Origin of the sequence: Thermotalea metallivorans, from assembly GCF_001562415.1 — a bacterium.
GTDB classification, from domain to species: Bacteria; Bacillota; Clostridia; order Peptostreptococcales; family Thermotaleaceae; genus Thermotalea; species Thermotalea metallivorans.
This window is the reverse complement of record NZ_LOEE01000030.1, coordinates 57,672-115,342: the sequence shown is the minus strand read 5'-3', so window position 1 is coordinate 115,342 and position 57,671 is coordinate 57,672. Positions and strand designations below refer to the sequence as shown.

The window sequence follows — 57,671 nt, the reverse complement described above, 5'->3', positions numbered from 1 at the left end:
CAATTACCTTCATCTGGGTTGTTGTATGGATATTTACCACTCTATTTTTTTTATTGGCAATCGATACCACATCTTCTTCATGGGCATGATTTTCCATAACCTCCTCTGCTGCTTCCTCATAGTCATCCAAACCCATAAAATATTTTACTTTATCGATAAACTTGCCTGACATCGCTCGTCCCCCTCATCTCTTGCTATTTTTGGTAATTTCTTTTCCCGAAAATTCCGGTTCCTATGCGAATCATATTGGATCCTTCTTCAATTGCCACTTTATAATCGTTGGTCATTCCCATGGATAAATACTTCATTTCAACACCTGGTATATTTCTTTCCTTTATTTCATCAAATAGCTGCTTCATTTTTCTAAAATAAATTCTTACTTCCTCAGGGTCATCTACAAAAGGTGCCATGGCCATCAACCCCTGGATCCGAATATGCTCCAGCCCACGAATTTGTTCAATAAATTCATAGACATTCTTTGCATCAATCCCAAACTTTGTTTCTTCTTGGGCAATATTTACTTGAACCAGCACATCCATAATCCGATTTATCTGCTTTGCCCTTTTGTTAATTTCCTCTGCCAAATGGAATCGATCCAAGGAATGAATCAATTGAACTTTATCAATGATATATTTTACCTTGTTGGTCTGCAAATGTCCAATCATATGCCATCGAACATTTTTTACACCATCGTATTTGCTCAGAATCTCCTGAACCTTATTTTCTCCTACATCCGTAATTCCATGGACGATGGCTTCACGAATGCGTTCTGTATCTATTGTTTTCGTAACGGCAATTAATTGAACCTCTTTTGGTGCTCTGCCCATACGATGACATATTTCTTGAATTTCTTTTTCTATATCCATGATATTGTCTTTGATATACGACATTCTTTACCTCCTTAACAATTCTACGAATTAATAGACGAATTGCCCTTCCTTTATCCTAGAAGCATTTCTCAGAACTTCATCATATAATTTTACCGTTTCTACGGCTTTGACATCCTCTCCTTCTTTTTCATAGAAAATATTGTTTTGAATGATCGTATATGCATCATCATAACCAATAACTTTTATGGGTTTAAAACGGGCAAATCTACTGACATCCACCACAAAAACGCCTTTTTTCCCATCTCGTTCTATGATGCTGTCATTATGAATCTTCAAGCCCTCATAGTTGACGACTATCGCTTCTGCTTGGATATTTCGGATTCTATGAAAATCCTCTATAAATTCGTCCATTTTAAAAATAATCATTCCATTTTCATCGTTTTCAATAACTTTAAAAATCTCACCTGTGATTTGATCTTTGGGGAATTTTATCGTCACTTTTTTTCCTGCCTTATAGCTGCTCACAAGATCTTTTTCAACCCAAGCAACCAAATACCACACATTATTATCTACAACTTTAAACAGGGGTTGTCCACTGATGACCTTTTCCCGCCGCAGGTCCATGACCTGACTTCGCCGCTGCTTTAACTCTTCAAATTGAATTGCAACCATATTCATGGGATTCAGAATTTCTTCATATCCATCTATGTAGTAACTGATCATGCCGGATTCCGGACTAACTACCGTCACAATGGCATGATTCAGTTTCATTTCCAACTGCTGCTGTTCTTGTTTCAACGCTTCTAAATTTTTTCCGGCGAAACTTTTATCTCCAGCAATAATTCTTTTTTTCTCCAGTTTGTTATTTAATTCCTTCTTCAGTTCCTCAACTTTTATAAATTCCTCTTTCTCTTTATATTCTTTCAAGTCATGAATTAATTTATTTATATCTCTTTCCAACTTCTGCACGTCATGCTCAAATAAATTTTCCTTGTTTTCATTTAAACTTTCAATTCTCTGATTGATAATCTCCAGCTTCTTTCTGGTGGTTTGATCAACGGTGTCTTTATATATCTCCGTAATCTTGTACCCTTTTTCTACTTTTTCTCCGTCTTGCACAAAATATTTGATACTGCCCTCATGATTTGATTTTACCACTTTCTCATTTCTAATCACATAGCAATTCAGTTGATGAACCACTTGAATGTTGCCAAATTTCACAATATCCGTTTCTATTGTAGTAGACATGACAACAGGTATAAATTTTACCAACAAGTATAAAATCACTATTCCAAAGAAAAAATAATAAAATTTATTTCGCTTCTTTCGGCCTTTACCATCTTTTTTTCCCAAAGTTTCTTCACCTACTGCGTCATTTTAATGATTGACATACATTCTAATAATTCTTCATGGGCACCATATTTCCTTCAACGAAATCCCATTAATTTTAACTTAGTATTGGAGTCCCAACCTTCTGCATAAAAAAAGACTACCCCTAGTAGTCCAGTCTGTAGAAAAAGTAATGGGATAAGTAAGAACCCCTGAGATTTAGCCTTCGTAGCGAATCAGCAAGCCGCTTTTTTTCCGTAATTTTTATTTAGAAAAGCGGGGCAGGTCTGAACAGGAAGCCAAATCTCAAGGGTTTGTCTACAAGCTAAAACTACCCCCTCGTAGTCTAAAATCGATTGAATAGTTTTCCATACTTATTGATAATTTTAAAAGATTTAATATTTTTCAACTCCACCATTTCGACGGTATCCTTTGGTGTAATAATCAATAAACTGTTTTCTTGGATTTTTGCGCCCAGCACAATTCCTCTTAACTTGCTTTTGTTGTTGAAATAAATTTTAATTTCATCACCGGCCATCATCTCTACATTGCCTACCCTGAAATAATTTGTATCTATTTCATTGATATGCTCTTCTGTAATTCCTTTGCTGTCAATCAGTATCTTATTATGCCATAAATAGTATTTTTCCTTGAAAACACACAGCAGATAACCTATGACAGAAATGGCAAAAAGCATCCACAATATATCCAACAAATATCCGATATCCATCCCTCTCATCACTCCTTTTACCATAAACCCGTTGGCACCCAAAACATACATCAACAAAAACATTAAAGCTATGATTGTTGTCATAGCTTTAATGTTGACTTGATTGGTCTGAGTGCCGGGACTTGAACCCGGGGCCTCTAGAACCCCATTCTAGCGCGCTACCAAACTGCGCCACACCCAGACGAAGTGTATGAAACCTTTTATTGTAACAACCGTAAATCAGATGTTTTTTCAGACATATTACATTATAAAACAATTGCAGATAATTTTCAAGTAGTTTTTTTATATTTTTTAGAAAATCAGAATAAATAAAGCATAGACAGGTTCTATCCTATCTATGCCTTTCATCCTAAAGGATAATACAAATCAAGCCGCCGCTTCCCTCATTGATAATTTTCTGAAGTGTTCGCTGCATTTTGTTCCTCGCATCCTCGGGCATCATAAACAACTTGTTTTGAAGTTGTTCCTTCACCAAATCATGAAGAGATTTTCCAAACATATTGGTTTGCCAAATCTTCGTGGGATCTGACTGGAATTCATCCAACAGGTATTTTAAAAGTTCCTCGCTTTGCTTTTCTGTTCCTACGATTGGGGAAACTTCTGTGGCAATATCTGCCCTGATCAGGTGTAAAGAAGGGGCATTGGCTCTTAGCTTTACACCGAAACGATTGCCGTGTCTGAAGATTTCCGGTTCTTCCAGTTCTAACTCTTCTAAGCTTGGCGGTACCAAGCCGTACCCCGTTTCCTTCACATCTTTCAATGCCTTTTCGACCTTGTCATATTCCTTCTTTGCCCTAGAAAATTCTTTGATTAACCCCAACAATTGATGATCTCCTTCAATGCGATAGCCTGTTACCTCCTCCAGTATATGATAGAATAGGCCTTCCTTTGTTTTCATTTGGATATGGGCAATCCCTTCGCCCAGCTTAATATCATGGAGAACAGCCTCAGAGATTACTTCCTCTTCCATGAATTTACTAACTGCTTCTCGCACATCATTGATTTTCTTTACATCCTTTGCCCACTGCTTTACGGAAGTAACAATCTTATTTTTGAGCCAATGGCTGTTTTCAAGGCCTTCCACCCAACCGGGCAGTGTGATATTGATCTCTTGAATAGGGAATTCAAACAATACGTTTTCTAAGATCTCATTTACATTTTCCATGCTCATCCTTGCACAATCTGCAGCCACCACCGGCACGGAATATTTGCTCTCCAATTGGCCCCTTAATTTGAGAACATCTTCCGATGAAGGATTTGTAGAGTTTAAGATCATGATAAAAGGTTTATTCAATTCTTTCAGCTCTTTTACTACCCTTTCTTCCGCTTCCACATAATCTTCCCGCGGAATTTCCGTAATGCTGCCGTCAGTGGTTACAACCAAGCCGATGGTGGAGTGGTCTGTAATCACTTTCTTTGTTCCTATTTCAGCAGCTTCCTCAAAGGGAATTTCCTTCTCATACCATGGTGTTGTAACCATCCTTGGTTTTCCGTTTTCTTGATGTCCGAGGGCTCCCTTGACCAAATATCCCACACAATCCACCAGCCGTACCTTAAATTTTGCATTATCCTTTAAGGTCAGTTCCACGGCCTCGTTTGGAATAAATTTAGGTTCAGTGGTCATAATGGTTTTCCCGGCACCACTTTGAGGCAATTCATCCTTTGCCCTTTCCTTCCGATATGAGTTTTCCATGTTGGGCAGCACCAATAAATCCATAAATCTTTTGATGAACGTTGATTTTCCTGTTCGCACCGGACCTACAACTCCTATGTAAATATCGCCCTGGGTTCGATCTGCAATATCTTTATATATATCAAATCGTTCCACTGCTTTTTTCCCTCCTTTAATAATAAAATTTTATATAAAAATATATAAAATAATTATGAATGTCCATCCCTCCTATGGGACTGTATTAACACTATATATATATGACGAGCCAAATCATAATATGACATCCCTCATAAAGAACAAAAGTATTTTCCATTGCAAAAATAAAGATACCTATTTTTGTTCTAGGTATCTTTGCAAAGATTCTATTCATATTTACCATTCAATATGTTTATTTGCTACAATTTCTTCCATTTCATGGGTTCGACTTCTCATCATCAAATTTACCACAGCCTCTTTCACATCTTTATTTTCATAGAGAATTTTATATATTTCTGCGGTGATAGGCATTTCTACATTATATTTTTTCGATAGCTCATAAGCCACTTTGGTTGTGACGACCCCTTCCACCACCATTCCGATAGATTGTGTAGCCTCTTCAAGCTTCTTTCCTTGTCCGATCTGGATACCGCATCTTCTATTTCTGCTGTGCATGCTGGTGCATGTTACAATCAAATCCCCAATGCCTGACAACCCCGCAAAAGTAGCAATATCCGCTCCCATAACCTGTCCAAGCCTTGCAATTTCTCGAATTCCCCTTGTCATTAGAGCTGCTTTTGCGTTGTCTCCGAATCCCAATCCATCGGATATACCAGCCCCAAGGGCAATCACATTCTTCAATGCCCCGCCAAGTTCTACCCCAATTACATCAGGATTTGTATATACTCTCAGTTTAGGAGAGATAAATATATCCTGTACATATTCCGCCGTACTTTTTTTATGGGATGCCACCACCAAAGTAGTAGGCATATCCCTGCATACCTCCTCGGCATGGGATGGCCCTGACAAAACTGCATAGGGGTTTTGAGGCAGTTCCTGGGAAACCACCTCAGAAATGCGAAGCAGCGTGGCATTCTCTAAACCCTTTGCTGCATTTACTATTATTTGATGATTCCCTATGGAAGCTTTTGCCTGACAGATTGTCTGTCTTACCCCTTGAGATGAAACTGTCAGCAAAATCACATCTGCATTTTCCAGAGCTTTGTGAATATTATGATGCAGTTTTATATTATCCGGCAAAAGGACTCCTGGAAGATACTTGATATTCTCCCTTGTCTCCTGCATTTTCAGCCACTGTTCTTCCCTTCGCATCCACAAATTGATATTGTGGCCTTTCTTGGCTAAAGAAATAGATAAGGCAGTACCCCAGCTTCCTGCCCCGATCACACAAATATTTGACTTCATCAAAAGGCCCCCTTTGAGATTATTTAATTCTTGATTTCTGTCCCAATTTTGGCTCCGTTCCCTTGAGCAGTCTGTCAATATTTTCCCTGTGCCTGTAAATTGCCATGGCTGCTAACGCCAAACCGAACAAAAAGAGCTTGAATTGAACAAACAACAATAGGATCGGCAGCAAACTGATTGCCACTACAGAGCCCAGGGATACATATTTTGTTTTTGCAACAATCAAGATCCCAATGGCGATGCAAATGATCGCCACCATAGGATGTACATACAAACCTACGCCAATGGAAGATGCAATTCCTTTACCGCCCTTAAAACCTAAAAGAAGAGGCCAATTATGTCCCATGACTACGGCAATACCGCAAAGTAACGCAACATTTTCACCACCCAACTTATCGCCAAGCCATACTGAAAGAATGGCCTTTAGGGCATCACCCACAAAGGTAACCAGTCCTGCCTTCAATCCTAAAGTTCTGAGCACATTGGTTGCCCCCGCATTGCCGCTCCCGTATTTTCTGATGTCGATACCTGCCCAAAGCTTAGATACAATGATAGAAGTAGAAAAATTCCCAATAAAATAGCTTAAAATCACTGCCAATACCTTCCACAACATTACTCATCCCCACCTTTTTCCCTATACTCAATCCAAATAGGTGTTCCCTCAAAACCAAAGGCCTCACGTATTTTGTTTTCCAGATATCTTGTATACGAAAAATGAGCCAATTCCCGGTCATTGATAAAGATAATAAATTTAGGCGGCCGTACAGCAGTCTGAGTTGCATAGTATATCTTTAATCTCTTGCCCTTGTCGGACGGCGGCTGATTTAATAGGGTGGCCTCCCCGATGACATCGTTTAACATTCCCGTTTGCACCCGCATGGCATGTTGATTGGATACAAATTTGACCATTTCAAGGATTTGATGAATTCTTTGCTTAGTTTTCGCCGAAACAAACAAAATGGGCGCATACAACATAAAAGCCAAGCGATCCCGAATATCCTTGATATATCGATTCATGGTGCGCGTATCCTTCTCAATGATATCCCATTTGTTCACTACAATAATGGTTGCCTTTCCCTGTTCATGAGCATATCCTGCAATTTTTGTGTCTTGTTCTGTAACACCCTCTGATGCATCGATCACCAACAGACACACATCCGCCCGCTCTATGGCTGTAAGTGACCTGATCACACTATATTTCTCAATGTTCTCATTGATTCTGCTTTTTCTTCTGATCCCTGCCGTATCAATAAAAACATATTTATCTTCCCCATGGGTAAAAGGCGTATCAATGGCGTCTCGGGTGGTACCGGCAATATCGCTGACAATCACCCGTTCTTCTCCCAAAATCGTATTGATAATTGAAGATTTTCCTACGTTTGGTTTGCCGATTACTGCTACTTTGATTGTATCCTCCTCATAAATATCTTCCTGCTGTTTCGGAAATCTGGCAACAATTTCGTCCAGCAAATCACCCAGCCCAAGGCCGTTTGCCGAAGATATGGCCATAGGTTCCCCTAATCCCAGCTGATAAAAATCATAAAATGTATCGGGTAAATCCTTTGTATCTACCTTGTTTGCCACCAGCAATACAGGTTTTTTTGTTTTTCTCAGCATATTGGCAACATCTTGATCGGCGGCCGTCAATCCCTCTTTGCCATCCACCATAAAGACGATGACATCGGCCGTCTCAATAGCAATTTCAGCCTGTTTTCTCATCTGCGACAATATAATATCCTTTGTATCGGGTTCAATTCCACCGGTATCAATCATCGTAAAGGGGATATTTAACCATTCTGCTTCCGTATAGATTCTATCCCTAGTGACTCCAGGCTGATCTTCCACAATGGAAATCCTTTTTCCTGCAATTCGATTAAAAAAAGTTGATTTTCCCACGTTGGGTCTGCCAACAACTGCTACAATTGGCTTTGCCATTACAATCCCTCCAGTATTAGCGTTATTCTAAAATTTTGTCAACAAAACTTCTGCCGCTAACCTTTGAAACAACAATTTTTACATGCAATTCCCTCTCCAAATCTTCTACCGTTACATCATCTAAAAAAATCGTTTCTCCGGCCTTTAACATGGACTCCGGAATTATCATTTTTTCTCCTAACTCCTTATCCTTCAACTGTTTGATAATATCCTGCCCCGTAACCAATCCTGCCACTGTGATGGTGGTCCCGAAGAAATGGTTTTCTATGGGATAAACATCAATTCTTAAATTTTTTATCCTTTTTTCAATCTCCTTGCACAGCCTTGATATAAAGGGTGCGGCAGATACCCCTGTCACTACGGCGATTTCTTTTCCATGGGCTTCTATGAAAGGAATTTCTTGCAATCTGTCATAAAACTCATGGGCAAACATGGCCATAAGACCAACACCATTTTCAATTTGCAGAAAATCCTCATAGGCCTCATAGGGAGGCAGTGTTTTTTTGGCAATCACATAAAACTCATCAGATAAAAATACAAACCGGGTATGGATTTTTCCATAAAGTTTCTGCTGCCAGTTTTCTATTTGTTCAATCACTTTCCTGGCAGTATCTTCACGATAGGTCTCCAGAGGATACAAATTTTCACGAAAACGGGTGACGCCCACAGGCACGACAGCTACACTTTCCAAAGATGGATATAAGGATGCCAGGTCCCCTATCGTACGATCTAGATTTTCCCCGTCGTTTACATGGGGACAAAGTACAATCTGCCCGTTGATCCTGATGCCTGCCTTCGTAAGCTTTTGAAGACGCTCATAAATATTGCCTGCCCTTTTGTTATTCAGCATCCTGACCCTCAGATCCGGATCTGTGGTATGAATAGAAACATTGATGGGACTAATGCGATACCTGATAATTTTTTCTATATCTTCATCAGACATGTTCGTTAACGTAATAAAATTTCCCTGTAGAAAGGACAACCGAGAGTCATCGTCCTTAAAATACAAAGTTTCCCTCATATGGGGCGGCAGTTGATCGATGAAACAAAAAATGCATTGGTTTCTACAGCTTTTTGCTTTATCAATAATTGGGTTTTCAAAAATAATGCCCAAATCCTCATCGTATTCTTTATATATCTTATATGTTTTCACCTTGCCATCGGATTTCTTTATCTCTATTTCCAGATACTCATCGGCAATATAAAACATATATTCAATGATGTCTTCAATGGGTTGTCCGTTAATCTTAAGGAGGACGTCTCCTTTTTGAATGCCTATGTTTTCGGCAATACTCTGGGGGGATACCTCCGAAATAATATTTTCATAAGATCCTTCAAACATAAAAGCACCTACTTAAAATCTAGTTTTAGTACCTGATACTAATATTATAGCACAAAATTTACCTGTTGTACTACGTTTAGTAATATTATCATGGAACATCCTTTAGCGTCAAGGCATTTATTATATTTCTAATGGCGCACCACCACATAGGATCCGTTTTCTAAATCATGGACCATCCCCATGGTGATCTTCGCAATAAGAAGGGCAATTCTTTCCTGTTGTTCCTCCGTATTGGCATAAAATACAGGTATGGTACTAGAGGACACCATATTCCTGTCCAAGGTAATAATGGCGATAATGCTGTCTTTGATACCGAAATCCATTGTTGCTTCTCCTTTCTGTTTGTTAGCTTCTCAACCGGGACGATAAAGGTTTTCTTTTGGCCGTCTCTAGGACAGGGGTCCCCTTTACTGCCGCTATCAGCAAGTCCATATCTTTTTCTGCTGGCACAATGGCCATGACAATATTACCGTTATGAGGGTTTCTTCTTGCAATAGGCGTAAATTCCGGCTCATCCACGTCCTTTCGAATTCCTAAGTGAACTGTAACATTATGTTGAATTGCCTGTCTTTGTCCTATATTGGCCAGGGTCGCGTTGGCATTCGCATCCTTAGGAATAATTTCTATGGCAATGCCATTCTCTTCATATATTTTTCTGGCACTTTTTAAGCCTATATTCATGATCGCCGTATCATTTACCATGAGCAGCGGTCCCTCAAAATGAATCTTACCGGCCTTTACTTCCGCAATCTCTGCAATTGTTTGTCTCTTTAGCATTTTCTTTAAAAGAATCATGGTGAAGATTCCTGCCAATATGCCAATCAATACCTGTACAAGAGCCGCTCCTTTTCTCCATTGGACAAGATATATAAAAATACTGGTCACAAGGGATGTAATAATGACCATGTAGTTGCGGGCCTCAAAGGCTTTGGCAATATCTTCTATATAAGCCGTTCCCCTTGGCACCAATTCTGTAGGTTCAATGTTATCCAAACTCTGTCTTTCCATATTTCTTACATCGCGAAATTGCTGAGCTGCCAAGGCCAGAAACGTTACCGCACCAAACTCTTTGCTCAACAGGGCAGGCAATGCCACTGATCCCAAGGCTGCAGCAATAACCCCTAACGTCAAGTGGGATATCAGCCCCTGTGGATAGCTTGGATATTGCCTATGATCAATGCGAATCATATATAGTCTCGCCAGCAATCCCATCGCCAAAGATGGTATAATGATTACACTGAAATTTTCCATCGTTCCCCTCCTCCTTCTTCTCATATTCGCTGCTATAGATCTACTCTTTATTATTTGTCCGAATACACCCTTTCTATGTCTAAAAAAAAAACAAACAGTCTCTATAGATCATAAAGACTGTTTTTCAAGAATAAATTCTATCTACTTCATCCAATAGTCGCCGGTTTGAATATACACTACTTTTTCACAAACGTTTTTTGCATAATCGGCAATTCTCTCCAGATGTTTGCAGATAAAGAGAAAATAGGTGGATTGAGCAATTTTCTCCTGGTCATCAATCATAATCATAATCAACTCGTTGTATACTCCTTTATAAATGCTGTCAATCTCTTTATCCAACGCCCAAGTCTTTTTGGCTAAATCAACGTCTTTCTTTACAAAAGCATCCAAAGATTGGGCCACCATCTCTGCCGCAAGATCCGCCATACGAGGAATATGAATCAGTGGTTTTACGTATTTTTCATTGGATAAACGAATGGTGGTCTTAGCAATATCAGCGGCATGATCCGCCATCCTTTCCAAATCAACAATGAGCCGCAATATAGAGCAGATCTCCCTTAAGTCTATGGCCATAGGCTGTTGGGTGGCAATCAGCTTAATACACTTATCCTCTATATCCTCTTCCATCCGGTTGATGGCTTTGTCCCCATCAATCACTTTTTGAGCCAAAACAACATCTTGATTTTTTAAAGATTGAATTGCATCCAAAATTGCTTCTTCTACCATACGTCCCATTTTCAGCAAATCATCATGTAATTTTCCTAATTCATTTGACAAATGCAATCTAGGCATATCTTTTTCCTCCAATAATAGATTTTAACCGAATCTGCCGGTGATATAATCCTCTGTTCTCTTATCTCTCGGCTTAGAAAAGATATTGTCCGTTAAATCCGTTTCTATGATCTCACCGTTTAAGAAAAAAGAAGTATAGTCTGAAACCCTCCCGGCCTGCTGCATGTTGTGGGTAACAATAACAATGGTATAATTCTTTTTCAATTCTTCTAATAAATCTTCGATTTTTAATGTAGAAATGGGGTCTAGGGCCGAAGTAGGCTCATCCATTAGCAATACATCGGGCTCAACGGCCAAACACCTTGCAATACATAGTCTTTGCTGCTGGCCCCCCGATAATCCCAAGGCAGGCCTATTTAATCTGTCCTTCACCTCATCCCACAAAGCGGCTCCCCGAAGACTTTTTTCCACAATTTCATCTAATTTTGATTTTTCTTTGATTCCATGAATCCTAGGTCCATAGGCCACATTTTCATAGACAGTTTTCGGGAAGGGATTGGGTTTTTGAAACACCATGCCTACACTTTTTCGGAGTTGTATCAAATCACATTTTTCACTGTAAATATCTAATTCATCCAACAAAACTTTTCCCTCGATCCTTGCATTGACAATCAAGTCGTTCATCCGATTCAATGTTCTTAGAAAAGTAGATTTCCCACATCCTGAGGGACCAATCAAAGCTGTTACTTTGTTTTCTATAATATCCATGTTGATATCGATCAAGGCTTGGAAATCCCCATAAAAAAGATTCAAACTATTTACTTTTATTTTCGTTCTATTCACCATTTTCGGTCCCCCTCCTAAGACTCAACCTTTGTCTTTTTCATATATTTATTGGCCAAAATATTTGCAAAGCAATTAATTATGACTACAAATATGACCAATACCGTGGCAGTAGCAAAAGTTTTTTCCTTCGATAAACCCTCAGAGGCCAGCAGATAAAGATGCACAGACATGGTCCTTGCAGGATCCATAATGGATTTAGGCAATCCTAAGGAGCTTCCCGCCGTCAGCATCACAGCCGCCGTCTCCCCTACGGCCCTGCCTATGCCTAAAATCAATCCAGTCAAGATTCCTGACACACTGCTTGGCAATACAACCTTCATAATGGTTTGCCATTTGGTAGCGCCCAAAGCCAAACTGCCTTCCCTGTAGGATTGGGGCACTGTTTTCAACGATTCCTCTGTAGCCCGCAGCAAAGTCGGCAAAATCATCATGGCGAGAGTTAGTCCCCCTGACAGAATCGACCAGCGAAAACCCAAAAATACAACAAAGAAAACAAAACCAAAAAGACCAAATATGATGGACGGTATTCCTGCCAAAGTTTCTGTACCAAATCGAATGATCCTTACCAATCTGTTTTCTTTGGCGTACTCTGTTAAATAGATTGCCCCAGCGACACCAATAGGTGTTGCAATAACAATGGACACCAAGGTTAAATAAAGGGTACCCACAATAATAGAGAAGATTCCGCCTTCCCTCCCCATGCTGCTGGGTTCTTTTACAAAAAATTCCCAATGGATATGCTTCGCTCCGTTCATCAATATATACCCAATGATCGACAGCAGAGCAATCAATGTAAATAAAGCCGAGAGATAGATGAAAAAATACCATAGTTTCTCTTTTATATTTATTTTCATCTTTTTATTCGTAGTGATGATTTTGCTCATCCCCATCTCCACCATTTTATTCTCCTCCTAGCTTCCTCTTTGTGCAGGTAGCCATCATATTTAACAACATAATAAACACAAACAAAACAATCCCCATGGCAAATAACGCTTTTTGATGGGTTGGTGTAGCATATCCCATTTCCATGGCAATAGTTCCTGTCAGGGTAGCTACCGAATCCAGTACGTTCCCGGGAACCTTCGGCATATTCCCTGTGATTAATATAACCGCCATGGTCTCTCCCACTGCCCTGCCCATGCCCAATACCACCGAAGCAACAACGCCGGACTTTGCTGCAGGCAAAATGACCTTAGCAATGGTTTCAAAACGGGATGCTCCTAAAGCTAAAGAACCTTGTTTATATTCAATCGGTACCGCACGAATAGAATTTTCAGAGATATTGATAATTGTGGGCAAAATCATAATTGCCAAAATCATGGAACCGCCTAATATACTATATCCGGAAGTATATGCATTAGGATTCCATTTTTGCACCATGGGCAATATATAATTTCGAATCATGGGCACGAATACAGATAATCCAAAAAAACCGTATACTACAGAAGGTATTCCTGCCAATAGCTCAACTGCGGGTTTCAAGAATTTTACAACGGATTTGGGTGCAATTTCTGCCAAGAAGATGGCACAGGCAATTCCCGCGGGTACACCGATAACCAACGCTCCAACTGTTACCGATACGGAACCAGCAATCATGGGAAATGCACCGTATTTGCCGTTGGTAGGAGCCCAATCCTTGCCAAAAACAAAGTTTGTGATACCATAATCCAACAGCAACGGCAGCCCTTCTTTAAAGATAAAGAAAGTAATCAGAAAAACAGACAAAGTAGCAACTGTTGCGCTGATCAAGAGGACAATTTCTATTGTTTTCTCGTACTTCTTCATTGTAAGTCTCCTTCCAAATTTCTTTCGCTCCCATCTTTCATTCTATGGCGAATTCGTTATTGGAAGATTAAGCTATTGTTAAATCCATGTTAAATATTCTAAATGATGCTTTTTTATGCTAAAGCAAAAAATATAAAGACGGTATTACCGCCTTTATATTTTTTGCAGAAAATGGGAGGATCGTCTCATGTTCCCGATGATTCAGTTATTGCTCTATTTTACAGTAATGTATTCTTTCTTAACAACTTCTTGTCCTTCGCCTAATACAAATTGGATAAATGCCTTTACCACTTCACTCTCTTCACCCTTTGTCAGATACAAGAATGGTCTTGAGATTTTAAATGTACCATTTTTTACATTTTCTTCCGTAGCTTCTACACCTTCTACCTTCACGGCTTTCACCATATCATCCAGTGCTCCCATGGATACATATCCGATTGCCTCGGGAGTATTTGCCACTGTTTGCTTCACCGCGCCCGTAGAGGGCTGCACCAAAGCATTTTTTGTTGTCAAATCTGCCTTATTGCCGGATGCATCTTTTCCTTCGACACCCGTGATTTCAATAAAAGCTCCCCTAGTACCGGAACCTTCTTCTCTGGATACAACAGTAATTGCCTTATCCGCTCCCCCAACTTCCTTCCAGTTTGTAATTTCCCCTGTAAAAATCTTTTTGATTTGCTCCATTGTCAAATTCTCTACTTTATTGGCAGGATTCACAATAACGGCAATACCGTCCTTTGCAATCACATATTCAGTCAAGCCGGCTGCTTTCTCTTCCTCTTTTAATTCCCTTGAAGATGCTCCAATATCTGCAATCTTATCGATGGCAGATTTTACACCAACACTTGAACCGCCGCCTTGAACCTCAATTTGTACATTGGGATATTTTTCTCTGAATACAGCCGCCAATTCATCAGACAATGGTTGTACAGATGTAGAACCTGCAATTACAATCTTACCGGATAATTTTCCTTCTTTTTGAGATTGCTCAGCAGGCTGCTGCCCTTCAGGAGCTTCCGTTTTTCCTCCGCACCCTGCCAGCACCGCCATAGCCAACATCAATACCAGTACTAACAACAAAATCCTTTTCATCTTCGTTTCCCCCATCCATTTGGTGAAATTAATTTTTTTCATTCTATTCTTCCTATCGCAATGTGATATTTTAAATTCACATTCACAAGTATCAGTATAATTTGGCTATGTTAAGACAACATAAACTGCCTGTTAAATTCTTGTAAATTCCCCAAAAATACAAAGAAGCTATGGGAACTACTAGCTTCTTTGTCCTAAAAGAGGAATTCTTACGGTAAACTCCGATCCCTTATTCAATTCACTGCTAACCCTTATCTCACCATTCAATGACAAAACAATGTGTTTTACAATAGCCAATCCCAGGCCCGTCCCCCCAATTTTTCTAGATCGAGCCTTATCCACCCTATAAAACCGCTCAAACAATCTGGGTATATCTTGCTTCGGTATACCTATTCCCGTATCCTTTACAACAAGAAAAAGGTTGTCATACTTTTTGTAAGCTAAAACTTTCACCGTACCCCCCTCAGGAGTATACTTGATGGCATTGTCTATAAGATTGAGCATCATTTGTTTAAACCAATCCCGATTTCCGACAATCGGCGGTAATGAAGCCTCCACTTCCACATGATAATGGATGTGTTTTTGAGTTACCAAGCCCTCCACCATATCGTTAATTTCCGTGATGACTTCATTCACATTGATCTCTTCTCGCGTCAATGAAAACTTATTGTTTTCTATGGCCGACAGGCTCAGTAGGTCATCGATGAGACGCCCCAATCTTTCCGTTTCTATTTCGATAATATCCAAAAATCGCTTTCTAACCTTCTCATTGTCAATGGCACCGCTTTTTAGGGTCTCTATAAAACCTGCAATGGAAGTCAAAGGCGTTTTCAACTCATGGGATACATTGGCTACAAATTCCGACCGCATGTTTTCAAGTTTCCTCATCTCCGTAACATCCTGGATCAAAGCCATGATTCCGATAATCCGATTGGGATCCCTATCTAATCGAATAAAGTTTGTATAAATTTTCAATATCCTTGTTTCCGGATAATCCATCGTAATCTCTTTTTGCCCTACCCTCTGACTGTTCAACATCTCCTTTAAAATCTCATGGAGCTTATTGCTTCTGATGACTTCCAAAATATGCTTTCCTATTACATCTTCATCGCATATCTTAAAAAGAGACTTGGCAACAGGATTGATCAAGATAATCTTATAGTTGTTGTCTACGGCAAATAGTGCTTCATTCATACTGGCCAATGTGGACTGCAGCTTTGTGTTTTTATCCCATAATTCCGAAATCGTTTCATTGAGTTTTGCCGCCATCAAGTTAAAGGTATCCGCCAATATACCTATTTCATCACTGCTTTTTACATACACCCTGTTTTTGAAATCTCCATTGGCTATTTTTTGTGCCGACTTTGTAATTTCTTTGATGGGCTTTGTTACATTATTTACATATCGGTAACCTAAAATAGTGGCAACCACCAGCCCACACAAAGCAGCAATCAGGGTGCTTTGCAGAAGCTTCAAATTCAGTTTATTAATCTCCGTTAGAGGAAAAGCCAATCGGGTGACTCCGAAGATCCTGCCTTTTACCCTAATCGGTACGGCAATATATAAATAATTTACCTGCGTCGTAGCACTATAGCGATTGCTCCTGCCGATGGATCCTTTCAATGCCGCTTGCACCTCCGGCCGGTACAAATGGCTTTCAATATTGGGGAGTTGCTCCGGTGGAATTTCCGAATCCCCGATGACCAACCCGTTATTATTGATAAAAGTCACCCGGGCATTTGCTTGTTTCGCATATTTATGGGCCAGTTCAGAAAAATTAATATTGTAAAAAGGATCTTCCTCTATTTTATCTTCTATAAATTGATTGACTAGATTTCCGCTGCTGATCAGCATCCTTTCCATTGCTTTTAGATAGCTTCCCTTGATAAAACCTAAAGTAAGAACCCCGGAAATAATGATCCCCACAAGCAATAGTATGGTATAAGTAAAAAATATTCTTTTCTGCATCTACTTCACCTGTTTCATTTTATATCCAATCCCTCTGATGGTTTCAATATATACAGGATGTTTATCATTATCCTCAATTTTTTTTCTTAGATGCCGAATATGTACATCCACAGTTCTCGTCTCGCCAAAATAATCATATCCCCAGACCTCATCCAGTAAAAAATTTCTTGAAAGGACTTTGCCCCGGTTTTCAGCAAGTATTTTTAAAAGCTCAAATTCCTTTAAGGTTAGGTCCAATACCTTAGATCCTTTCATTACTTCATGTTTTTCTGTGTCTATGGTGATATCATGAATCTTTATGATTTTGCCGGCTTCCTTTGGAATTTCTTCAAACCTTCTCAAAACGGCTTTTATTCTTGCCACCAGTTCCCTGACACTGAAGGGCTTTGTCAAGTAATCGTCGGCACCAAGCTCTAAGCCAAGGACTTTATCAGTTTCTTCACTTTTGGCCGTAAGCATGATAATGGGAATCTTGCCGGTTTTCTCATGGCTTCTTATTTTTTTGCAAGCCTCGAATCCGTCCATTCCCGGCAACATTAAATCTAAAATAATGACATCGGGGACTTCTTCTATGGCAATCTTTAGGGCATCCTCTCCATTATCACTGGCAAGCACATCAAAGCCGCTATTTTCCAGATTAAACTGAATCAGTTCCACGATATGCTGCTCGTCATCCACGACAAGCACCTTTTTTCTGCTCATAAAACCTCTCCTCCCGGCATATTTATTTTAGCTGCAAAATCGCCGCCATCCTTCCCGTTCTTCCCTGGTCAGCTCGATAAGAAAACAATATCTCATCATTGCATTGGGTACAAATTTCTCCTACAGTTATATTTCTTTCTAAAATGCCTATTTCCTCCAGGATACTTTTGTTCGCCTGCCACAAATCCAGCATATATTTATTATCTCCTTTAGAAATTGCAAATTTGCTAGGGTTTGTAAATTTTTCGTTAAATTTCTCTGCGACTTGTTGATCCACCTCATAACAACATTTTCCGATAGACGGTCCTATAGCAGCCAGGCAATCCTTTGGATTTGTTTGAAATTGTTCCATCATTTTTCCGACTACCTTCGCTCCAATTTTCAGCATCGTTCCCTTCCATCCGGCATGGGCCAAAGCAATCACTTTTTGCTTAGGATCTAATAAAAATATAGGGACACAGTCGGCATATAGGGTCACCAACCCAATATTTCTCCTGTTGGTAATCAGGGCATCAATCTCCCTTACATCACTATCCACCACAATTCCCTTTCCCCGATCTTCTTCCGTAACAACCTTGATACGATCTCCATGAACCTGATCAGATAAAACCAAATCATAGACAGATATCTCCAAGGCATCACATACTCGCCTATAGTTCTCCAGCACGTTCTCCCTATCATCCCCTGTTTTAAAGCTTAAATTCAAAGCATAATTACTTCCCTTGCTTACTCCCCCTATCCTGCTTGTAAAACAATGTTGCACAAGGCCTGTCTGATCAAAGGATGGAATGGTAAAATATATCAAATCATTTTTTTGATGAATTGTCAAGTTCCCCTTCATGTGACGTTCTCTCCTTCCCATTCTTAAAATAATAGCAAGTTGCTGTACAACTTGCCTTAAGATTTTCCATATTCATATGCTGAAATACTATTTTTCATTCAATAACTTCTTAAGCTCTTCCATAAATGTATTGATATCCTTGAATTGTCTGTAAACAGAAGCAAATCTTACATAGGCTACTTCATCCAAATCCTTGAGCCGATGCATCACCAGTTCCCCTATATATGTACTGGCGATCTCCTTTTCCATTGTATTATGCAGATCCCTTTCCACATTGTCAATCATCGCTTCCATATCCTTCAGGGATACAGGTCTTTTTTCACAAGCACGAATCATCCCATTTAAGACCTTGTTTCGATTATATGCCTCCCGCGTACCATCTCTTTTTACAACCATGAGGGGTATTTCTTCCACTTTTTCATAGGTTGTAAATCTCTTTTTGCATTTGCCGCATTCCCTTCGCCGTCGAATGGCATGTCCTTCCTCTGTCGGTCTCGAATCTACTACCTTTGTTTCAAAGTATTCACAAAATGGACAATTCATAGCAAAATCCCCCTGTATTCTGATCAATGGTATGGTTCCGTCAATGTATGGTGCTACTTAAATTATATTATACGAAATATGGTATGTCTACTCACAATTTGCTGTATTTCCGGAATACAGGCTATTTTTCCTCTTTAGAAATGTTTTGTTCTTCCCTTGTAACAATCACATCATTGAGCTCTACCAGAATCACATCCATTCCTATTTTCCTTATTTCGCTCCAAGTGATGATATAATCATGATCCTTGCCAAAAATACCAAGAAACTTCCCTGGGCCCGGAACAATCAAAGCATCTATTTTCCCTTTTTCCAGATTCACTTCAATGTCTGATATAAATCCTAACCTACGGCCATCCACGATATTGATAACCTCTTTTTGCCGTAAATCAGATGTACTAATCATATCAACACCTACTTTCGTTATTATTTTCTTCATATAAATATATATAAGCTTGCCTCACAATATATGTATAAATCCATGAATTCTCTTATGAGGAACATAAAATAATAGTCCTCACCTATGATTTCGGCGAGGACTCGTAAGTATCCTTATCGATTGCTCTACAATATTTGTTTAGAATAAGGATATAAAATTGTTCTTGTCTTAAAACAACAATTATCTATTCAAATCTTTTTGAATTATTTCTAAAATAAATTCCTCTAAATCCTTGTAATATTCCTCAATCATTTTTTTCTCTGCAAATTTATTCCAAAACGGATTCATGCTTTTAAAACTCCTTGAAGTTCTTGCCATAAAATCATTTTTCGTTTCCCTTAATAAAGAGGAAAGATCTATACGATTGGAAGTCTTGTCAAATGTAAATTCTGGCGCTATATGATCGGGAACGGTATCTCCTAAATTCTTTGACATGGTTATATGCCTATCCAATACTAAAATTGCTTTCCCAATCGTATTCATGAAAGTTTGCTCATCCATTTTTTGATCTCCATCATAATTGAGCAATGCCACATCTACTGTAATTAGCCTGTCTGAATTTGGCTTCACTAAATAACACCTAAATCTGGTTCTTCCAAGATCATCTGTAAATTGTTTCACTTCCGGAAATGCCGGCTGATTTTCCATCTTCTCTTCTAACTTTGATAAATCAAATACTGTTTCTCCAACATTATTCATCAGATACTGTCTGTAACAACTGGCATTGATTGCTTTTATATCTACTGGCTTAAATGTATTCTTAGTCTTTTCGCTAATCAAAGTATTTATTTCATTTTGGGATAAATGACTTTCTTTGTTGACTCTCCTTATCGTTTTGGTATAAGTATGATTCATTCCACCTATTGCATTCATTGAATCTACCTTCATTTTCTTCCTCCTCAAAAGATCTTTGTACAAAAGTTACACAAACAATCATCATAACAGAAAGAGTTTGTTAAAAGCTTTTTGAAAAAGTCATTATTTCTGCGATCAGAAAATAATTTGTAGATTTTTATTTACATTGACTCTAAATGAATATTGTTGCTTTTTACATAATGGTTTATATTACTTTTGGTTATTTCTATCATTTTATTTAAAAAGCAGGAATTCTCTTCGCAATTTTCACTAACGACTTTATATGAGAAATTGCTTTCTATGTATTGACAGACATCTTCTATCGTTCTTCGTGTAAATACATCCTTACTGCAAAAGATCACTTATTCTTTTCAAATGCTGACTTTATGGTAAAAAGGTGGCTTAGAGTTTTGAAAATAGAATAAAAAATCTAAACCACCTACCTCTTTTCCTTAATATTCTGTCATGATTCCATAAAGACTCTCAAAGCATTTTTCATAAAAACTGCGTTTAACCCCATGACGGCTGATCAGCAGTAGTGACAGGCGGTTTTGATTTCAAAGGCGGTTGATCTGCATAGATCATCGCTGTACCGATGGCCAGATTCAGCAGCATGGTAACCACAGTAAATATAGCTATTTTTTTCATTTTCATGGTAATCCCCCTTGGATCTTTTATTTTTATTGGGAATCTTCCAATCCCAACCTTAACAGTTCTTTGCTCCTATCCATATCCCTATCGACATAATAATAGACTGCTTCGAAAAATACCTCTTTAAACTCCCTTTTATTCTCAATAACCTCTTCCACCAAAGCATCCAGTTCCTTATCTTTACCGGCTTCCCTATAGACTTTGGCAAGATAGCGATAGGCTTCTGCCCGCAAGGGCCTATCATTTTTCCCCTTTACTTCTTCTAAGGTCTTTAACAGTATTTTTTCAGCTTCCTCATAGTTTCCTGTGCGATAATATCTCTTTCCCAAGTCCAATAAAGTAGTTTTTAAGAATCTGCTTCCATGGACTTCACGGATATCCAAACTCTTGCGGTTGTATTCCACGGCCTTCTCTAGGTCGCCCTTCTTTTCATACACATCACTCAGGTTTTTATAGGCCATAGCCTTCCTTTCCAGATTCTTACTCTTTGGGGCCATTTCTACGACCTGCTCCAGCAGTTTTCTGGCATCACGAAGCTCTTCCTTCCCTAAGCAACAGTTCCCTTTAGAGATCAAAATATCCATCCGTTGCTCATCTGTAAAATCACTGTACTTTGCTGTCAGTTTATCCAAAACCGCAATAGCCTCATCATATAAACCCGATTCTATATACGCTGCAGCATTGTTAAACAAAAGTTTTTTCATGATAAAAGGTTCTTCTATATGGTGACTTTCCAAAACCAACATGCCGTGATTATTCAAATTAATAGTATCTTGATAGTTCTTCATTTCAATGCATGCTCTGCCTAATTTGGAATAAGTAGATGCCATTTTTACATGATGGTTGATACGTATATAGTTTTCTAAAGACTTGATATGATAGATATAGCTGTCATGAAAGTCCTCTTTGTCATAGTAAAAATCACCCATCAATTCATAAATCACGGCTTTTTTGTCTGGAATATCCCAATCGGCCAAAATCTCCTCTGCCCGACGAAAATTCTCCATAAACAGCCTTTCGTTGGATTGCAGATACTCTTTCATCCGCTGGAAAAGTTTTTCTAAAATCCGATTGGCCTGCTGCAGTTCATTTTCCATCAGGTAGTCTGCTGTAATATAAATGGGATTTTTTTGTTCTTCTGCGATCCTCATCAAATTCTCTGCAATAATTTCAGCCGTGTCCCGAACCAATCTTGTTTTTCCGTTTTCTATGTAGCTGATCAAATTCCTTGTGAATTTATTACCGGTGATGTAGCCTTGCTTTGCTCCTAAAAAAGCCCGTATTCTTCTAATCTTTTCCCCCGGGGGCAGGATTGTGTCTTCCATGAAATACATCGTATCTTTTCACCTTTTCTTTTTAAAATTGTTTCTATTTTTTATCTTTTTTAAAAATACATCATATTTTTCTAAAAAAATAAACATTTTTTTGTTAAATTTACTTATATTTTTTATATATTTTCTATATCATTACATTATTTTTATTACATTTTATTTTATTTTTACTACGCCATTATTCCTTATATGACGTTCCATTACTTTACTTCTTTATAAGCATAAGATTGCTATAAGTTCATTGCGTCTATCTAAAAGTCATTGAAGCTGCCGGTCAAATGTAATTTCTACTTCAATGAAATATGGATAAGCAAACGCTTATGATTTTCTTAAAATGTAAGGTAATCCAATTAGTTTTCTTAACAAAGGCATCAATGCAATAAAAGCTTTGTAAAGAATAAAGCCAGCAATAGCTCCAATAGTATTCAGTAGTAAATCATCCACATCGAAACTTCTTCTTTCTATAAAACCAATAGATTGCAATGCTTCAATTATTAATGAGAGTAGGAAACTGTATAATATTACTTTTGCTAACTTACTAAAATTTTTACAAATCATCGGGGTTAAAAATCCGAAGGGAGCAAAAATTATAATGTTTCCTAAAACATTTCTTGTAAACATGTAAAATCCATGCCTTTGCATATGGATTATGCTTTTAAACGGTATGAAATTATATGATATGTAGTTATTATCGGGCATATTTACTCTTATAGGAAAAAGCGTTATTGAAATTAACAGTAAAATATAAAAGAAAAACAAGGCTTTTAGAATTTCAAACCCTATCCTAATCTCTAACCTTTTATAAAGCTTTGATCCCAAATTAATAATTTTCCAAATTAACCACAAGGGAATAACAGTAATGAATAAAAAATTCGAATTTATAAGCATTGATTTCACTCCTATTGTTTTATATAAACAATGTAATAAATCACAAGTGAATTCAACAGACTGCTAGCTAAAAATACTAACAGTCTGTATTTCACAAAATCAAGTCAGAAAACTACTGCTTTATTGATCCAGAACCGCTTAAAATAACTCCATCAGTAGCTTTTGATAGCATAAAATAGTATTCTGCTTTTGTATCAAGTCCAGTAAATGAACCAGTTGATTTCCCATCTCTAGCACATGTTCTACTACCTATTAAAGTATCTCCAAATAATCCTTTTTTATATAATTTAAATTCAAACGTAGTGTTAGTAGTATGTATCCAGTCCGACTTTGATGTTAAGGTAAAACTTATCGTACCAGTACTGGTCTTCATAGTAGTATTTTGATATAGATTTGAGTCAAACTGGAAACTAAAATTATAAGCCCCGCTATTCAAAAGCCAAGGATTACCCGCTGGTGGAGGATTTATTCCCTGTATTGTTACATCCCCCGAACTTCCTCCGAGCTTATGAACAACTTCTTTGTTATCGATCTGTGTATCCTTATCAGAAGATTCTGCACTTACTCCCGCAATATTGGAAAAAACAAAAACTACCGCCAGAATTAATGATAATATTTTTCTCATGTTATCCTACCTCCATTTTTTATTGTTCGTTGCTGAAATGTATTGTGGCAAAATACAAACTATCATATACTAATGGTATAGGCTTTTAAATATCCGCCCACTAAAAGACTTCGGAAGGGTCAGTAGTTCGACGGATATACGAAAGCCTTTTTAAGTTTGTCTGGCGACCTAATGTGCAACATAATATATACACATCCTTGTATCATATAGTTATTGTGTTTGTGTACATCCACTTTGAAATATTGACAGCATGGTCATGATAAGGATGAAATACATTATCTTTTTATTCGACAGATTGTCCCCCTCCGAGATTAGCATAATGCCTAAACATCACCTGAAAAGTAAAAATATGCCTTTCCAATAAAATACCATGGAAAATATTTCTTGTCAATATGATTTGTAGAATTAATTTGTATGAATTAAAAATTTTTATGTTTTTATTGTTGTTCATTCTAATATAACCTTATTGTTTTTCATTCAAAAATCCAATATAATGAAATATCCAGCATAGGCCGATTCCCCTTTTAGGTACAAAAGCTCTTTTGTTTACACAAAAAAAACAAAAGCTGCTGCTGCTTTTGTTTTATATATATTTTCGCATATGTTTTAAAGCCGTTTTTTCTAATCTGGATACCTGGGCCTGGGATATTCCGATTTCCTCTGCTACCTCCATTTGGGTCCGTCCTTCAAAAAACCTCAAGGTCAATATCAATTTTTCCCGATCGCTGAGTTTGCGCAATGCTTCCCGTAAGGCAATTCCCTCTAACCATACCTCATCTTCACTCTTTTCATCACTTACCTGGTCCATGACAAAAATAGCATCACCGCTGTCATGGTAGATGGGTTCAAACAAAGATATGGGATCTTGTATAGCATCTAAGGCAAATACCACCTCTTCTCGAGGAATGTTTAATTCTTTTGCTATCTCCGAAACCGTCGGCTCCTTGGAGTTTTTATTGATTAATTGATCCCTGATTTGGAGGGCTTTATAGGCCGTATCTCTTAAAGATCGACTGACGCGGATGGCATTGTTGTCTCGCAAATACCTTCTTATTTCACCAATAATCATGGGTACAGCATAGGTAGAAAATTTTACGTTTTGACTTAAATCAAAATTGTCTATGGCTTTTATTAATCCAATACATCCCACTTGAAATAAATCGTCCACGTGTTCCCCACGATTATTAAACCTTTGTATCACACTTAATACCAATCTTAAATTTCCTTGAATGAATTTTTCCCTGGCTGACATATCCCCTTCATGTATTTTTTTAAACAATTCCCGCATTTCTGCATTGGTTAGTACAGGGAGTTTAGAAGTATTTACACCGCAGATCTCTACTTTGTTGATATGCATGACAATTCCTCCATTTCTATGGATTATTGCCCCCTTACATTTAAAAATTATTGCCGCCTCCCTTTTTGTTTATACCTGATTCCTTTTCAAAAACTTTAAAAAAGCAGCCCCTACAAGCTGCTATGTCATTCGACTGATTTCTTTTTTCAACCTATAGATGATTCTTTTTTCAAGCCTGGAAATATAGGATTGTGAAATTCCAAGCATATCTGCCACTTCTTTTTGGGTTTTTTCTTCACCATTATTCAAGCCAAATCTTAATTCCATAATCTTCTTTTCCCTTTTGGATAATTTCTTTAGGGCAATTTCCAGCAATTCTTTGTCTACCTCTTCTTCTAAAAATTTATAAATTAAATCATTGTCGGTGCCCAATATATCAGATAGCAGCAGTTCATTTCCATCCCAATCGATATTCAGCGGCTCATCAAAGGATATCTCTGCCTTTGCTTTGCTGTTTCTTCTCAAATACATTAAAATCTCATTTTCTATGCACCTGGATGCATAGGTAGCCAATTTAATTTTTTTATCAGGATCGAATGTATTGACGGCTTTGATTAAACCGATTGTGCCTATGGAGATTAAGTCTTCTACTCCGACCCCCGTATTTTCAAATTTTCTTGCGATATATACAACCAATCTTAAGTTTCTCTCAATCAAAATAGTTCTTACGGCACCGTCATCTTGGCCAAGCCTGTCAACCAAAAATAATTCCTCATCGGGGCTTAAAGGCGGGGGCAATGCTTCACTGCCTCCTATGTAAAATATCGTCTCCGGATCCAAAATCTTTGCTTTCCTCAAAAGTTTTACAACATATATTCTATAGAATAGTTTTATTTTTTTGAAAATGCTCATGGGGATACGCCTCCATTCGAGAAATATTTTATGCTAAAATATCAGGATGCAATAGTGCATGATAATCTCCATCGGGGGATAATGTTTTCGTATAAATGCCTATGATGATTTCCTGAATGCATTTTGAACGGTTTTTATCCTGCAACTCCACACAATCAGGTTTAAAACCGATGAGCATGCCGTTCTCTTTCCCTAAGGATTTAAACGGTATCATCCTGAATCGATTGATCCATTCGGAATTTTGGATAATTCCTGTAATTAAGTCCAAATCTATATCTTGAGACTGATGAAATATGTTTTGTATATCCAAGGGCAGCAATTCTTTAATCGCTGTATATTCCACGACGATTACGGGATATTTTGATAAGGGATCGTGGAGAGAATTTCCAGTATCAATCAGTGCCTTTACTTCACTTTTCTGATTTTCTATTTGAATCCGAATAGGAATGCAAATTTTTTCCCTTGAAATTTTGATTTGAATGTATTCCCAGCAGTATTTCATGAGAATGTAAGCAACAATGCCGGAGTATATCAGCAGTTTCAAGGAGAAATTTCCAAAATAGAATATGCCGTTGCTTAACAGACCATGAAAATCCGTCAAATAAAATAAAGCAAAAGCAGCCCCCCCGAACATAAAAGAAATCAGATAAAAAATACCCAACAACTTAAAAAAATGTTTGAATTGATAAGGCATAAAGGTGATGACGATGATAAACATGGAAGCAATGATTTTCATCAGCATAGAGTACAAAAAAGTAAGAGAAGGAAAAAAAACAACAAAGGCATAAAAGGCTCCTAGGGCTGCTCCTGCCCATATTTTGTATCTTGGCACTTTTGTTTTGCTGAAATGGGCTGTCAAGTATAAAATCAACCAATTCATCAACAGGTTTTCGATAAACAGATATTCCCCATATACCTCTATCATATACATTCCTCCGGTATGGAAGATCGTTCTATTTGTTATACATCTATTCAATTGTCCTATGGTTTATGTCTATTATATAGCAAGTTCCTTTATTTTTTTGTCACTGTTTGAAGTCGAAAATACAAAAATCATTTCTAAAAATTATCATAATACGACAAAAGGCCGTTTAGTTACCTAAACGACCTTCACGCTACCTTCTTCTTCTTAAAAACGTCGGGATATCCAAATCATCCCCTTCTTGGACTGGGCTCTCATCTTTGATGTGGCCTAAACGAATCTCTTTGGCAGTCAATAGATTCTTAGATGAAACTGCTTTATGTTCAAAACCCGTTGCTATGACTGTAATTCTTAGCTCATCCTTTAAGTCTTCATCAATAACGGCACCAAAGATAATATTGGCATCAGGATCTGCAGCCTGTGCTACCAGCTCGGCAGCTTCATTCACTTCAAATAATCCTAAATTGGGACCTCCCGTAATATTCAAAAGCACTCCCTTTGCTCCCTCAATAGAAGTCTCCAGCAACGGGCTATGTATTGCCTGCTTCGCAGCCTCTGTGGCTCTGTGTTCTCCACTACCCCTGCCGATTCCCATATGGGCTAGACCTTGTTCAAACATAATGGTTTTTACATCGGCAAAATCCAAGTTTACCAATCCCGGAACAGCAATCAAATCAGATATGCCTTGGACCCCTTGTCTCAATACATCATCGGCTATTTTAAAAGCCTCAACGATAGAGGTTTTCTTTTCAACCACCTGAAGCAGCCGGTCATTTGGAATTGTTACCAGCGTATCCACCCTTGCTTTCAGTTCTTCAATGCCCTGCTCCGCATGCATCATTCTTCTTCTTCCTTCAAAGGTAAAAGGCTTTGTAACTACCCCCACCGTTAGAATTCCCATTTCTTTTGCAATTTCTGCAACAATGGGCGCAGCACCTGTTCCGGTCCCACCGCCCATGCCGGCTGTAACAAATACCATATCAGCTCCTTGTAAAGCCTGATATATATCATCCCTGCTTTCCTCAGCAGCCTTTCTTCCTATTTCAGGATTTGCTCCGGCACCCAATCCTTTGGAAAGCTTCTCACCAATTTGGATTTTATATTCTGCTTTAGAGGTAAATAGAGCTTGTTTATCTGTATTGACAGCGATAAACTGTACTCCCTTTAGCTGTGATTCAATCATTCTATTGACAGCGTTATTTCCACCGCCTCCAACACCAATAACCTTAATTTGCGCGAATTGCTCCATATCAACATCAAATTCTAACACAAAATTACCCCCTTCATACGGCTATGAAAATATTGAATATTGATAAAACGCTTATAACTACCGAATCTATTGACTACTTCATGATGTTGCTGAAAAAGAAATGCCTATGCGTAAAAACAACTAGCAACGTTATGAAATTAACATTATTATATTAATACTAATTTCAACGTACTATTCAAATATCCTTTTTTCAAAATAAAAAAATTATTTTTTGCTGATTCTCTCAATAAGATATCTCCTTATCATTGCAAAGTTTTGGAATAATCTTCCTCCAAATGCAAATATTGCTGCATAATACAAGGGGACTCCTAAGCGATCCCCAATATATGCCAGAATGCCGGCAAGAATAGCATTTCCAAAAAATCCGGTTACAAATATGGTCGAGTTAAACCTTCCCTCCATATGGGACCGGATCCCACCAAATACAGAATCTAAAGCTGCCAGTATGGCCACTGACATATATAAGGAATAGGATGTGGGATATGTGATCGGCAAATACAACCCTAGCACAACGCCGATCATCAAACCGATAATGGCAATAATCAATGGTTTCACCTTCTTCTCCTATATGATGGTAAAGATATATTTCGTCTATTGCACCGTGCTTTCAACAGGTTTTGCATATATAAATTTTGTAATTTGATTGTACCCGGGAATGATCACCTCATCCTGTTTTTTCACAGTAATCTGAAGGTTATAGGTATCTCTCATGACCCAGACAATTCCAAATCTTACGTTTAGGGTTGCCTCCAATGTATCGGGGTTTCCGATGGCTTTGATAACAAATGGGGGCCCCGTGGGAACAGCGTTGATGTTTACATTATTGCCGGCCAAGTGTATCGCCGTATTGGAAACAATTCGCTGATCATTAATAGATATAGCCTCCGCCCCTGCATCATTCAGTTTATTGATCAAGCTGAGCAGCAAATCATAATTTACCATGATCACACTGACATCGGAGGCATACTCGGAACCTGGCGGTGGATCATCTACCACCACAACAACACCGGGTCCTTTTACACTCCTTGCACCTGAAATAATTTTATATTTTTCAAGCTCTTCCCCAAGGCTTTTAATTAATCCATCCTCCTTGGACTCTATCTCCTCAATTTCTTTTTTTTTGAGCTCCAAAGCATTGATTTGAGTCAAAAGCTTCTGCTTTTCATCCCTGATCTTTTTTAGCTGACCTGCTAGTTCCTGAGCCTTCTGGGTAGGCGCCCTCCAATCGTCATAATTTCCCTGTACACTTCTGAATTGCAAGGCCAGCACCAAACCTAAAACTACACACACCATGCCTACAACCAGCCGTCCTTTTATCCCCTTCATCCCATGATTTCCTCCTATTCTACAGGTCTATAGCTGGGATAGCCTTCATGGCTAATATCAATTACACCCCTGGTAATATCTTTCGATTGCAAATCTGACAATATGTTGAACAACAATTGCAGCTTATAATTTAAATTATTTCCCTCACCTAACTTACAATACAAATTGTCGTTTAATCGAACAATAATATTTTTTTTATTGGTTACATCGATTTCTTTCACATCTATTTGGACACCCTCCATTGCCTTGACAATCAAAAGGGCCTTATCCAGCTGCTCCTGATCAGCAACCTGAAGCATGGACCCTTCCATGAAATTGCTAAACTCCAAACCTGTTATCACCTTTAGTCCGGAGGCATGGGTATCCCCTTTTAGTACAATGCCTTCATCATCAATAATGAAATAATTTCCCATAAAAGGGACAACGGCTGCTTCTTTTCTTTCGATAATTTCAATCATCAGTTGATCCGGCAGCTTTCTTTGAATTTCTGCGGTCTTGATATAGGGATTTCGAAGTAAATTTTCCCTTACTTTTTTTAGTTTTATTTTAAAAATATTGTACCCTACTGCATTTTCTGCATATGTCAATACATCCTCTTTCGAAAGCTTCTTATTACCATTGATTTCCAATGTTTTTATATAGAATATATCTGTTTTCAATATAATAATCGATGTAACGGTACAAAGCAACAGTAGAATCAATAAAATCGCTTTGACTCTGTTTTTCTTTATCCGCCTTTCAACTTTAGAGTTATTCCTATGCATCATGTGATCACCTTGACAACTTGTCTAATTCCTTGGGTTAATGAAAGAGCAGCAAAAGCTGCCTTATAACGACTACGGCAGAACCCCCTGACCACTGGCGGGTCAGGATGGACGCCGTATAAAATTTCATAAAAATCTGCCTACAAATCATCGAATTTCATACCGGAAGATTCAGAACAAAAATCTTTTTATTGTATCCTGTATATATGTGCACCCAGTTGTTCCAACATTTTATCAAACTGTTCATATCCCCGTTCTATATGGATAATATCTTCTACCGTTGTTTCCCCCTCTGCCGCAAGGCCTGCAATCACTAAAGCCGCACCACCTCTCAAATCTTTCGCACAAACCTTTGCGCCGGTTAGTTTCGGCACGCCTTTCACCACGGCCACCCTGCCGTCAATCTTGATTTTAGCGCCCATCCTGACCAATTCATCCACATGCTTATACCGGTTTTCAAATATGGTTTCGGTAAAAAAACTTGTGCCTTTCGCCACCGTCATCAGCGCCATGAATTGGGCCTGCATATCCGTAGGAAAACCAGGATAGGGCAGCGTCTTGATCATATCCACGGCTTTTACTCTTTCGGGTGCCTTTAATGTTAAGGTATTGCCTTTCTCAAGAATGAGGCATCCACATTCCTTCAATTTAGAAACCACAGGCTGGACATGGCTTGGAATCGCATTGGTTACGACAATGTATCCTCCGGTAATGGCTCCGGCAGCCAACATGGTACCTGTGACAATTCGATCGGGCATAATTTTATATTCAGCCCTTTTCAATTCTTTGACTCCTTCAATAACAATTTCACTTGTTCCAGCACCATAAATCTTTGCACCCATTTTTAACATAAAATTCTGCAAATCTACAATTTCTGGTTCTTTTGCAGCATTAATAATCCTTGTGGTCCCTTCCGCCATGGCCGCGGCTAGCATAGCATTTTCTGTGGCCCCTACACTGGGATAGTCTAAGTGAATTTCACAACCCTTCAGCTTTTGGACTTCACATTCCAGAAAACCATGGGCTTCTGTAATCTGAACCCCTAAGGCTTTTAACGCCTTGATATGCAAGTCAATGGGTCTCGGTCCGATCTCACATCCGCCGGGATAACTTATCTTAATTTTACCACACCGTCCCAGCATTGGTCCCATTAAAAATATGGAAGACCTCATTTCACGAACTAAGCTCTCAGGAATTTCATGGGAATACAGGGTACTGGAATCCACAACAATTACGGAATCTTGAAAGCTGATTTTACAGCCGACAGATCGTAGAATTTCAATCATCGTATGAACGTCTTTCAAGTTGGGGCAATCTCTTAATATACTCTCTTTTCCGCTTAATATGGTAGCCGCCAAAATGGGCAATACGGCATTCTTGGCGCCACCAATCCTTATTTCGCCGTGCAATTTATTGCCGCCATGGATCACAAATTTACTCACATACTTCACCTCCTGGAAGTCTTGAACATAAATCGACATGCTGTCTATGCAAATTACGTTTTGTGTAAGCTCAGATTCATCAAAAAAAGCAAAACACAATATATTACTCATAATATGCATATTCCCCGGAGGTGTTACAGTATGAGAATATTTGTCTTCTCCCTTCAAATGCAAACATTATCTCCATTGATTAAATTTAAAATATTTGCATAAATAACATCCGTAGCATTGGTTTTTCCTAGTGTTTTACTCTTGAATGCCATATCCTCCAATCTTTGTCGATCCTTTAAAAATAGTTGCAATAAGTCCACTATATTCTTATCATTTAACCCCTTCTCGAGCAATACTACTGCAGCCCCATTTTTTTCAAGTAGCCTGGCATTATGCTCCTGGTGGTTGTTGGTCACGTAAGGAGACGGTATTAATATGGATGGCAAACCCATGGCAGTAATTTCAGCCAAGGTAATTGCACCTGCCCTGCTTATGATTAGATCTGAAGCTCCCATCAGCTTTGGCATATCATGGGCATAGGGCTGGACAGATATGTTTGAACCAAAAACAAACTGTGCTTTTTTCAATTTTTCCATTACACCATGATAATGTATTTCCCCGGTAATATGAAAAATATGAATATCTTTTCTATCATTCAATCCCTTTATCACTTCTATCATGACATCATTGATCTTTTCAGCACCCCTGCTTCCGCCAAAGGAGGTAACTACCAGCCTATGATCATGAATGTTTAATTCTTTTCTCAGTTGCTCCTTATCAAAATGGATAAAATCATTTCTCACAGGATTTCCTGTAACGACGATTTTGCTGCGGTCATGAAAATATTTTTTTGAATCCTCAAAGCTAACCAATATTTTGTTTACAAATCTGCCTAATATTTTATTGGTGACTCCCGGTATAACATTTTGCTCATGGATTAACGTTTTGATATTCATCAAGGAAGCTACAAAGACCACAGGTCCACAAACATATCCCCCTGTGCCGATCACAATATCCGGTTTAAACTTTTTAATAAGGGATACGGCATCTTTGATTCCCCAGAACAGATCCCGGATCGATTTAAGGGTATCCATGGATAATTTCCGTTTAAAACCGCTTATGGTGATGGTTTCCAGCCTATAGCCTGCCTTGGGCACCAATTCCCTTTCTAAACCTTTCTCTGTCCCAACAAATAAGATTTGTGCATTTTTCATACTGTCTTGAATTTTATTGGCTATGGCAATGGCAGGATAGATATGTCCTCCAGTCCCTCCGCCTGCAATGAGCACTCTCATTTCTTCAACTCCTATCTAAATTTGCATATCTGGAAATATTCAATAACACACCGATTGCCGTCATAAAAATTGCCAGTGATGTCCCGCCCCAACTGATAAAAGGCAATGGTATTCCTGTAACCGGCATGGATGACGTTGCCACGGCAATATTGATAATCACTTGTACTGCCACCATTGCAGTAACCCCTGTGGCAAGCAGACAGCTGAATAAATCGGGTGCATTGATGGCAATTCTCACACCCCTCCATATAAGCAGCAGATAAAGTATAATGACTGCAACACAGCCAACAAACCCCAATTCTTCTCCAATGATGGCAAAAATGAAATCATTTTGCGGTTCCGGTATGTAAAGATATTTTTGGATGCTTTTTCCCAAACCTACGCCAAATAATCCTCCGGATCCCAAGGCCAAAAGAGACTGAATCACCTGATAGCCGGTACCCTTAGGATCTGCAAAAGGGTCCAAAAAACCTGTCAATCGCAGCATCCGATAGGGCTTTATCAAAATCATGACTACAATCAAAGCAATACCTCCCGCCCCCATCAAAGTAAGATGACTCCAGCGCATCCCTGTTACAAACATCATCACCATGATAATTGCTGAAATAGTTACGGCAGTACTAAGGTTAGGCTGTAGGATGATCAGTCCGAAATATATGCCGATAACAATTAAATAAGGTACAACACCCTTGAAAAAATCCTTGATTTTATCCGGATTCGTTGACAATGAAGATGCCACAAACAAAATGGCGCATATTTTCGCAATTTCCGATGGCATGATGGTAAATCCCCCCACGCCAAGCCATCTTTTTGCTCCATTGTATTCGATTCCTAAAGGTGTTAATACCAAAATCAATAAAATTAAACTTACAATATATCCCAAAGGCGCAATCTTTTTATACCGCCAATAATCGAAATTCATCGCAACAAGCATGCCGCAAAGACCTACACTGGCCCAAAGAAGATCTCTTTTTAAAAAATGGTATCCGTCACCCAATCGAAAATAGGCATAGGCATAACTTGCACTAAAAACCATGATAACCCCTATGACTACCAGTATGAGTACTGTCAGCATTAGGGTAAAATCACTGGATCTTTTTTTGGTCATCATTGCGACCTCCTCAACCTTTCCACACAGTCTTTAAAATGCCTGCCTCTCTCTTCAAAATTTTTATACATATCCCAGCTTGCACAAGCAGGAGACAACAGGATTACGTCTCCTTTTTCTGCAATACGGTAAGCTTCTTCCACGGCTTCCTCCATATCTTTTACAATCGTGCATGGGTAAAAACCATGTTTTTCGGCGGTATTCTTTATTTTGACTGCGGTTTCTCCCAATAAAACCATATGCTTCACTTTTCCGTGAAAAGCAAGGATAAACTCATCAAATTCACTGCCCTTATCCATTCCTCCTGCAATTAAAACGATGGGCACTTTCATAGCTTCTATGGCTTTGATGGACGCATCGGGATTGGTTCCTTTGGAATCATTGATAAATCGGACACCATGAATCTCCCCCACAATTTCCGTTCTATGGGCAACACCCATAAAACTTTTTAAAGTTTGAGCAATGGTCTGGATATCAATCCCACCCCAATAGGCCATGGCCACAGCCGCCAAAGCATTCTCCACATTATGGTTGCCGGGGATATTCAAATCATTTATACTGCATACCATCTGATACTCCTGACCGTCTTCCTTCACTACAATATTTTCTCCTACTAAAAAAGCACCCCTATCCAAATGTTTTTTTCTGCTAAAGGGGATCACCGTAGATTTTGCTTGGGAGGATAACCTGTAAGCTTCATCATTGTCAGCATTCAGTACAAGAAAATCTTCTTTTGTCTGGTTTTTGAAAATATTGGCCTTGGCCGCAACATAATTTTCCATGGTTTTGTGTCTGTTCAAATGATCCGGCGTAATATTCAAAATTGCAGCAATATGAGGTTTAAAATCAACGATGCTTTCCAACTGAAAACTGCTGACCTCTGTAATCATCAGCGCATCTTTGCTTGCTTCTAAAGCCTTCGATACTGCGGCAACGCCAATATTTCCCACTACATAGGTTTCCCGACAGGCATTTTCAAATATTTTGCCTGTCAAAGCAGTAGTCGTTGTTTTTCCGTTGGTACCTGTAATGGCAACGAAGGTTCCTCTACAAATCCTATAGGCCAGCTCTAGTTCCCCGATCACCGGGATATTTCTTTCCTTTGCTTTCATGATAAAGGGAAGATCCGTAGGAACCCCGGGACTGAGCACAAGCATATCATACCCGTCAACATTTTCCGGATGTCGCCCAAAGATACAGTCAATATCCTCCTGATCCAAGAGCGCTATCACTTCCTGCAACTGTTCTTCTTTTTTAATATCATTCACCGTTACCTTTGCACCTAATTGTATCAATGCATTTACGGTTGGTACTCCGGAAACCGCCAATCCCACCACAAGAATCTTTTTATCTTTCATTATCATTGGGTACACCTGCCTTTATATTCTATTCCTTAGTTCAATCCAAACAGTCCTATGATGCAAAGCAAAAGAGTAACTGACCAGAATACCACCACAACCTTTGTCTCCTTCCAGCCTGATAGTTCAAAATGATGATGAAGGGGACTCATTTTAAAAATTCTCTTTCCCGTAAGCTTAAAGGAGGCTACTTGCATCATCACAGACAGGGTTTCTGCAAAATATATGCCTCCCACGATAGGGATAAATAAAGTCAAATTCATTAAAATTGCAATGGTTGCAACAGCTCCTCCCAAAGCCATGGACCCTGTGTCTCCCATAAATACCCTAGCAGGATGGGCGTTAAATCTTAAAAAGCCCAAACATGCACCTGTTAAAGCACCGCAAAATACAGCAATGCTGGGATACCCCCAATGCATTGCTACCAAACTAAAAAAAGAAGAAACAATCAACGTAACTCCTGCTGCAAGACCATCTAATCCATCGGTAAGATTTACACCGTTTGCCGTAGCTACAACTACAAAAGCAATAAATGGAACATACAGCATTCCCAAATCTAAGTATTTGTTTGCTCCTTGGACAAAAGGAATCAATATTTTCGTTCCGGTGACGGATACTTTTGACTGGTATAGGGCAATGATGACAGCAACAATAATCTGTCCGATCAGTTTTTGATGGGCTTTCAGCCCAAGATTTCTTCTTAATACCACTTTAATAAAATCATCAATGAATCCTATAAGTCCAAAAGCAATGGTTGCAAAAAGAATCACATACAAATCTTTATTAATCGTTCCTGAGGTTAGAGTTGTTATGGCAATTGCAGCAATCATAATCAAACCGCCCATGGTAGGGGTTCCCGATTTGGTCATGTGGGATTTAGGTCCCTCATCCCGAATGCTTTGTCCTACCTTCAACCTATGCAACAAGGGAATTACGATGGGTCCTAAAACCAGTGTAATAAAGAATGCAATGACGATTGTCACCACCAATTGTGAATACGGCATCATTGGTTTAACTCCTCTCTAGTATATACTCAACGATTTCTTCCATTTTCATTCCTCGGGATCCTTTGACTAAAACTGCATCCCCTTCCTTGAGTACTTCTTTCAAAATGCTGATGGCCTCCTGATTGTTTCCACAGATAAATATCTTTTCCGAAGGAAAGCCATTTTCCATGGCACCCCTTGCCATGTGTCCTGCATGAAATCCTGCGGCAAGCAACATATCAATATGTCCCTTGGCAACTTCCCTGCCCACAAGATAATGACCTTGCTCTGCAAATTCTCCCATTTCAAGCATATCGCCAAGGCATGCTATCTTCCTATTGGAAACGGTCTTATCCAATACCCGGAGGGCAGAGATCATCGAGTCCGGACTGGCATTATATGCATCATTGATTACTTTGATATTTTCTTTTGTATGGAGAATATTCAGCCTCATTTTGCTGCCCTCGAAGGCTTTTAAAGCCTTTTGGATCAGTTCCATGCTTACACCCAGCTCGAGGCCTACAGCAATTGCACAAAGAGCATTATAGATGTTATGTTTTCCTGGTACTTTTAATTCAAAGGGGTATTTGACTCCCTCTGTGACAAGGCAAAAGCGACTTCCATTTTCACCCAGATCTTCTACATTGTCAGCAATATAATTATACCTTCCATGGATGCCGATGTAAATTATGTGAAAGCCTAAATTTTGATCCTTTAAGGTGCTTAAATAGGCATCATCGCCATTGATCACCAGTCGGTTTTCCTCCGAGAAATAATTGGTAATCTCCATCTTCGCCTTCAAAATATTTTCCTGAGAACCTAAACGTTCAATATGGGAAAGGCCAATATTGGTAATCACGGCAATATCCGGTCTTACTAATTCAGCCAATAAATCGATTTCACCAAGTCCACGCATTCCCATCTCAAAAATCGCCGCTTCGTGTTCCGGCTCCAACTGGAATACAGTCAGCGGCAACCCGATATGATTGTTAAAATTCCCCTCATTTTTCAATACCTTATACTTTTGTGACAGCACTGCATAAATCATATCTTTGGTAGAAGTCTTCCCCGTACTGCCCGTCACTCCCACAACAGGAATAGAAAACTTTTTCATATAATATCTGGCAAGATCCTGAAAGGCCTTTAGCGTGTCCGTTACCTGAATAACACTCTGACCGGCATAAAATATGGGATAATCCTTATTTTTTTCGCTGGTAAAAACACCCGCAGCCCCAAGTTTCAATACATCCTCAATAAAAACATGTCCATTCATTTTTTCTCCAATGAAAGGAATAAACAGTTCTCCCGGTTTTAATTTTCTTGAATCCGTGGCAATTCCATGGATCGTCGTTTCTTCACTGCCCTTTATCAGCTTTCCTTTCGTTGCTTGTATAATTTCTTTTATGGTTAAATTCATCATTTTATTTCCTCCCTCAGTATTTCCTGAGCAATTTTTTTATCGTCAAAATCAAAGACCTGTTCGCCAATGATTTGATAGGTTTCATGTCCCTTTCCTGCAATGAGAATAATATCCTCCGGTCTGCCCATTCGGATCGCTTCACGAATAGCTTCTTTTCTATCTAATATCATTTTATATTTACAATCGGTTCCTTTTATGCCTACTTCTATATCATTCAGAATTGCCTGGGGATCTTCCGTTCTGGGATTATCACTGGTAATTACGCAATAATCCGAAAGCCTGCCTGCAATCTCACCCATCATAGGCCGTTTTTTCTTATCCCGATCCCCGCCGCATCCAAAAACTGTAATAATCTTGCCAGTGCAAAAGCCTTGGATAGTCTTTAATACATTTTCCAAGGCATCGGGCGTATGGGCATAGTCCACCACAATGGTCATATCTTTCGTATCCTCCACCAGTTCAAAACGTCCTGGAACACCCTTAAAGTTTTCCACGCCTTTTTTAATTTCCTCAAACCCATAACCAAGAGCATAGCATGCCCCAATGGCGGCAAGAGAGTTATATACAGAAAACATTCCCGGTATATTTATTCTGATTTTTCCTTCAAATTCCGGAGCAACCAGATGGTAGATGGTGCCTTTAGGGGATATTTGTATATCTTTAGCATAAATATCCGCTTTTTCACTGATTCCGTAGGTAATCAATCGGGCATCTAATCTTTTTATCTCATCGGCGATTTGCTGTCCATACAAATCATCAATATTGATGACATTACCCAAGGTCGTTTGATAGAAAAGCTTGGTTTTAGCTTTCCTATAGTTTTCAATATTGCCGTGGAAATCCATATGATCCGGTGTCAAATTTGTAAATACGCCAACGTTAAAATGTACATGGGCAACCCGATCCAATTCCAAAGAATGGGAAGATACTTCCATCGTACAGGTATCTACCCGAAAATCCAGCATTTCTCGAAACAATCTGTGCAATTCCAAAGATTCCGGCGTCGTATTGCTGGCTTTATACTCTTTATCTAAAATTTTATATGACAATGTTCCGATTAAGCCGCTATTTGTCCCATTGGTTTCTAAAATTTGCTTAATCCAATGGGTGACGGTGGTTTTTCCATTGGTTCCCGTAACCCCAATAATATCCATCTGAGCCGACGGGTTTCCATAAAAATTTGCTCCAATTTGGGATAAGGCCTTTCTGCCGTTGGGTACTTTCACCACGGCAATAGAGGGATGGACTTCTACATCCTTTTCTACAACAATGGCCTTTGCACCCTTTTCAATGGCCTGCTGAATAAAATCATGTCCATCGGCCTTCATGCCTTGGATACACACAAAAACAAAATCTTGTTCAATCCTTCTGGAATCATAGGCCACTCCCTGGATCTCCATGTCTCGATCTCCCATCCAATGAAGGATGTCGGCATTTTGCATCAAATCTATCAACTTCATATGCTCTCTCCTCGTATATATTTTCTTTCTTGTATTATAGACCTTCATAAAAATTTGTAAACAAACCCACGAAAAGGCAACTTAAAACAAAGTGGTATACTCTGCTTAAGTTGCCCTTATCTGTGCTTTTGTTTCCATTATATCATATATTTACACAGTTTTGCCTTCGCCATGAAATTATTTTGTTCCCTATCACGTTTTCACCACTACGTTACCTGCTATTCTTTAAGATATAAAATTATAATTGACTTTTCAGGAACCTTTGCCCCAGGTTTTGGAAACTGATCGACGATCAATACCTCCGGATTTTCCACCGTTACAGGTTCTGTATCATACTGTAGCTTGCTTTCTGATAAAACTTTGGCAGCTTCCTTCAATGGCAAATTTCTCACTTCCGGAACCTCCACTTCCTGTTTTGCATACACTTGGGCTTCCTTTTCCGTATATCTAGGCTCTACATCCAGATATCGCAAACTGTCCCTTAATATATCATGAGCTGCAGGGGCAGCTGTCAAACTCCCGAAATGCACACCTTGAGGTTCGTCAACAACTACCAATACAGCAAGTTTTGGATCATCAATGGGTGCCAAGGCCACAAAGGATGAGTATACTTTTCCCTTGGCATATCTGCCGTTTTCTATTTTGTCTGCCGTACCGGTTTTTCCTCCGATTCGATAGCCGGGAATATAAGCACTTTTTCCTGATCCTTCCGTAACTACCGTTTCCATAATCCATCTTAATTCTTTGGCTGTTTTTTCCGATAAAACCTGCCGCACCATTTTGGGCTCATATCGGTGAATTACATTGCCCGAATTATCTACCAGCTCTTTTACAATTCTAGGTTTCATTAATTTCCCGTCATTGCCTATGGCAGAAATGGCATTGATCAGCTGCATAGGCGTTACAGATATACCGTGGCCAAAAGAAATGGTAGCTAACTCGACGGGTCCTACATTGGCCTTGTTCTGTACAATGGATCGGCTTTCCCCGGGTAAGTCAATGTTTGTAAGCTTCGTAAACCCAAAAGCCTCTACATATTTATAATACTTTTCCACCCCTAAGCGCTGACCTACTTCAATGAAGACAGGGTTGCATGAATTCTGAACTCCCTGTGTAAAAGTTTGGGCCCCGTGGGGGCGGTAATATCTCCAACATTTTATTTTTTGACCTGCTACAGTCACAGCGCCAGAACAGTAAAATGGAGAGTTGGGCTCTACTACACCTTCCTCCAAACCTGCAGCAGCAGTAATCAACTTAAAGGTGGAACCCGGTTCATAAGTATCACTGATCATAGGGTTTCTCCACATCTCATTCCAAAGCTTTTGCTTCCCTTGTACATCCAAGGTTTCATATTCTCTTTTCTTTCCCTCATCCATAGGAATCCTCGGTTCATTGGGATCAAAGTCCGGCTTGGTTGCCATGGCCAGGATGTCCCCTGTCTTTGGTTCCATGACAATGGCCATAATTTTCTTTGCCTTTGTCTGAATCATGGCATTCTCTATGGCTTTTTCAACAAAATGTTGAATTGTTTCATCTATAGTTAAAACCACGTTTAACCCATCTTCCGGTTCATAATACTTTTCCGTACCGTAAGGAAGCTGCCTGCCAACGGCATCGGTGTTTTTAATCCATCTGCCAGGCAAACCGCTCAAATATTTATCATATTCCAGCTCAATGCCAACCAGTCCCCGATTATCATCGGTAGTATGCCCTAAGACATGGGCTGCAAAATTTCCAAAAGGATAGTATCTCCGATTATCTTCGGCAATCCAAATTCCCTCAAGCTTTGCTTGCCGAATGGCATCTGCTTTCCCTTTATCAATCCATTTTTCAACTTTGATTAAACCCACATTCTTTTTTAATATTTTCTCTTTGATCTCTTTTTCATCCTTTTCAAGGATTTTCGCCAATTCCTTTGCGATCTCTTCTCCCTTTCCCGAGTTTAGAACTTCTGCCGGCCTTGCCCAAACTGTATTTGTACTTGCGCTGATGGCTAATTCTTTTCCGTTTCTATCGTAAATGATTCCTCTTTTCGCAGGAATAGGAATATCTCTCGTCTGCTGCATATGGGCCAATCGTCTATAATTTTCACCATTCACAATCTGAATCCAGCCAATTCTAAAAATAAGCAAAAATAAAGCCAAGCTGGCTAAAAATAATAGCACAATCAATCTTTTTTTTTGTAGGATACTGGGTGACGACAACTTGATTGCCTCCTCTACACGAAAATCCGCGCATCAATCTAACAGGGAATAAATTTTTTCAACGGCAGCCTTTACCCCAGCCATCAGCTTGCCGTTCTTTCCATTGTCCTCTGCTTCTCCATTCTCTTTCGTATCTTGCCCACCCATCTTTGGATGATTATCTATATCTAAAAATACCATTTGTTCTTTTGTGGGGTACTGCATTCCTAACTCCGCCATGGCCCTCTCTTCGATCACAGTGCTCTTTTTAATGATCTCTGTTTTCACTTTTAGATTTTCGATTTGCCCTTCCAATTGTTTTATCTCTTTGTCTAAAGCATGTACCCTATATTTTGCTTCCGTAAGAGCCACATACCCCAAAAGAATTGCTACACACAAACCGGCCATGGCCACAATGCTAAGCATGATCTGCAGCTTATGGACGGCTTTTATTTTATGCCGTCTTTGAGCAGCTGAGCGGTCTTTCTTCCTTTGTTCTTTCTGTGTGTTTTCAAGTTCACGATAGTCGTATTTTCTTTGTGATACTATCAAATTTATTCACTCCCTTACCTGTTTAGAACTCTAAACTTTCTCAGCTACTCGCAACTTGGCGCTCCGAGCCCGTGGGTTTTCTGCAAGTTCATCTTCAGACGGTAATATAGGTTTTTTCGTTATCACACGAAATACAGATCTCCCATTGCATCGGCATATGGGATATTCAGCCGGACATTTGCATGCCGTACTTAATTCCTTGAAAGCATTTTTTACAATTCTGTCCTCTAAAGAGTGAAAAGTAATAATGCAAATCCTTCCTCCAATATTCAATATTTCTGAAATATCTCGAATCGTTTGTTCCAGAATGCCCAGCTCATTATTTACTTCTATGCGAATTGCCTGAAAAGTACGCTTTGCCGGATGGGGTCCGTTCCGTCGTGCTGGAGCAGGTATAGCATTTTTGATGATTTCTACCAGTTCTCCGGTTGTTTGAATCCGTTTTTTTTCCCTCTCCCTTACAATGAAATTTGCTATTCGCTTTGCCCATTTTTCTTCCCCGTACTCATAAATTATGCGGGCAAGAGCTTCTTCTTCATATTCATTTACCACATTTTCCGCACAAAACTCCCGAGTTGTGTCCATACGCATATCTAAAGGAGCATTCTGCATATAGGAAAAACCTCTGCTTCCTTCATCGAGCTGGTAGGATGAAACCCCAATATCTAGCAGGACCCCATCCACCTGTGAAATCCCTAATGCTGCAATTATATCTTTTATTCTTGAAAAATTGCTATGAACAAAATATTTTTTATTCTTAAATTTTTCCAGTCTTCCCTTAGAAACTTCTAAGGCATCCTTATCTTGATCAATACCTATCAGTATCCCCTGGGGACTGAGGCCCTCGCATATTTTTGAAGCATGGCCGGCTCCTCCCAAGGTTCCGTCAATATATACGCCATCGGGTTTTATGTTTAGATTTTCAATGGTTTCATCCAGTAAAACAGACTTATGTTCAAAAATCACGCAACCACCTGCTTTCTATGTTGTTATCGGTAGTTTTCCCGGCAGCAGGATCCATTATTTAGATGCCAAGTTGTGCCATTTTTTCTGCAATATCATCATAACTCAAGTCTGCAGCTTCATTGTAACGATCCCACTCTTCCTTGCTCCAGATCTCTACCCTTGTTGAAACACCGATCAATATAGTATCCTTATCCAGACGTGCATGTTCCCTTAAGTTCGGTGGTATGGTGATCCTGCCCTGCTTATCCAGTTCACATTCTGTAGCTCCGGAGAAGAATAATCTCACAAAAGCCCTTGCATCTCTGCTTGTAAGGGGCAGCTGCTTCAATTTATTTTCAAAGGTCTTCCACTCGCTTTCAGGGTACACAAATAAACAGTTGTCCAATCCCTTTGTCACAATAAACTTTTCTCCCAGCTCATCGCGAAACTTTGAAGGGATAATGACCCTGCCCTTTGCATCAATGGTATGAAGATATTCTCCAATAAACATCATCCCCACCCCATTTCAGGGAAAACCCACCACTTCTCACCACTTTCTACCACTTTTATTTTATTTCTGCAGTATTTTAAAAAATCCTTCTGGAAAAATGCATTTTTTCGTCTTTTTTTATAGGACTGGAGTGCTAATTTCAAAAACGAAAAAACCCTTTAGATCATGCAAATCTAAAGGGTTTATTTATATATTTATTTAGAATTTCATTCACTTTAACAAGATTCTTTATAAAATTCCGCAATCAATTCATCCAGCGCTACGCTGACGCTGTATATTTCATCATAGTTGTGCCCCTCTGCTATAAGGGAATTTAATTTTTGCCTTAACGCTTCAATATCTTGTTTTAACATGTAAACACCCCATTACTTAATAAAGGTTATGTGGTAGAAAGTGGTGTTATCATCATATTAATATAAAAGTCTATAGGTGTCAATGACGATATGTGACAATTTTGTTGCATTTCCATTACATTTCCATCATTTTTCTGCTTCTTTCGCACATACTGCTTATATTTTTCAGAAAATTTCTGCCTTTGCTTTGCCCTGTATTTTTCTTTTTCGACAAAGGCCTATTCTCTAATCTTCTTTCTTTTGACATAAAGAATACTTCCCAAACCGACAATAATCGCAAAACTCACCAGTTGTGCAGTTCTAAACGGCCCGATCATCAAACTGTCAATGCGCAATCCTTCTATGAAAAATCTGGCAATAGAATATAAAATGCCATATAAAATTAGCAGCTCCCCTTGAAATTTCTTTCTTTGATCATACCATAGCAAAAAACCGAATACTAAAAAATTCCATAAAGACTCATAGAGAAAAGTAGGATGAACCTTTACTCCATCCACCACAATCCCCCAGGGCAAATCCGTAGGCCGTCCATAGGCTTCTTGATTGATGTAATTCCCCCATCGGCCAATGGCTTGTCCTAAGATAATGCTTGGCGCAACAATATCAGCCATTTTCCAGAACTCTAACCGATGGTGTTTACAAAAAAAATATCCTGCCAGTACCCCTGCAAGCACACCTCCATGAATAGCCAACCCGCCCTCACGAATATTTATGATTTTGAATATATCCCCTTGATAATAACTCCAGTTGAAAATTACATAATATAGCCTGGCTCCAAGAATGGCACTTGGAACCGCCACAAGCACCAAATCCAGAATTTTCTCCTCATGAACATTTTCTTTCCGTGCTCTATAGATAGCCAAAAGCGTTCCTAGCACAATTCCAATGGAAATTAATATGCCATACCAGCGGATAGACAACCCGAACAATTCAAAAGCCACAGGATTCAAATCCACTCACCCCCATAAAATGATTCGGTTGCCAGCTGCACTGACAACCCCTATATCTTATTATAAGCCATCCCATTTCTAAAATCAAACTATTTCGGACTGATCATGGACAGTACACATTGTTGCGGATGAAAATGCTCTAAAAACCTTTCTTGTACGGTATCAAACTGAATTTCTTTCAATACTTCGATGTAATCAAACAAATGAATCCCTTTAAAATAAAAAGGCACAAAGGTATTGGCAATAAATTCGATGGAATTATAGTAGCTCACATGCTGTCCGATTTGTTTCTTTTTCACCCGCTCAAAGTCTTCTTTTTGCAACCCTTTCTGCTTCATTTCTTGCATATAGTCCAAAATTCTATCTAAAACCTTCCTGGGGTTTTTTGATTCACCGCCTAACATAGAATAGCCGTAATCTATTTCACCGGTGTATTCATGCTCAAAGGTATCATTAATCAATCCTTCCTCATACAGCTTCATATACAAATCTGAGCTCCTTCCGAACAGCATCTCCAACAATATTTTGGTGGCAATATCCTTTGTCAGAAGTTCACGTCCCCTCAACCCATTTTTGTTGTCTTTAAAGGCAATATTCAACAAGGGGATTGAAACCGCCAGTTTTTCTTCGATGATACTTTGCACTACGGTATTGGGCTCTTTAGGATAAACCCTTTGCACCTTTTTCCCTTTCTTTGCCTCATCACCGATAGAACGATGAATAAAGGAGAAAACCTCTTTTTCATCCAATGCCCCCACAACAAATAAAATCATATTTTCCGGCGTATAGAAGGTATTATAGCAGGTATACAAATCTTCCTTTGTGATTCTCCCTATGCTCCCTATGGTACCGGCAATGTCAATTTTTACAGGATGTTCATGATACATAGCCTTTAAAGCATTAAAAAACACCTTCCAATGGGGGTTATCTTCATACATTTTAATTTCTTGGCCGATAATCCCTTTTTCCTTTTCAACATTTTCGTCGGTAAAATAAGGAGTCCTTACAAATTCCAAAAGTAACTTTAGATTATCATAGAACCGATCTGTAGATGAAAATAAATAACAGGTGGATGTAAAATTTGTATATGCATTTACATTGGAACCCAAATGGGCAAATTTATCAAAAACGCTTCCCTCAGGCTCTTCAAAAAGTTTATGCTCTAAAAAATGGGCGATACCATCGGGAACCGATGTAATTTCACTTTCTCCCGGTTTTATAAACCGGCTGTCATTGGATCCGTAGTTTGTGGCAAAAACAGCATATTGCTTTGTATATCCTGCCTTCGGCATAAAAAAAACCTGCAAACCGTTCTCCAATTCTGTAGTATAAATCGTTTCTTTCAGACTTTTGCTTTCCATCTTGTTGATCTTCATTTCTTATCTGCCCTCCTTCTTCTCCCTAAGGAAATATATGGTATCCAATGCAATCTTTTCTCCCGCAGCAACGATGGCTTCCTTATCTATTTTCCTAATTTTATCGATGATTTCTTCCAGACTGTCCTGGTAATTGCTTATGGCTTGGGTATAATAAAAATCGGCAAGCATACCTGGTGTATCCGTCATAGAACGGATGGATGTAATAATGGCGTTCTTGGCACTTACTATATCTTCTCCGCTGAAATTTCCCTTCTTCATTTCCTCCAGCTCTCTGCCGATAAGTTCCACAGTTTTGTCATAGTTGCTAAACTCGATACCAGAGCTAATGAGCATGAGCGATTTAAATTTTTCTATCTTAGAAAAGATATAATAACACAGGCTTTCTTTTTCCCTCACATTCTTGAAGAGTTTTCCATTAGGCCCTCCCCCCAAAATATTGGAGAAGATCACCAAGGGATAATATAAATGACTTTCAAAAGGCACATGGGTCCTATATCCTAAAGTCAATTTTCCTTGGGATACATCCATTCGATCCTCGACCGTGTTGACTGTTTTCGGTGCAAATTCAATTTCTTCCCTTTCGATGATCTTTTTGACGCCGGGTTTGAATTGAAAATATTCACGAATCAAATCTTCTGCTTCTTTTTCATCCAAATCCCCCACAACACAAATATCTACTGCCGAAGTGCCTATGATTTCACGGTAATGATGATATAAGGAGTCATACGTTATTTCCTTCAAATCTTCTGCATTTCCGTATTCATGCAGGGAAAACCTCTCGTTTCTGCACATTTCCTCAATGCAGCGTTCCACGGCATAAGTCATCTTATCATTGATTCGCCCTTCAATCTTTTTTTGCAGGTTGTCCTTTTCCTGTGCAACATATTGCCGGCGAAATCCATCCCCCTCCAAAAATGGCCAGTAGATCACTTCATTGAGCATTTTCAGTCCCCTTTCCAACACATGTTTCTCTTCTAAATACTGTTCGTTGGGAAGCTGCAATGCAAACTGAAGGATATGTCTCTCCCCTTTTTTAGATACATCACTGCTAAGAGAGGCTCCATATAAATTTTCCAGTTCTTTAGCAATGGCCTTGGAAGATGTAAAACTTTTTGTTCCCCTGGGAAGAACCATGGACAGCAGAGCGTTTTTTGTAACTTCTTCCCTTACCAATGGCCTTTGCAAATAAACCCTAATCAAATTTGTCTTAAACTTATCTGTCTTTATCATATGCAGCTTTATGCCTTGATCTAATTCAATAGGCGCCAAACGTTTCAACAAATCCATCCCTCCATGCGAACATTTTCTTTTGTGGTTCTCTACAGACATTTTCCATTGTCATTACTTATTATGGATATAATTTTCCATAATATTCATTTCATATTCTATCAAAACTCTCTTATTCCTGCACGTTCAACAATCTAATTCTATTTTCCAGTTCTTCAATCAGCAGGTCCTCCACTCCCCATCCTTCAATATAGCATATTTTCACATTTTCTTCCCTCTTTATCTCCTTGATAATTCTATCCATACGGCTTTGATTTTCAATCTTATCCCAAAAAACACCAATAGCCACCATATAAATCTTTCCTACCCCATATTGCTGAAGCCCATGGACTGCATTTTTTATCGCCTTTTTGTCCTCATAAATTTCTAAGCCTATAATTTTTCTTTGGTCAAATCCTTGGTTCACAAGCATTTTCTTTATTTTTTCCATGAACAACAATTCCTGTTTTATATGGTTTGGTTCCATGATCTGCTGATTTCCATGGGCCGACTCTTTGCCCATGAGAATGATTCCTGCATGATTTATATCTGCATTTTCATTCAAGTCCCCAATTCTTTTCACTACGGATTTCGCTATTTTTTCGCTGTTCCAAAGAGGCTCTGAATATCGCAATATGGCCTTGCTCGTGAATAAATGCTTCACCAGATTGCCCTCCGCCCCTCCGATCTGTTCCACCGTTTTTGATAAACTTACCGGTACGATGATCACCTTCCCATAGTTTTCCTTGAGGATCATTTGTTCCATGACTTCATAATGATAGGGCATACAGGAAATATAGGAAATAAAGACATCATAATGGGGGGCCAAAAGATCCCTCAGCTTATCTCGGATTTGGGAGGCTTTTTCGTTGTATCGGCTTATTCCCTGTTTTTCATAGGCCCTTTTATATTGATACAATTTTATAGGAATATAGACTTTTTCAATTCCTTTCCTTTCTTTTTTCAGGCTGTTGACAAGCATCGGCAGGTTATATTTCTCAGGTTCCCCTTCAAATATTAATAACACCCCTGTATTCTCACGATTTCTAAAACCCGGCAACTGATCTTCAAAACTCCCTTCCTCAATCATTGTGAATAATCCATAGTAACCAAGAAATATTCCCACCACCATTCCCATGAATATCCTACTGCAATATAGCCAGTGGATTTTTCTCCAGCTTCTCATAAACTGCAATATTAATACACTCAAAAGAACAATAGAGAGTCTCTCAGTTTTTCCATAGAGTACCAAGTAACCCATCAAAGCCATGCCAAAAAGAATAGCCAGCAACATCTCTTTCACTGCAACAAAGCCCTTCATGCCCTACTCCCCCCTAATTCATTTTATTGTATTGCATGATAAAATATGTAAAATTCCATTCTTTCTGCCGGAAACTTATATTATTTTCATGAAGATATTCTAAATATTCTGCAGGCAAACAAGGTGAATTGGTTGAATGAAATCATCATATCAGTTATAATTTTACTTGTGTTTATTTAAACTACTATAACAAAAGCTTTGAAAGGAAGATCATTGGATGAAATTAGGTATCGTAGGGTTGCCCAACGTAGGTAAGAGTACTCTTTTTAATGCCATTACCAAAGCAGGAGCAGAATCAGCAAACTATCCCTTCTGTACAATTGAGCCAAACGTTGGTGTTGTCGCAGTTCCAGATAAAAGATTAGATGTGCTTCAGAAAATGTATGATTCTAAAAAAGTTGTTCCTACTGCCATTGAATTCTATGACATTGCCGGACTGGTAAAGGGAGCAAGCCAAGGGGAAGGCCTGGGAAATAAATTTTTATCCCATATCCGGGAAGTAGCTGCGATTGTTCACGTGGTAAGATGCTTTGAAGATTCCAATATCGTTCACGTAGAAGGCAGTGTAGATCCTTTAAGAGACATTGAAACCATCCATCTGGAGTTAATCTTTTCAGACCTGGAAATCATCGAAAGAAGAATTCAAAAAGGGCAAAAAATGGCAAAGGCCGATAAGGCCTATCAGGCGGAATTGGAATTACTAAACTTGATCAAGGCAACTTTAGAATGCGGAAAATCTGTAAGAACTTTAAATCTTACTGCTGAAGAACAAGAATTGGTGAAAAGTTTTAATTTGCTGTCCTATAAGCCCATCATCTACGTGGCCAATGTTTCCGAAGAGGATTTGTTGGAAAAGGGCGGAGAGAACAAACTGGTGCAACAGGTAAAGGAGCATGCGAAAACAGAAAATGCTGAAGTGGTAGTGATATGTGCAAAAATCGAATCGGAAATCGCTGAACTGGATGAAGAAGAAAAGCTTGAATTCCTACAAGATATCGGTTTACAAGAATCCGGTCTTGACAGACTGATTCAAGCAGGATACAGGCTTTTGGGTCTTATCAGTTTCCTGACGGCAGGTCCCCAGGAAGTAAGGGCTTGGACCATCCGAAAAGGTACAAAGGCTCCCCAAGCAGCCGGAAAAATTCACTCCGATATTGAGAGAGGCTTTATTCGTGCCGAAGTCATTGCCTATGATGAATTGGTAGCTGCCGGCAGCATCAATCATGCAAAGGATAAAGGCCTTGTACGATTAGAAGGCAAAGATTATGAAGTGCAAGATGGAGATGTCATCCTTTTCAGATTCAATGTGTAAGCAGCAAAAAATATCTATTAAAACTCGGTACTATACGCCGAGTTTTTTCATATTCGCTATTTCATAAAATCTAATCTACTCTGCTTAATCCCATTCCCTATCTGTTCGTTTTACAAACAACTGAACATTTCCACAGTTCTTACATAAGTTTGCATAAAATCCCCCGTATTTTTGCTTCCCTAAATACTACTGATATTGAAAATCCCATTTGAAAAATTTACACAAAAGTTGTAGAGGCTTATGAATGAAGAAAGAATTCAACCATCCTTTCTTTTCCCGTCGAATCGTCATCAAAGTCTGATGATAATCTAATATAATGGTCTCTTTCTCCTTTATCAGCATTGCCCTATTCTTTGAAACATCAAAATGAAGATCATAACCGAAAAACTTTGATAATCTCTCCAATTTCTCGATTCGTACATCCCTGCCGATGGATGGATCGGGCATACTGTTTGGAGGCGGCATATCCTTCTTATCAACGGAAGAATCCCTACCTTTAGGCTTTACATACTCTATTTTTCCAACAATATCGCCGTTCTTTAAAAATTTCGTATCCCACTGTTTTGATAGAGTGTTTAAAAGATGGATCACCTCTTCCGCCTCCTTGTCCTTCACAGGTACCGGCTGACAATGATGAATCCTGACCGGCACAACATAAGCCTTGATAATTCCCTCAGGATTAATTTCCAAATTGAAAATCATGGAAGTTCTACTCAGTTGACTACTGGAACTAAATACAAAATTCCCTAGGCTGTATAGGATGGGTTTATTATTGTAAAATTCAACCCCCTGCAATACATGGGGATGATGTCCCATGATGACATCGGCCCCACTGTCGATCATCATTCTTCCCAGCTTAATTTCATTTTCTTCCGGATACTGGGCCAATTCCTTTCCCCAATGTACAGATACAATTAAAAAATCTACTTTTTCCCTTGTTTTTGAAATGATGTCACATACTTCCTTTGCATAGTGATCATAAGCACTTAGAATCCCGGGTTTCTTTGCCCCTGCATACCAACTTACATCATAAATCACCCTAGAAAAAGCCAGAAAGCCAATTCTCATGCCTTTGATTTCCCATATGGCCGGTTGAAGGGCTTCCTCCATATTCCTTCCGCCTCCGGCATACTTTATACCCGATCTCTCTAAATGGTACAAGGTTTCCATGAATCCTTCCTGTCCATAGTCCAAAACATGATTGTTGGCAATCGATATACCGCCTATTCCGGCATTGACAAGTCCTTTTAAAGTAGCAGGCTTCGATTGGAAGGTATACTGTTTGTTGGCATCCGCTTGACCTCCACCCCCTACGGAAGTTTCTAAGTTTCCCAATACCAGATCGCTGTAGGAAAAAACTTCCTTCACCTTTTCCCAAGGATAATCTACACCATTTTTCTCGATATATCGCCCTACACTCCCATCCATCAAAATATCCCCCACCAGGGATATCCTTACCCTTTGATCATCCTGTCCGAAGGCGAAAGCTGTTTGATAAAACAAAATTATCATCATCCATAGAATTCCCGCGGTTCTTTTCAACATATTTCCCCAACCCCACACAAATATCTATATTTATGACTTATAGCACTTGTCTTCTTTTTATACTCCACGTTTCCCATATGTTTTTCCAAACCATTTCATATCTCCAGTATAAACCAATCACTATATCTTTGAAAAGAAAAAAGAATGGCTTTTTACCATTCTTTTCAATAGCTGCTATTTTCACTCTCCATACCACGAACCACTGCAACAGAAGCACTGATTCCCAAACGAGTGGCCCCTGCCTCAATCATCTTCATGGCCGTTTCATAATTGCGAATGCCACCGGAAGCCTTGACCCCTAAACGGTCGCCGACAATTCTTTTCATAAGCCGCACATCTTCTACAGTAGCTCCCCCCGTTGAAAAGCCGGTAGAAGTCTTGACAAAATGAGCTCCTGCTTCCATGGACAATTCACAGGCTTTGATCTTTTCTTCTTCTGTCAGCAAAGACGTTTCAAGGATTACTTTCAATAAAGTGTTTTGATTCAAGGAAGCAACTACACGCTTTATATCTTCCCTTACATAATCATCATCCTTGTCCTTCAGGGCCCCAATATGGATGACCATATCAATCTCATCAGCTCCCCTTTCCACAGCTACTTTTGTTTCATAAGCCTTCGCTTTCATATCCATGGCTCCCAGGGGAAATCCCACCACTGCCGTTACTTTGATATCCGTTCCTTTCAGCTGTTCCTTTGCCAACGGCACGTAGCATGAATTAATACAGACAGAATAAAAACCATATTGTTTGGCTTCCTGGCAGACCCGGATCACATCGATTTTTTGCGTCTCAGGCTTCAAAATGGTATGGTCGATGTATTTGGCAATATTCATTGAAATAACCTCCAATGTATTATAATATTTCAACAATATCCCCATTTTTTAATCCAGCAGCATTTCCCTCATCAATATCTACATGCATCTCCAGGGCATAGGTAGGATGTACTCTTACTAAAACATTATCAAAGATTAATCCTCTTTTCCCATCAACCTTTACACAAACGGTTTGTTTGTCCACAAGTCCCATTCTTTCCGCATCGGAAGTATGCATATGGATATGTCTAGCTGCGGCAATGATTCCCTTATCAATAGTTACTTCACCCTTAGGCCCCTTGATCACAGCCCCCGGACTTCCTTCCAAATCACCTGAATCCCTTACCGGAGGATTTACTCCTAATACAAAACCGTCTGTGAAAGATATTTCTACTTGTGTTTCTTTTCTGGCAGGCCCTAAAACTCTTACTCCTTTTAGCGTTCCCTTCGGCCCAATGATATCTACCTTTTCATTGGCCGCATATTGGCCTGGCTGGGACAAATCCTTCATCTTTGTCAATTCATAGCCCTCGCCGAATAAAATATCGATGTGCTCCTTGCTTAAATGGATATGTCTGTTGGATAAACCTACAGGCACTTTCATGTTGGACATGTAAAATCCCTCCTAAATTTATTTATATAAAAATAAAATGTGATGTATACAGAATACTCATATATTATATCTCTATGTCTTTCAAAAATCAAATGAATCAACGAAGGAATAGCAAGGAAGATTTTTGTCCCCCTTGCTATTTTGCCAGTTTTTCTTGTACTGCATTCACTTTCCCATCCATGGTAGCAACCTTGTCCCTCCGGTCATCGATTTTGATGGTGGTAGATACCCTTAAGGCACCATTTTCAAAGGGCACTTCATGCATTTTTCGTATCACCTGCAGGATGATATCCAAATCTCCTTCAATAATTGTTCCCATGGGTGTCAGTTGATATCGGACCCTGCTTTCTTCCTGAAGTACCTTATGACATGCAGCCACATAGGAACTAATGCTGGGGTTGCCAGTTCCCAGAGGTACAATGGTTGTTTCTACAATCACCATGCGATCACCTCCCCTAAAAATCTGCCAATGCCTGGCCGATGGCATAAGCCTTTTCAAGAACATCGGAACGTTCTCCCGTAAACACCTTATCGGTATTGTCTACCAGCAGATTATATGTATAATCGGTATTGATAGCTTTAAAAAATAACTCCATTACAACAGTAGCACCAATAAAACCATGCTCTGACTGCTTTCCTCCGGCAGTACAAATAAAAGCACCTTTTCTTTTTTTGTTTCTATCGATGGAGGGTTGACGGAATATATATTTGCTGGACCAGAGTGCCTGGCACCGGTCAATCATCATCTTCGCAATTCCCGTAATAGAGTTGAAATATAAAGGTGATCCTAAAACAATAATATCCGATTGGTCAAATTTTCTATAGATTTCTCCCATGTCATCTTTCATAAAGCAATGCCCTGTCTTGCCACAGGCATTGCAGGCAATGCAGGGGCGGATCGTCAGCTGGCCCAACAAAATTTTTTCAATTTCCATCTGCTTAGAAGATAAACCCTTGATTACTTGATCAAGCAAAATGTCTGTATTCTTTTTACTCCTGGGACTCCCCAGTATGACCAAAGCCTTCATCGATATAGCGCCTCCTCTGGTGCTTAAAATAATAAAATTATTTCTGCTCCCCTTTCATCTTACTATAAAGATTTCTATTTTCCAAGGCCTTTCAAGAAAAAAAGAGCACCCAGTGCTCTTATTCAACTCCCCATTTGCCCTTTTTCATGTGGATCTCAAGTTCCGCCACAATCATCTTTCTCAATAAAAGGGCTTGCTCCTTGGCCTTATGGAATATAGCAACACATCCGGGATCCAAATCATCTTCAATTCCTGCATCGGAAATATCTTCAACTTCTTGAAGAATATTATAAAGTTCCATGTGCAAACCATTTGTAAATTCAGAACGTACAACCTTTGTGGTCTCCTCTTCATTAAGTTCCACAAATTTCTCCCTCGGTGCTCCACATTTCGGACATCTTTCAGGCGCCTCATTTCCCGTATGGATATAATTGCATACTTGACACTTGAATAATTTCATGCTATCATCCTCCCTCTGAAGTTTCAATTATTACATGTATATAATTATCCATTCGCAATATGCCTTAAACATTTTTGACAAAAATACAATGATTTTTTCCAGTAAAAAAAAGAAGCTCCTTGCAAATACCGGTTACCATTTGAGCAAGGAGGTTCTTTTCCATGGTTCATCATGAACATAAGATGATTTATGGTTAGCCCCTCTATCCCATGGCCCTTTCCAGTTTATCCAGATGCTGCAGTGGAAACATCCTTAACAGCTCCTTAAATTGTTCTACAGTCAAGCCTTGGGTAGTTGTATAAATTTCTATTTTTTCATCAACGCTGGCTTTTCTAAATCTTTCTTTAATTTCTTCAAAATTCACAGCAGGCTGCATCATATCACTCCTTTATCTATATAGGGAATCCACAATATTAGTATAGGAGTTCCTATGATTTTTTATTCTTGCCGATACCATCTTTCCTTGCCCTCTTATCAAATCGTACAAATACAATCCTTTACTTTTCATATACTTCTCTCTTTAAGGCAGCAATATAAGGCAGATTCCTATATTGTTCCGCATAATCAATTCCATATCCCACAATAAATTCATCAGGAATGTCAAATCCTTTATAGTCTATTGGAATATCTATCTTTCTCCTGTCAGGCTTATCAAGCAAAGCACATATTTTCAAACTTTTCGGCTTTCTGGATAGTAAATTTTCACACAAGTAATGCAAGGTAAGACCTGTATCAATAATATCTTCGACAACCAACACATCTTTATCTTCAATGCTATGATCCAAATCTTTTAATATTTTTACTACCCCGGAACTTTCCGTAGACAATCCGTAACTGGTTACAGCCATAAAATCTATGGTCAGGGGGATATTGATTTTCCGCATCAAATCACTCATAAATACATTGGCACCTTTTAATACGCCTACCAAAACCAAATCTTTCCCCCGATAGTCATCCGCAATTTTATTGCCTAATTCCCCAATTTTTTTCTCTATTTCTTCCCTAGAAAATAAAATTTCTTTGATGTCTTTTTCCATCCTTTTTCACCTCTTTCACATTGCTATCATCATTATAACACAATTTTTCTAGAAAATGTACATTCTATTAATATTTTGTATAAATGTTCGTGTTTTTTATTCGTTCACTCATCTATTTTGATGGCTTTTGAAATTCCACATATTTTAATTCTGTTTCCAAATATCTTGCCAACGTATAGAGCACATCGGACAAGCGGTTTACATATTTGATCAAAATTTCACTCACTTCTTCTTCCCGTCGCAATGCCAAAATCTTTCTTTCTGCCCTTCTGCATACGGTTCTGGCCACATGGAGGGACGCACTGGCTTTATTGCTTCCGGGTATAATAAACTTGCCAACTTTATCAATCTTTTCAAGATAGTCATCAATGATTTTTTCCAAATTCGTTACATGACCTTCATGGATGCGCTCAGGAAATTTTTTCCTATCCCTTGTAGCCAGTTCTCCCGCCACATTAAAAAGATCTCTTTGCAAATCATACAAAATTTTTACAATGCCATCATCTTCTACAAAATTTCTTGCAAAACCCAAATTTGAATTCAATTCATCTATTGTTCCGTAACTTTCTACCCGAAGACTGTCTTTTTCGATTCTGCTATTATCGTACAAACTTGTTTGTCCTTTGTCTCCTGTTTTAGTATAGATTTTCATGAAGCCAAAACCTCCTTCTGGTAACTGATTTCATCTATATAATACCCAAAACATCCTTCTACACCCATGTCCCCCCATAAAAATGCTTTGTTCCTATGGCAAGTTCATCTCTCCATAAAAATAGAGCATCCTACGCGATGCTCTATTCATCGTCTATCTTATATTCCACATGATCTATCACTTTATCTCGATCAAATTTCCCTTTCGCACCTTCCGGCGCATATTTTTCCAACTCATCGAATATTTTCGATACCATATAGGCAATCAATACCGCATCGTCCACAAATCCCAATCCCAACACAGGATCAGGCAGAATATCAAAGGGACTGATGACATAGACAATTCCTAAAATAACCATGAGCTTTTTCCATAAGGAAGCCTGAGGATCCTTTAAAAATTTAGGCAAAAGACCAATCCTTTTTAGGAGACCCATGGAAGCTTTCAAAACCGTCTTTTTCTCTCCATATTTTCTATTGATGGTTTTCGCCTCCCTTCTACCTTTATTCTAAATTAGGATATGCTGTTTTTCAACGAAATATTTGGAAAGATTTTATGATTTCACTGTCTCGAAATAAACCTGCGAGAACCACCATGGGCATAAAAAACACCAGCCTCTAAGCCAGTGTTTCTTCACTTTTTTGCTTTTTTCCCAAATAAGCTTCCTGTATAGATTTATCCTTTATCAATTCTTTTCCGCTGCCCTCTTTTACAATTTTGCCCTGTTCCAGTACATAGGCTTTGTCTGCTATAGAAAGGGCTTTATATGCATTCTGTTCTACCAGCAGAATGGTTTTTCGCATTTGTTGGATACTTTCAATAATGTCAAAAATTGTCTTTACCAGCAACGGGGCTAAGCCAAGGGACGGTTCATCCAACAGAATCAAGTCGGGATTGCTCATCAATCCTCTTCCAATGGCCAGCATTTGCTGTTCCCCTCCGCTCAATGTTCCTGCCATCTGATGGATCCGTTCCTTCATCCTTGGGAAAAGCGCAAATACTTTTTCCAGATCCTTTTCTATACCTATTTTATCCTTTCGCAAATAAGCTCCCATCATAAGATTATCTTTCACAGTCAAATTCGCAAATATCAGCCTGCCTTCAGGTACTTGAGAAATTCCCAGTTCCACGATTTTATGGGGAGCTGGCGGCAGCTCCTTTCCTTTGAACAAAATACGCCCTTCCTTTGGCTTTACCATTCCCGAGATTGCATTTAAAAGGGTAGATTTCCCTGCCCCGTTGGCACCTATAATGGATACTATCTGTCCTTCTTCCACATCAATCGAAACACCTTTTAAGGCGTGAATCCCTCCATAGTATACATTAAGATCTCTGATGCTTAACAATGCATTTCCTCCTCCCCAAGATAGGCTTCAATAACTTTCTTATTTTCTTGAATTTCTTGGGCAGTACCCTCTG

At 39.0% G+C, this 57,671-nt stretch carries 62 protein-coding genes and 1 tRNA gene (2 of these 63 cut by a window edge); 1 reads left to right on the top strand and 62 read right to left on the bottom strand.

Going from position 1 to position 57,671, the window contains the following annotated elements; translation table 11 throughout:
• From AN619_RS07095 to AN619_RS06860, 50 genes are all read right to left on the bottom strand, one after another.
• Positions 1–172: the 5' portion of a cell division protein SepF gene (locus tag AN619_RS07095; protein WP_068556022.1), read on the bottom strand. 266 nt of this gene lie to the left of the window's left edge; 172 of the gene's 438 nt are visible here — the first part of the coding sequence; its start codon is at positions 170–172; its stop codon lies beyond the left edge, outside the window.
• Between the two features lie 22 nt (positions 173–194).
• Positions 195–890 carry a YggS family pyridoxal phosphate-dependent enzyme gene (locus AN619_RS07090; RefSeq protein WP_068556021.1) on the bottom strand — a complete coding sequence of 232 codons (696 nt, stop codon included), beginning with the start codon at positions 888–890 and terminating at the stop codon, positions 195–197.
• 27 nt (positions 891–917) lie between these two features.
• The gene (locus AN619_RS07085) at positions 918–2,183 is read right to left on the bottom strand and encodes an HlyD family efflux transporter periplasmic adaptor subunit (protein ID WP_068556020.1); all 1,266 of its coding nucleotides are present in this window, start codon (positions 2,181–2,183) and stop codon (positions 918–920) included.
• A gap of 322 nt (positions 2,184–2,505) precedes the next feature.
• Complete coding sequence (locus AN619_RS07080; RefSeq protein ID WP_068556019.1) at positions 2,506–2,889, bottom strand: hypothetical protein; 384 nt, start codon at positions 2,887–2,889, stop codon at positions 2,506–2,508.
• A 104-nt stretch (positions 2,890–2,993) separates the two neighbouring features.
• Positions 2,994–3,070, bottom strand: a tRNA-Pro gene (locus tag AN619_RS07075).
• Positions 3,071–3,238: 168 nt separating this feature from the next.
• Positions 3,239–4,717 (bottom strand): stage IV sporulation protein A, encoded by a 1,479-nt coding sequence (gene spoIVA, locus AN619_RS07070; protein ID WP_068556018.1) that lies wholly within the window; start codon positions 4,715–4,717, stop codon positions 3,239–3,241.
• Positions 4,718–4,933: 216 nt separating this feature from the next.
• Positions 4,934–5,962 (bottom strand): NAD(P)H-dependent glycerol-3-phosphate dehydrogenase, encoded by a 1,029-nt coding sequence (locus tag AN619_RS07065; RefSeq protein ID WP_068556017.1) that lies wholly within the window; start codon positions 5,960–5,962, stop codon positions 4,934–4,936.
• 19 nt (positions 5,963–5,981) lie between these two features.
• Positions 5,982–6,575 (bottom strand): glycerol-3-phosphate 1-O-acyltransferase PlsY, encoded by a 594-nt coding sequence (gene plsY, locus AN619_RS07060; RefSeq protein ID WP_068556016.1) that lies wholly within the window; start codon positions 6,573–6,575, stop codon positions 5,982–5,984.
• A complete protein-coding gene (gene der / locus AN619_RS07055) occupies positions 6,575–7,897 on the bottom strand; it encodes a ribosome biogenesis GTPase Der (RefSeq protein ID WP_068556015.1) in 1,323 nt (440 codons plus the stop codon). The genes plsY and der overlap by 1 nt, the downstream gene beginning before the upstream one ends.
• Positions 7,898–7,919: 22 nt before the next feature.
• Positions 7,920–9,239: a DUF512 domain-containing protein gene (locus AN619_RS07050; protein WP_068556014.1), complete on the bottom strand. Its 1,320-nt coding sequence runs from the start codon at positions 9,237–9,239 to the stop codon at positions 7,920–7,922.
• A gap of 128 nt (positions 9,240–9,367) precedes the next feature.
• A complete protein-coding gene (locus AN619_RS07045; protein WP_068556013.1) occupies positions 9,368–9,562 on the bottom strand; it encodes a capping complex subunit for YIEGIA in 195 nt (64 codons plus the stop codon).
• Positions 9,563–9,584: 22 nt separating this feature from the next.
• Entirely contained in the window at positions 9,585–10,490 is a 906-nt protein-coding gene (locus AN619_RS07040) for a YIEGIA family protein (RefSeq protein ID WP_068556012.1), read from the bottom strand.
• A 141-nt stretch (positions 10,491–10,631) separates the two neighbouring features.
• Positions 10,632–11,282 (bottom strand): phosphate signaling complex protein PhoU, encoded by a 651-nt coding sequence (gene phoU / locus AN619_RS07035; RefSeq protein ID WP_068556011.1) that lies wholly within the window; start codon positions 11,280–11,282, stop codon positions 10,632–10,634.
• Between the two features lie 24 nt (positions 11,283–11,306).
• Entirely contained in the window at positions 11,307–12,068 is a 762-nt protein-coding gene (gene pstB, locus AN619_RS07030) for a phosphate ABC transporter ATP-binding protein PstB (protein WP_068556010.1), read from the bottom strand.
• A 14-nt stretch (positions 12,069–12,082) separates the two neighbouring features.
• A complete protein-coding gene (gene pstA, locus AN619_RS07025; RefSeq protein WP_242867342.1) occupies positions 12,083–12,967 on the bottom strand; it encodes a phosphate ABC transporter permease PstA in 885 nt (294 codons plus the stop codon).
• Position 12,968: 1 nt separating this feature from the next.
• A complete protein-coding gene (gene pstC / locus AN619_RS07020) occupies positions 12,969–13,853 on the bottom strand; it encodes a phosphate ABC transporter permease subunit PstC (protein WP_068556009.1) in 885 nt (294 codons plus the stop codon).
• A 213-nt stretch (positions 13,854–14,066) separates the two neighbouring features.
• Entirely contained in the window at positions 14,067–14,945 is an 879-nt protein-coding gene (locus AN619_RS07015; RefSeq protein WP_157064943.1) for a phosphate ABC transporter substrate-binding protein, read from the bottom strand.
• A gap of 180 nt (positions 14,946–15,125) precedes the next feature.
• On the bottom strand, positions 15,126–16,913 hold the full coding sequence (gene pnpS / locus AN619_RS07010) for a two-component system histidine kinase PnpS (protein WP_068556008.1): 1,788 nt from the start codon (positions 16,911–16,913) through the stop codon (positions 15,126–15,128).
• Complete coding sequence (locus tag AN619_RS07005; RefSeq protein ID WP_068556007.1) at positions 16,914–17,615, bottom strand: response regulator; 702 nt, start codon at positions 17,613–17,615, stop codon at positions 16,914–16,916.
• 22 nt (positions 17,616–17,637) lie between these two features.
• Complete coding sequence (gene pgeF / locus AN619_RS07000) at positions 17,638–18,456, bottom strand: peptidoglycan editing factor PgeF (protein WP_068556006.1); 819 nt, start codon at positions 18,454–18,456, stop codon at positions 17,638–17,640.
• 87 nt (positions 18,457–18,543) lie between these two features.
• Positions 18,544–18,999, bottom strand: a complete 456-nt coding sequence (nrdR, locus tag AN619_RS06995) for a transcriptional regulator NrdR (RefSeq protein ID WP_068556005.1) — start codon at positions 18,997–18,999, stop codon at positions 18,544–18,546.
• A gap of 121 nt (positions 19,000–19,120) precedes the next feature.
• Entirely contained in the window at positions 19,121–19,402 is a 282-nt protein-coding gene (locus AN619_RS06990; RefSeq protein WP_068556004.1) for a YlmC/YmxH family sporulation protein, read from the bottom strand.
• 213 nt (positions 19,403–19,615) lie between these two features.
• On the bottom strand, positions 19,616–20,323 hold the full coding sequence (locus AN619_RS06985; protein WP_068556003.1) for a hypothetical protein: 708 nt from the start codon (positions 20,321–20,323) through the stop codon (positions 19,616–19,618).
• A 477-nt stretch (positions 20,324–20,800) separates the two neighbouring features.
• Entirely contained in the window at positions 20,801–20,944 is a 144-nt protein-coding gene (locus AN619_RS15900) for a hypothetical protein (RefSeq protein ID WP_157064942.1), read from the bottom strand.
• Between the two features lie 26 nt (positions 20,945–20,970).
• Positions 20,971–22,275 (bottom strand): tetratricopeptide repeat protein, encoded by a 1,305-nt coding sequence (locus tag AN619_RS06980; protein WP_068556002.1) that lies wholly within the window; start codon positions 22,273–22,275, stop codon positions 20,971–20,973.
• 315 nt (positions 22,276–22,590) lie between these two features.
• On the bottom strand, positions 22,591–23,160 hold the full coding sequence (locus AN619_RS06975) for a VanZ family protein (RefSeq protein ID WP_068556001.1): 570 nt from the start codon (positions 23,158–23,160) through the stop codon (positions 22,591–22,593).
• A gap of 112 nt (positions 23,161–23,272) precedes the next feature.
• Positions 23,273–23,785 carry a hypothetical protein gene (locus AN619_RS06970; RefSeq protein ID WP_068556000.1) on the bottom strand — a complete coding sequence of 171 codons (513 nt, stop codon included), beginning with the start codon at positions 23,783–23,785 and terminating at the stop codon, positions 23,273–23,275.
• Positions 23,786–24,368: 583 nt separating this feature from the next.
• Complete coding sequence (gene sigG / locus AN619_RS06965) at positions 24,369–25,142, bottom strand: RNA polymerase sporulation sigma factor SigG (protein WP_068555999.1); 774 nt, start codon at positions 25,140–25,142, stop codon at positions 24,369–24,371.
• A 120-nt stretch (positions 25,143–25,262) separates the two neighbouring features.
• A complete protein-coding gene (gene sigE, locus AN619_RS06960; RefSeq protein ID WP_068555998.1) occupies positions 25,263–25,994 on the bottom strand; it encodes an RNA polymerase sporulation sigma factor SigE in 732 nt (243 codons plus the stop codon).
• Positions 25,995–26,022: 28 nt separating this feature from the next.
• Positions 26,023–26,919, bottom strand: coding sequence for a sigma-E processing peptidase SpoIIGA (gene spoIIGA, locus AN619_RS06955; RefSeq protein WP_242867341.1), 897 nt, complete (start codon positions 26,917–26,919; stop codon positions 26,023–26,025).
• 190 nt (positions 26,920–27,109) lie between these two features.
• On the bottom strand, positions 27,110–28,186 hold the full coding sequence (gene ftsZ / locus AN619_RS06950) for a cell division protein FtsZ (RefSeq protein ID WP_068555997.1): 1,077 nt from the start codon (positions 28,184–28,186) through the stop codon (positions 27,110–27,112).
• A gap of 204 nt (positions 28,187–28,390) precedes the next feature.
• Complete coding sequence (locus tag AN619_RS06945; protein WP_330382047.1) at positions 28,391–28,741, bottom strand: small basic family protein; 351 nt, start codon at positions 28,739–28,741, stop codon at positions 28,391–28,393.
• Positions 28,742–28,777: 36 nt separating this feature from the next.
• Positions 28,778–29,512: a DUF881 domain-containing protein gene (locus AN619_RS06940; RefSeq protein WP_068555996.1), complete on the bottom strand. Its 735-nt coding sequence runs from the start codon at positions 29,510–29,512 to the stop codon at positions 28,778–28,780.
• A gap of 14 nt (positions 29,513–29,526) precedes the next feature.
• Entirely contained in the window at positions 29,527–30,276 is a 750-nt protein-coding gene (locus AN619_RS06935; protein WP_068555995.1) for a cell division protein FtsQ/DivIB, read from the bottom strand.
• A gap of 188 nt (positions 30,277–30,464) precedes the next feature.
• A complete protein-coding gene (gene murA / locus AN619_RS06930) occupies positions 30,465–31,718 on the bottom strand; it encodes a UDP-N-acetylglucosamine 1-carboxyvinyltransferase (protein ID WP_068556074.1) in 1,254 nt (417 codons plus the stop codon).
• A gap of 164 nt (positions 31,719–31,882) precedes the next feature.
• Positions 31,883–33,004, bottom strand: coding sequence for an undecaprenyldiphospho-muramoylpentapeptide beta-N-acetylglucosaminyltransferase (gene murG, locus AN619_RS06925; RefSeq protein ID WP_068555994.1), 1,122 nt, complete (start codon positions 33,002–33,004; stop codon positions 31,883–31,885).
• Positions 33,005–33,008: 4 nt separating this feature from the next.
• Positions 33,009–34,112 (bottom strand): stage V sporulation protein E, encoded by a 1,104-nt coding sequence (spoVE, locus tag AN619_RS06920; RefSeq protein WP_068555993.1) that lies wholly within the window; start codon positions 34,110–34,112, stop codon positions 33,009–33,011.
• The gene (murD, locus tag AN619_RS06915) at positions 34,112–35,476 is read right to left on the bottom strand and encodes a UDP-N-acetylmuramoyl-L-alanine--D-glutamate ligase (protein ID WP_068555992.1); all 1,365 of its coding nucleotides are present in this window, start codon (positions 35,474–35,476) and stop codon (positions 34,112–34,114) included. The genes spoVE and murD overlap by 1 nt, the downstream gene beginning before the upstream one ends.
• Positions 35,477–35,505: 29 nt before the next feature.
• Entirely contained in the window at positions 35,506–36,477 is a 972-nt protein-coding gene (gene mraY, locus AN619_RS06910; protein ID WP_068555991.1) for a phospho-N-acetylmuramoyl-pentapeptide-transferase, read from the bottom strand.
• 4 nt (positions 36,478–36,481) lie between these two features.
• Positions 36,482–37,876 (bottom strand): UDP-N-acetylmuramoyl-tripeptide--D-alanyl-D-alanine ligase, encoded by a 1,395-nt coding sequence (locus AN619_RS06905; RefSeq protein WP_068555990.1) that lies wholly within the window; start codon positions 37,874–37,876, stop codon positions 36,482–36,484.
• Positions 37,873–39,336 (bottom strand): UDP-N-acetylmuramoyl-L-alanyl-D-glutamate--2,6-diaminopimelate ligase, encoded by a 1,464-nt coding sequence (locus AN619_RS06900; protein ID WP_068555989.1) that lies wholly within the window; start codon positions 39,334–39,336, stop codon positions 37,873–37,875. The genes AN619_RS06905 and AN619_RS06900 overlap by 4 nt, the downstream gene beginning before the upstream one ends.
• Before the next feature lie 218 nt (positions 39,337–39,554).
• Positions 39,555–41,540, bottom strand: a complete 1,986-nt coding sequence (locus AN619_RS06895; protein WP_068555988.1) for a stage V sporulation protein D — start codon at positions 41,538–41,540, stop codon at positions 39,555–39,557.
• Between the two features lie 33 nt (positions 41,541–41,573).
• Positions 41,574–42,071, bottom strand: a complete 498-nt coding sequence (locus AN619_RS06890; protein WP_068555987.1) for a hypothetical protein — start codon at positions 42,069–42,071, stop codon at positions 41,574–41,576.
• A gap of 30 nt (positions 42,072–42,101) precedes the next feature.
• Positions 42,102–43,037, bottom strand: a complete 936-nt coding sequence (gene rsmH, locus AN619_RS06885) for a 16S rRNA (cytosine(1402)-N(4))-methyltransferase RsmH (protein ID WP_068555986.1) — start codon at positions 43,035–43,037, stop codon at positions 42,102–42,104.
• A 58-nt stretch (positions 43,038–43,095) separates the two neighbouring features.
• Entirely contained in the window at positions 43,096–43,527 is a 432-nt protein-coding gene (gene mraZ, locus AN619_RS06880) for a division/cell wall cluster transcriptional repressor MraZ (protein ID WP_068555985.1), read from the bottom strand.
• Positions 43,528–43,742: 215 nt separating this feature from the next.
• Entirely contained in the window at positions 43,743–43,880 is a 138-nt protein-coding gene (locus AN619_RS15580; RefSeq protein ID WP_083525020.1) for an aspartyl-phosphate phosphatase Spo0E family protein, read from the bottom strand.
• Positions 43,881–44,098: 218 nt separating this feature from the next.
• Positions 44,099–44,830 (bottom strand): prolipoprotein diacylglyceryl transferase, encoded by a 732-nt coding sequence (gene lgt, locus AN619_RS06875; RefSeq protein ID WP_068555984.1) that lies wholly within the window; start codon positions 44,828–44,830, stop codon positions 44,099–44,101.
• A gap of 89 nt (positions 44,831–44,919) precedes the next feature.
• Positions 44,920–46,206 carry an EF-P 5-aminopentanol modification-associated protein YfmH gene (gene yfmH, locus AN619_RS06870; RefSeq protein WP_198153256.1) on the bottom strand — a complete coding sequence of 429 codons (1,287 nt, stop codon included), beginning with the start codon at positions 46,204–46,206 and terminating at the stop codon, positions 44,920–44,922.
• A gap of 3 nt (positions 46,207–46,209) precedes the next feature.
• Positions 46,210–47,490 (bottom strand): EF-P 5-aminopentanol modification-associated protein YfmF, encoded by a 1,281-nt coding sequence (gene yfmF / locus AN619_RS06865; RefSeq protein WP_068555983.1) that lies wholly within the window; start codon positions 47,488–47,490, stop codon positions 46,210–46,212.
• A gap of 118 nt (positions 47,491–47,608) precedes the next feature.
• A complete protein-coding gene (locus tag AN619_RS06860) occupies positions 47,609–48,796 on the bottom strand; it encodes a hypothetical protein (RefSeq protein ID WP_068555982.1) in 1,188 nt (395 codons plus the stop codon).
• A gap of 217 nt (positions 48,797–49,013) precedes the next feature.
• Between AN619_RS06860 and ychF the strand changes: the two genes are divergently transcribed.
• Positions 49,014–50,108 carry a redox-regulated ATPase YchF gene (gene ychF / locus AN619_RS06855; protein ID WP_068555981.1) on the top strand — a complete coding sequence of 365 codons (1,095 nt, stop codon included), beginning with the start codon at positions 49,014–49,016 and terminating at the stop codon, positions 50,106–50,108.
• Between the two features lie 186 nt (positions 50,109–50,294).
• Here the strand turns inward: ychF and AN619_RS06850 are convergent, their stop codons facing one another.
• The 12 genes from AN619_RS06850 to AN619_RS06800 all read right to left on the bottom strand — a co-directional run.
• Entirely contained in the window at positions 50,295–51,653 is a 1,359-nt protein-coding gene (locus tag AN619_RS06850; RefSeq protein WP_068555980.1) for a CapA family protein, read from the bottom strand.
• Between the two features lie 164 nt (positions 51,654–51,817).
• Entirely contained in the window at positions 51,818–52,486 is a 669-nt protein-coding gene (gene deoC / locus AN619_RS06845) for a deoxyribose-phosphate aldolase (RefSeq protein ID WP_068555979.1), read from the bottom strand.
• 19 nt (positions 52,487–52,505) lie between these two features.
• Entirely contained in the window at positions 52,506–53,069 is a 564-nt protein-coding gene (gene pduL, locus AN619_RS06840) for a phosphate propanoyltransferase (RefSeq protein WP_157064946.1), read from the bottom strand.
• A gap of 145 nt (positions 53,070–53,214) precedes the next feature.
• Complete coding sequence (locus tag AN619_RS06835) at positions 53,215–53,520, bottom strand: MTH1187 family thiamine-binding protein (protein ID WP_068555977.1); 306 nt, start codon at positions 53,518–53,520, stop codon at positions 53,215–53,217.
• Positions 53,521–53,533: 13 nt separating this feature from the next.
• On the bottom strand, positions 53,534–54,106 hold the full coding sequence (locus tag AN619_RS06830) for a flavodoxin family protein (RefSeq protein WP_068555976.1): 573 nt from the start codon (positions 54,104–54,106) through the stop codon (positions 53,534–53,536).
• Between the two features lie 118 nt (positions 54,107–54,224).
• Positions 54,225–54,566, bottom strand: coding sequence for a rubredoxin-like domain-containing protein (locus AN619_RS06825; RefSeq protein WP_068555975.1), 342 nt, complete (start codon positions 54,564–54,566; stop codon positions 54,225–54,227).
• A 202-nt stretch (positions 54,567–54,768) separates the two neighbouring features.
• Positions 54,769–54,942, bottom strand: coding sequence for a hypothetical protein (locus AN619_RS16130; RefSeq protein ID WP_198153255.1), 174 nt, complete (start codon positions 54,940–54,942; stop codon positions 54,769–54,771).
• Positions 54,943–55,063: 121 nt separating this feature from the next.
• Positions 55,064–55,603 carry a hypoxanthine phosphoribosyltransferase gene (gene hpt, locus AN619_RS06820; RefSeq protein ID WP_068555974.1) on the bottom strand — a complete coding sequence of 180 codons (540 nt, stop codon included), beginning with the start codon at positions 55,601–55,603 and terminating at the stop codon, positions 55,064–55,066.
• Positions 55,604–55,715: 112 nt separating this feature from the next.
• Positions 55,716–56,255 (bottom strand): cob(I)yrinic acid a,c-diamide adenosyltransferase, encoded by a 540-nt coding sequence (locus tag AN619_RS06815; RefSeq protein WP_068555973.1) that lies wholly within the window; start codon positions 56,253–56,255, stop codon positions 55,716–55,718.
• Between the two features lie 142 nt (positions 56,256–56,397).
• Positions 56,398–56,661 carry a YkvA family protein gene (locus AN619_RS06810; RefSeq protein WP_198153254.1) on the bottom strand — a complete coding sequence of 88 codons (264 nt, stop codon included), beginning with the start codon at positions 56,659–56,661 and terminating at the stop codon, positions 56,398–56,400.
• 208 nt (positions 56,662–56,869) lie between these two features.
• Complete coding sequence (locus tag AN619_RS06805; RefSeq protein ID WP_068555971.1) at positions 56,870–57,598, bottom strand: ABC transporter ATP-binding protein; 729 nt, start codon at positions 57,596–57,598, stop codon at positions 56,870–56,872.
• Positions 57,592–57,671, bottom strand: partial view of an ABC transporter ATP-binding protein gene (locus tag AN619_RS06800; RefSeq protein ID WP_068555970.1) — the 3' end only. The gene runs 694 nt beyond the window's last position; only the last 80 of its 774 coding nucleotides appear in the window; its start codon lies beyond the right edge, outside the window; it ends in the stop codon at positions 57,592–57,594. The genes AN619_RS06805 and AN619_RS06800 overlap by 7 nt, the downstream gene beginning before the upstream one ends.

What these genes read in the sequence shown, in the direction of transcription:
- AN619_RS07090 (WP_068556021.1), bottom strand. Translation starts at nt 890, where the DNA reads ATGTCGTATATCAAAGACAATATCATGGATATAGAAAAAGAAATTCAA.
- AN619_RS07080 (WP_068556019.1), bottom strand. Translation starts at nt 2,889, where the DNA reads ATGGATATCGGATATTTGTTGGATATATTGTGGATGCTTTTTGCCATT.
- AN619_RS07065 (WP_068556017.1), bottom strand. Translation starts at nt 5,962, where the DNA reads ATGAAGTCAAATATTTGTGTGATCGGGGCAGGAAGCTGGGGTACTGCC.
- plsY (WP_068556016.1), bottom strand. Translation starts at nt 6,575, where the DNA reads ATGTTGTGGAAGGTATTGGCAGTGATTTTAAGCTATTTTATTGGGAAT.
- der (WP_068556015.1), bottom strand. Translation starts at nt 7,897, where the DNA reads ATGGCAAAGCCAATTGTAGCAGTTGTTGGCAGACCCAACGTGGGAAAA.
- AN619_RS07050 (WP_068556014.1), bottom strand. Translation starts at nt 9,239, where the DNA reads ATGTTTGAAGGATCTTATGAAAATATTATTTCGGAGGTATCCCCCCAG.
- AN619_RS07045 (WP_068556013.1), bottom strand. Translation starts at nt 9,562, where the DNA reads ATGGATTTCGGTATCAAAGACAGCATTATCGCCATTATTACCTTGGAC.
- AN619_RS07040 (WP_068556012.1), bottom strand. Translation starts at nt 10,490, where the DNA reads ATGGAAAATTTCAGTGTAATCATTATACCATCTTTGGCGATGGGATTG.
- phoU (WP_068556011.1), bottom strand. Translation starts at nt 11,282, where the DNA reads ATGCCTAGATTGCATTTGTCAAATGAATTAGGAAAATTACATGATGAT.
- pstB (WP_068556010.1), bottom strand. Translation starts at nt 12,068, where the DNA reads ATGGTGAATAGAACGAAAATAAAAGTAAATAGTTTGAATCTTTTTTAT.
- pstA (WP_242867342.1), bottom strand. Translation starts at nt 12,967, where the DNA reads ATGGTGGAGATGGGGATGAGCAAAATCATCACTACGAATAAAAAGATG.
- pstC (WP_068556009.1), bottom strand. Translation starts at nt 13,853, where the DNA reads ATGAAGAAGTACGAGAAAACAATAGAAATTGTCCTCTTGATCAGCGCA.
- AN619_RS07015 (WP_157064943.1), bottom strand. Translation starts at nt 14,945, where the DNA reads ATGAAAAGGATTTTGTTGTTAGTACTGGTATTGATGTTGGCTATGGCG.
- pnpS (WP_068556008.1), bottom strand. Translation starts at nt 16,913, where the DNA reads ATGCAGAAAAGAATATTTTTTACTTATACCATACTATTGCTTGTGGGG.
- AN619_RS07005 (WP_068556007.1), bottom strand. Translation starts at nt 17,615, where the DNA reads ATGAGCAGAAAAAAGGTGCTTGTCGTGGATGACGAGCAGCATATCGTG.
- pgeF (WP_068556006.1), bottom strand. Translation starts at nt 18,456, where the DNA reads ATGAAGGGGAACTTGACAATTCATCAAAAAAATGATTTGATATATTTT.
- nrdR (WP_068556005.1), bottom strand. Translation starts at nt 18,999, where the DNA reads ATGAATTGTCCATTTTGTGAATACTTTGAAACAAAGGTAGTAGATTCG.
- AN619_RS06990 (WP_068556004.1), bottom strand. Translation starts at nt 19,402, where the DNA reads ATGATTAGTACATCTGATTTACGGCAAAAAGAGGTTATCAATATCGTG.
- AN619_RS06985 (WP_068556003.1), bottom strand. Translation starts at nt 20,323, where the DNA reads ATGAAGGTAGATTCAATGAATGCAATAGGTGGAATGAATCATACTTAT.
- AN619_RS15900 (WP_157064942.1), bottom strand. Translation starts at nt 20,944, where the DNA reads ATGAAAATGAAAAAAATAGCTATATTTACTGTGGTTACCATGCTGCTG.
- AN619_RS06980 (WP_068556002.1), bottom strand. Translation starts at nt 22,275, where the DNA reads ATGTATTTCATGGAAGACACAATCCTGCCCCCGGGGGAAAAGATTAGA.
- AN619_RS06975 (WP_068556001.1), bottom strand. Translation starts at nt 23,160, where the DNA reads ATGCTTATAAATTCGAATTTTTTATTCATTACTGTTATTCCCTTGTGG.
- AN619_RS06970 (WP_068556000.1), bottom strand. Translation starts at nt 23,785, where the DNA reads ATGAGAAAAATATTATCATTAATTCTGGCGGTAGTTTTTGTTTTTTCC.
- sigG (WP_068555999.1), bottom strand. Translation starts at nt 25,142, where the DNA reads ATGCATATCAACAAAGTAGAGATCTGCGGTGTAAATACTTCTAAACTC.
- sigE (WP_068555998.1), bottom strand. Translation starts at nt 25,994, where the DNA reads ATGAGCATTTTCAAAAAAATAAAACTATTCTATAGAATATATGTTGTA.
- spoIIGA (WP_242867341.1), bottom strand. Translation starts at nt 26,919, where the DNA reads ATGATAGAGGTATATGGGGAATATCTGTTTATCGAAAACCTGTTGATG.
- AN619_RS06940 (WP_068555996.1), bottom strand. Translation starts at nt 29,512, where the DNA reads ATGAAGGGGATAAAAGGACGGCTGGTTGTAGGCATGGTGTGTGTAGTT.
- AN619_RS06935 (WP_068555995.1), bottom strand. Translation starts at nt 30,276, where the DNA reads ATGCATAGGAATAACTCTAAAGTTGAAAGGCGGATAAAGAAAAACAGA.
- murG (WP_068555994.1), bottom strand. Translation starts at nt 33,004, where the DNA reads ATGAGAGTGCTCATTGCAGGCGGAGGGACTGGAGGACATATCTATCCT.
- spoVE (WP_068555993.1), bottom strand. Translation starts at nt 34,112, where the DNA reads ATGACCAAAAAAAGATCCAGTGATTTTACCCTAATGCTGACAGTACTC.
- murD (WP_068555992.1), bottom strand. Translation starts at nt 35,476, where the DNA reads ATGATAATGAAAGATAAAAAGATTCTTGTGGTGGGATTGGCGGTTTCC.
- mraY (WP_068555991.1), bottom strand. Translation starts at nt 36,477, where the DNA reads ATGATGCCGTATTCACAATTGGTGGTGACAATCGTCATTGCATTCTTT.
- AN619_RS06905 (WP_068555990.1), bottom strand. Translation starts at nt 37,876, where the DNA reads ATGATGAATTTAACCATAAAAGAAATTATACAAGCAACGAAAGGAAAG.
- AN619_RS06900 (WP_068555989.1), bottom strand. Translation starts at nt 39,336, where the DNA reads ATGAAGTTGATAGATTTGATGCAAAATGCCGACATCCTTCATTGGATG.
- mraZ (WP_068555985.1), bottom strand. Translation starts at nt 43,527, where the DNA reads ATGTTTATTGGAGAATATCTTCATACCATTGATGCAAAGGGCAGGGTC.
- AN619_RS15580 (WP_083525020.1), bottom strand. Translation starts at nt 43,880, where the DNA reads ATGTTAAAACAAGATATTGAAGCGTTAAGGCAAAAATTAAATTCCCTT.
- yfmH (WP_198153256.1), bottom strand. Translation starts at nt 46,206, where the DNA reads ATGAAGATCAACAAGATGGAAAGCAAAAGTCTGAAAGAAACGATTTAT.
- AN619_RS06860 (WP_068555982.1), bottom strand. Translation starts at nt 48,796, where the DNA reads ATGAAGGGCTTTGTTGCAGTGAAAGAGATGTTGCTGGCTATTCTTTTT.
- ychF (WP_068555981.1), top strand. Translation starts at nt 49,014, where the DNA reads ATGAAATTAGGTATCGTAGGGTTGCCCAACGTAGGTAAGAGTACTCTT.
- AN619_RS06850 (WP_068555980.1), bottom strand. Translation starts at nt 51,653, where the DNA reads ATGTTGAAAAGAACCGCGGGAATTCTATGGATGATGATAATTTTGTTT.
- deoC (WP_068555979.1), bottom strand. Translation starts at nt 52,486, where the DNA reads ATGAATATTGCCAAATACATCGACCATACCATTTTGAAGCCTGAGACG.
- pduL (WP_157064946.1), bottom strand. Translation starts at nt 53,069, where the DNA reads ATGAAAGTGCCTGTAGGTTTATCCAACAGACATATCCATTTAAGCAAG.
- AN619_RS06835 (WP_068555977.1), bottom strand. Translation starts at nt 53,520, where the DNA reads ATGGTGATTGTAGAAACAACCATTGTACCTCTGGGAACTGGCAACCCC.
- AN619_RS06830 (WP_068555976.1), bottom strand. Translation starts at nt 54,106, where the DNA reads ATGAAGGCTTTGGTCATACTGGGGAGTCCCAGGAGTAAAAAGAATACA.
- AN619_RS06825 (WP_068555975.1), bottom strand. Translation starts at nt 54,566, where the DNA reads ATGAAATTATTCAAGTGTCAAGTATGCAATTATATCCATACGGGAAAT.
- AN619_RS16130 (WP_198153255.1), bottom strand. Translation starts at nt 54,942, where the DNA reads ATGCAGCCTGCTGTGAATTTTGAAGAAATTAAAGAAAGATTTAGAAAA.
- hpt (WP_068555974.1), bottom strand. Translation starts at nt 55,603, where the DNA reads ATGGAAAAAGACATCAAAGAAATTTTATTTTCTAGGGAAGAAATAGAG.
- AN619_RS06815 (WP_068555973.1), bottom strand. Translation starts at nt 56,255, where the DNA reads ATGAAAATCTATACTAAAACAGGAGACAAAGGACAAACAAGTTTGTAC.